The sequence below is a fragment of the Gluconobacter roseus NBRC 3990 genome, assembly GCF_006538885.1.
Classification (GTDB): Bacteria; Pseudomonadota; Alphaproteobacteria; order Acetobacterales; family Acetobacteraceae; genus Gluconobacter; species Gluconobacter roseus.
In genome coordinates, this window is record NZ_BJLY01000004.1 from 284866 (window position 1) to 340493 (window position 55628).

Consider the following 55628-nt stretch of genomic DNA (forward strand, 5'->3'; position numbering starts at 1 on the left):
GTCTTCAGGTGTGTTGACGATAACGGTCGGCGATGCGGCAGGTTGCGTCCTGACAGTTTAAGATGCGTGACAAAATACGGCGGCGCTTACATACATCCCCACAGAAGCCCTTTTACAGAAGTCCTGCCTGAAGACGTCCTCAAGATTTTCCGGAGAACCAGCATGACCCAGAGTTGCGGCCCGAACGGGCAGACCGGTGGCGGTTGCGGTGTTGGCCTGACACCGGAGCAGCGGCGTATCCTCCATGAACACGGAACGGAACGCCCCGGCTCCAGTCCTCTCAATGACGAGAAGCGTGCGGGGATCTATGCCTGCGCGGCCTGCGGGCGGGAGCTGTTTTCTTCGGACACGAAATATGACAGCGGAAGCGGCTGGCCGTCTTTCTTTCAGGCGCTGCCCGATGGTGTCAAAACGACACAGGACAGCCGCTATGGCATGGTCCGCACCGAGGTCCACTGTGCGAATTGCAAGGGGCATCTGGGGCATGTCTTCCCTGATGGGCCGCCGCCCACGGGACTTCGTTACTGCATGAACGGTCTGGCGCTCGATTTCCGCCCGGCCGAAGGAGAAAAAGCATGAGTCAGGCGCTGCCGCCTATCGTTCTCGACCACCCGCTGGTGCGCCACAAGCTGACCCGTCTGCGTGACCGCAATACCTCCACGGCCGGGTTCCGCCGCCTGACGCGCGAACTCAGCCTGCTGCTGGCCTATGAAGCCACACGCAATCTGTCACTGGTGCCGCGTCATATCGAGGCCCCGAGCGGCCCGATGGAAGGTGAGGAACTGGACGGCAAGAAGCTCTGCTTTGTCTCCATCCTGCGCGCTGGCAACGGTCTGCTGGATGGCATGCTGGATCTGGTGCCGTCTGCACGTGTCGGGCATATCGGTCTGCGCCGCGATCACGAGACGCTGGAAGTCAGCGAATACTACTTCAACATGCCAAGTGACGTTCCGGGCCGGACCTGCATCGTGCTCGATCCGATGCTGGCAACGGGACATTCCGCTGCTGCGGCCATCACCCGCGTAAAGGCGGCTGGCGCCAAGGATCCGGTTTTTGCCTGCCTGCTGGCCGTGCCGGAAGGGATTGCCCATGTGCAGGGACTGCATCCCGATGTGCAGATCGTGACCTGCTCCATCGACAGCCATCTGGACGAACACGGCTATATCGTTCCCGGCCTCGGCGATGCGGGCGACCGTCTGTTCGGTACGCGCTGAGGCTGCGGCACACGCTCTTGTGTGCTGAAAGTTACGGTATTTTGTGGCGGGTATGGAGGCTCATCCTGAGGAGAGCGTTCCATGCCTGCCTATGCCGTATTCATTCGTGAAAAACTGACCGACCCGGCCGAATTCCAGAAATATTCGGAAGTGGTCGGTGAGACCTTCAAGGGCTTTCCGGCCAAGATCCTTGCGGCTTATGGCAAGCAGGAAAAACTTGAAGGCACCGAGCCCAATGGTGTCGTGATTATCGAGTTTCCGGACGCGGCGTCGGCTCGGGCCTGGTATGAAAGCCCGGCTTATCAGAAAGCTGCCGCGCATCGCTGGAAAGCCGGGCCCTATAACGTTGTTATCGTGGACGGTCTCTGAAAATCAGTCGCGCCGGACGATGTAATGCCGCGCCAGATCGGTCTCGATCTGGTGGGCATGTTCAGTGTCGCGGGCTTCCACCATCACCAGAAGTTCGGCTGTCTGAACGGACGGGGACGCGAACAGGCGGTGATGGGAGACCTCGATGATGTTTCCGCCGTAATTGCCGATGCGGGCCGAGATATCCGCCAGCATGCCCGGACGATCGGGGATCTGGAAGATTAGCCGCAGGATTCGCCCGTCCCGCAGCAGGGAGCGCAGGATCGTGTTGGCAAGGATGCGTGCGTTGATGTTGCCGCCAGACAGGGGTAAGGCAACGCGCCGTCCCTTGAACAGCTCAGGATAGGCCAGAACGGCGGCAAGGCCCGTGGCGCCTGCGCCTTCACAGACCTGCTTGGCCTTTTCTGCCAGCGTCGTGATGGCGCTTTCGACCTGAAGCTCGCTGACAACAAGGATCTTCGAGATCCTGTTACGAAAGGCGTTCAGGCAGTGATCGCCAAGCCTTGTGACGGCAATACCTTCCGCGATGGTCGATCCGCCCTGCGTCGGGCCGTCTTCCTGCGGATAATTTGACAGGGACGCATAGGCCTCGACCTGCACGCCAATGACCTCGACATCCGGGCGAAGCGCGGCCATGACGGTCGCAAACCCGCCGATCAGTCCGCCGCCGCCTACGGGGACAACGACCGTGTCAATATCCGGGGCATCCTGCAGAAGCTCCAGCGCCGCAGTCCCCTGACCGGCGATGACGGCAGGGTCGTTGAACGGATGGACGAGAACGCGACCGTCCTGTTTTTGAAGCTCAGCGGCCGTTTCGCTGGCCTGCGCGAAATCGTCACCCGCGAGCACGACATTTGCTCCCCAGGCCTGCGTCGCCGCGACCTTGGTGGCCGGCGTAAAGCGCGGCATGACGATAGTCGCATCAATACCGAGAAGACTGGCCTGACGGGCCACACCCTGTGCGTGATTGCCTGCCGAGACGGTAATAACGCCACGCGCCCGTTCTTCCGGCGTCAGGAGGGCCATTTTGTTGGCCGCTCCGCGCTCCTTGAAGGAGCCGATCGCCTGAAGGTTTTCGAGCTTGAGCGTAATCTCCGCGCCTGTCAGCCGGGAAAGGGCCGGGCAGGCGATGGTTGGCGTGCGGACGACCGTGGACGCGATGCGCTCATGGGCGCTCTCGATATCCGCGATGGTCATGACAGGGGTGGTGGACGTCAGGACGTCAGACATCAGCGATATGCGACCTTGAGGATTTCGTAGGTCCGGTCGCCGCCGGGAGCGGGGACGGAGACAGTATCCCCGACATCCTTGCCGATCAGCGCCTTGGCCAGCGGGGACGAGATCGAGATCAGGCCCTGCTTGATATCAGCCTCATGGACACCCACGATCTGGTACAGGGATTCCTTGTCGGTTTCTTCGTCAACGAGTTCGATATGCGCGCCAAAACGGACGCGCGTCCCGGTCAGCGTCGAAGGATCGATCACCTCGGCATTGGAGATGATGCCCTCCAGCTCCAGAACGCGGCCTTCGATGAAGGACTGGCGGTCACGGGCGGCGTGGTACTCGGCGTTTTCGGACAGGTCACCGTGCTCGCGGGCTTCGGCGATGGCACGGATGACAGCAGGGCGGTCGACGCTCTTGAGGGTCCGCAGTTCGTCTTCGAGACGCTGTAGTCCCTTTGCGGTCATGGGGATCTTCTGCACTCTGAAATCCTCGGAAAAGCGTGACTGAAACTGTGATGAAGCCAGACAATCTAGGGTTTGCGGGGGTTTTTTGCAAGATGGGGCGGTTTTTATTATTGATATTCGATAATCATCCTGTCTTGGATAACCGGTATGAATTTATCGAAAAACAATAATCTACTCTCGCTTTTTCCAGCTCAATCAGCTTGCCACGGAGAGGTGTAGTGCCCGTTCGTGTCAGGCTGGATGATGTTCTCAGGAACCGGAACATGTCCCTGACGGAACTGTCGGAAAATGTCGGTCTGACAATGGCCAATCTGTCCATTCTCAAGACGGGTAAGGCCCGGGCGATCCGCTTTTCCACGCTTGAGGCGATCTGCCGCGTGCTGGACTGTCAGCCTGGAGACATTCTTGATCTGGCCCAGGACTGAAAAACCCCGGCGGAGAGGATCTCCACCGGGGTTTCTGCTGCTTCAGGCCGGGGACTGAAGGGTCAGAATGCACCCTTGAAGTAGGACTGGAGCGGGGCGACGCCCAGATTGTCTTCCTTCATGACCGCAATGGCGTAGGTCGCTGCGCGGGCGCCTGCGATCGTCGTGTAATGCGGGATGCCCATGGTCAGCGCACTGCGACGGATCTCGTAGCTGTCCTGCGCGGCCTGACCGCCCTGCGAGGTGTTGATGACCATTTGCACGTCGCCCGAGCGGATGGAATCCACGCAGTTCGGACGGCCCTGCATTACCTTGTTCACACGCTTTACGGGAATGTCGGCGGCTTCCAGACGTGCGGCCGTACCGCTGGTTGCGAGGATCGTGAAACCCATGGCGACCAGCTTGCGGGCCAGCGGCTGGACATGGGCCTTGTCGCTTTCGCGCACCGAGAGGAATACCGTCCCCGAGAGTGGCAGCTTTACGCCAGCCGCAAGCTGGGACTTGGCAAAGGCACGCTCGAAGCTGGAATCCAGCCCCATGACTTCGCCCGTGGAGCGCATTTCCGGACCGAGGATGGTGTCGGCATTCGCGAAGCGGTGGAACGGGAACACGGCTTCCTTGACCGCGACATGCGGGGAGACCGCACCGCCATTAAGCTGGAACTCGGTCAGCTTTGCACCGGCCATGACGCGGGCGCCGATCTTGGCAACCGGAACGCCGGTGGCCTTGGCGACGAACGGCACGGTCCGGGAGGCACGCGGGTTCACTTCGAGAACAAAGACTTCCTGATCCTTGATGGCGTACTGGACGTTCATCAGGCCGCGGATGCCCAGTTCGCGGGCCATGGCTTCGGTCTGGGAGCGCAGTTCCGTCACCAGTGCCGGGGACAGGGTGTAGGGCGGCAGGGAGCAGGCGGAGTCACCGGAATGGATGCCGGCTTCTTCGATGTGCTCCATGACGCCTGCGACATAGACGTTTTCGCCGTCGCAGATGCAGTCCACGTCCGCTTCGATGGCGTCGTTAAGGTAGTGGTCGAGCAGGACGGGGCCGGTCGAGACTTCGGGGCCGGCGGCACGCAGGACCTCGTTGAGGTAACGCTTGAGGCCGGGCTTGTCATAGACGATTTCCATCGCACGACCGCCCAGAACGTAGGACGGGCGGGCGACGACCGGGTAGCCGACTTCCTCGGCGATTTTCTCGGCTTCCGCCGGGCTGCGGGCGATGCCGTTGCGAGGCTGGCGCAGGCCGAGCTTGCGGAGCATGGCCTGGAAGCGCTCGCGGTCTTCGGCGCGGTCGATCGCATCGGCGGGTGTGCCGAGCAGCGGGATGCCGGCTTCTTCGAGGGCGCGGGACAGCTTGAGCGGGGTCTGGCCGCCATACTGCACGATGCAGCCCAGAACCTTGCCGCCCTTGGCTTCGGTGCGGATCAGGGCGATCACGTCCTCGGCGGTCAGGGGCTCGAAATACAGGCGGTCCGAGGTGTCGTAATCGGTCGAGACTGTCTCGGGGTTGCAGTTGACCATGACCGTCTCGAAACCGGCTTCGCGCAGGGCGTAGGCGGCGTGGACGCAGCAATAGTCGAACTCGATGCCCTGACCGATGCGGTTCGGGCCACCGCCAAGGATGACGATCTTGTCGCGGTTCGTCGGGCGGCTTTCGCAGTCCGGCGTGCCGAACCCGCCTTCATAGGTGGAGTACAGATAGGGCGTGTCGGAAGCGAATTCGGCGGCGCAGGTGTCGATCCGGCGATAGACCGGCGTGACAGCCAGCTTTTCGCGCAGGGCTGCGACGTTCTTGACGTTCTGACCCGAGAGGCGGGCGAGCTGGACGTCGGAGAAGCCCTGGGCCTTGAGGCGGCGCAGGTTGTAGGCGTCTTTCGGCAGGCCGTTCTTTTCGATCTCGCGCTCGGAGGTCACGATATCTTCGAGCTGGCGCAGGAACCACGGCTCGAACTTGCAGGCTTCGTTGATCTGCTCGACGGACAGCCCGGCGCGCAGGGCCTGCGCGGCCATCAGGATGCGCTCGGGGCGCGGCTCGGCCAGTGCGGCGAGATAGGCGTTGTGCGAACCGTCACCAGGGGCTTCGACCGGATCGAGGCCGGTGAGGCCCGTTTCCATCGAGCGCAGGCCCTTCTGGATGGCTTCGGCGAAGGAGCGGCCGACCGACATGGCTTCACCGACCGACTTCATGGACGTCGAGAGCAGGGCCGGGGAGCCGGGGAACTTCTCGAAGGTGAAGCGGGGGATCTTGGCGACGACATAGTCGATCGTCGGCTCGAAGGAGGCCGGGGTTGTTTTCGTGATGTCGTTCTTGAGTTCGTCCAGCGTATAGCCGACGGCCAGCTTGGCGGCGATCTTGGCGATCGGGAAGCCGGTTGCCTTCGAGGCCAGAGCCGAGGAGCGGGAGACGCGCGGGTTCATCTCGATGACGACCAGACGGCCGTCTTTCGGGTTGACGCCGAACTGTACGTTGGAGCCGCCGGTCTCGACGCCGATCTTGCGCAGGCACGCGATCGAGGCGTCCCGCATGCGCTGATATTCCTTGTCGGTCAGCGTGAGCGCGGGGGCGACGGTGATGGAGTCACCGGTATGGACACCCATCGGGTCGATATTCTCGATGGAGCAGATGATGATGCAGTTATCCGCGGTGTCGCGGACCACTTCCATCTCGTATTCTTTCCAGCCGAGAACGGACTCTTCGATCAGGACTTCGGTCGTGGGCGAGGCATCGAGGCCGCCTGTGACGATCTGGTCGAATTCCTCGCGGTTATAGGCGATGCCGCCGCCTGCTCCGCCCATGGTAAAGGACGGGCGGATGATGGCGGGCAGGCCGACATCGGCCAGCGCGGTGCGGGCTTCTTCAAGCGTATGGGCGATGGTGCTGCGGGGGCTTTCGATCCCGATCTCGTCCATGGCTTCGCGGAACTTCTGGCGGTCTTCCGCACGGTCGATGACCTCTGCGTCCGCGCCGATCAGTTCCACGTTGTGCTTCTTGAGAAAGCCGGACTTGTCGAGCGCCATGGCGGCGTTCAGGGCAGTCTGGCCGCCCATTGTCGGCAGGACAGCGTCGGGCTTTTCCTTGAGGATGATGCGCTCGACGAATTCCGGGGTGATCGGCTCGATATAGGTCGCATCCGCCAGACCGGGGTCGGTCATGATGGTGGCGGGGTTCGAGTTGATCAGGATGACGCGATAGCCTTCCTCACGCAGGGCCTTGCAGGCCTGTGCGCCGGAATAGTCGAATTCGCAGGCCTGTCCGATGACGATCGGGCCGGCGCCGATGATCAGGATGGACGAGATGTCTGTCCGTTTTGGCATGGCTCAGGCTCCTGCTTTAGCGCGACGGTCCATGACCGCGACGAAACGCTCGAAAAGATAGAAACTGTCGGACGGGCCGGGGCTCGCCTCGGGGTGGTACTGGACGGAGAAGGCGTCCTTCGTGGTCGAGGCGATGCCTTCGTTGGAGCCGTCGAACAGGCTCACATGCGTCACCTTTACGTCGGCGGGCAGGGACTCCTCGTCCACGGCGAAACCGTGGTTCTGGCTGGTGATTTCCACGCGGCCGGTTTCGACGTCCTTGACCGGCTGGTTGGCGCCGCGATGGCCGCGCTCCAGCTTGTAGGTCTTGCCGCCGAGCGCCTGTGCGAGAAGCTGGTGGCCGAGGCAGATACCGAAGACGGGAACATTTGCGTCCAGCACCTTGCGGATGGCGGGGACGGCATAGGTGCCGGTCGCGGCCGGATCGCCGGGTCCGTTGGAGAGGAACACGCCTTCGGGCTTGAGCTCCAGGATCTCTTCGGCGGTGGCCGTGGCGGGCAGGACGGTGACGTCACAGCCAGCGGTCACGAGGCAGCGCAGAATGTTGTCCTTCGCACCATAATCCATGGCGACCACGCGGCGGCGGTTTTCGCGCACGGGCTTTGTGGAGTGCCACACGCCTTCGGTCCAGACGCGCTTGGGCCGGGTCACTTCCTTGGCGAGGTCCATACCTTCGAGGCCGGGCCACTGGCGGGCACGGTTCAGCAGGCTGTCCGTGTCGATACGGCCGTTTTCCGGGAAGGCGAGGATGGCGGTCTGCGGGCCATTGTCGCGCAGGGTGCGGGTGATGGCGCGGGTGTCGATGCCGCTGATGCCCGCACGGCCATGATCGCGGAGCCATGCGGCGAAGGGCTCGTGGGAGCGCCAGCTTGCCGGGGCGGTGATGTCTTCCTTCACGACGGCGCCGAGGGCGGCCATTTTCAGGGCCTCGTTGTCATCGGCGTTCGTGCCGACATTGCCGATATGCGGGAAAGTGAAGGTCACGATCTGGCCGGCGAAGGACGGGTCGGTCAGGGTTTCCTGATAGCCGGTCATGCCGGTGGAGAAGCAGAGTTCACCGACGGCGCCTTCCGTATGGGCGCCGAAGCCACGGCCCCACAGGACCGTCCCATCGGCAAGGACAAGGGCGGCGTTGGCGCCGGGAGGGCAGGGATTGGACACGTCCGTCTCTCTTTCTTGTTCTTGCTGGGTTTCAGTCGTGGTGAGATCTGCTGTCAGATCCTGCAGGGCGATTCCCGGCACGCGCAGCAGGGCTGGCCAGTGCTTGGTCGGGACCATGCGGGACTGGCGCCACTTGCGGACGGCTTCCAGTCCGACGCCGGCAAGAGCGGCGATTTCGTCCGCGCCTCCGGCTTTTTCGATGATTCTGTCGATGTCCATGGTCGCCCCGTTGCTGGCTGCCGGATGTACTTCTGGGGCCTCTGAATAAGGGATCGGAAACGGAATGGGAAGTTTTTTCCCATTGCCTGTTCTGCGTTTCGGGTTGGGGTGGGAAATTTTTTCCGAATGGCTTGTTTTGCGGCCACACGGGGAGGGCGGATTGTTGCAAACCGGCTTTTGTGCGATTTTGCCGCCATTCAAGGAATGAGGGACGGCTCGCCAAGGGAGTTTCCTGTGGGCTGTCCGATGAAGGAGAACGGCGATGTCGCTTCGCAAGCAGATCATGGACGACCTCAAGACAGCCATGAAGGCCGGTCAGTCCGAGACGGTGGCCCAGATCCGCGGGATCACGGCCAAGATCAAGGATCTGGATGTTGCCGCCCGCGCCAAGAGCGCCGAGGTGACGGATACGGACATCATTTCCGCCCTGCGTTCCATGATCAAGTCCCGTACGGAATCCGCCACGATGTATCGTGAGGGTGGCCGTCCGGAGTTAGCGGAAAAGGAAGAGGGCGAAATCGCGACGATCAAGTCCTACCTGCCGCCGGAGCTGGATGAAGCCACGCTGAAAGCCGGGATCGAAGACGCCGTGAAGAAGACGGAAGCGGCCGGCATGAAGGACATGGGTAAGGTCATGGCCGCGCTGAAGGAGCGTTTTGGCGCGGATCTGGACCCGGCGAAGGCCAGTGCGCTGGTGAAGGCGCATCTTTCGGCCTGATCCGTCGATCAGTCGTATCGTATGACGGAAAGCCGCTCCTTCGGGGGCGGCTTTTTTTGTTTTCAGGGTGTCCGGCAGAGCCTGGCGTAATCGCTGGGGCGATAGCCCGTGTTTTTGCGGAAGGCCGTGGCGAAGGCGCCGAGGCTTTCATAGCCGACGTCCAGTGCCACGCTGGCCATGCTCTCACCGCGTGCCAGTTTTTCCTGTGCGTTCAGGATGCGCAGGCGCTGCCGCCAGACTGAGAACGGCAGTCCTGTTTCAAGTGTAAAATGGCGGACGAAGGAGCGCAGCGACATGGCGGCTAGTCTGGCCCAGTCTTTCTGGTTGCGGGGGTCTGCCGGGTTGTCGCTCAGGGTGTTGGCGACGCGGCAGAGCTGTTCGCTTTTCGGGAAAGGCAGGGATACGGCGGCGCGGGGGGCGGCTAGGAATTCGTGCCAGAAGCATTCCGCGAGGCGGCTGATCTGGGCGTCCCATCGTGTTTCGTCGGCGTCATGGGAAAGGCGGTCCGCCAGGGCGGTGAGGAGACGTGTGCCGCCTGCGAGAAAGGGTTCGTCCGGTAGGCCGGAGCATTTTGCTGCGCTGACATACAGGCTCCAACCTGCGACGGCGCCGTGGGAGCGGGCTTCGTGCGGAATGTGGGGCGGGAGCCAGAGGCACTGGCCGGGGCCAATCAGCCAGTAGGCGTGCTCGGTGCGGATGGCCATGACGCCGCTCTCAATACCGAAGATCTGGCCGCGTGCATGGGCGTGGCGTTCGGCGATCCGGCGCGTGTCCTGCTTCATGTGTCCGCCAAGGAGCCACGGCGTTCCGGCGTCTGTACGGTCTGCGGCGGCGGGGGTCATGAAGGAGTTGGCGCACATGAGTCGAATTATGACCTGAGAGCGTGAGAACGCCAAAATGATTTTCGCTAGAACCGTGGTGTCCGGGCGGGTTTGAAACCTGCACGGAGTGTGCAGCGGGAGATCAGGATCATGAAAGTCGGCTTTGTGGGCCTCGGGGCCATGGGACATGCGATGGCGGAGCGCCTTCTCAAGGGAGGGCATGAGCTTGTCGTGACCAACAGGACGCGCGCGAAGGCGGATGATCTGGTGGCGCAGGGTGCTGTTTTTGCCGAAACGCCTGCGGATGTGGCGCGGCAGGTGGAGGTCGTGTTCTCCATGCTGTTCGATGATGCGAGCACGGAAGAAGCTGTTTTCGGAGAGCATGGGATAGCCACGGCTCTGGCGCCGGGCGCCATTCATGCGTGCAGCAGTACGCTGTCCCTGGAGCAGGCGCGCCGTCTGCGGGACGGGCATGCGGAGCATGGGCAGGTCTATGTCAGCGCCAATGTGCTGGGGCGGCCGCCGGCGGCGAAGGCGGGTGAGCTGTTCGTCGTGACGGCGGGAGCGGATGAGGCGCTGAAGCGTCTGCGGCCTCTGCTGGAGTGTTTTGGCTCGAAGATTTTCGAAGTGGGGCAGGATCCGGTTCAGGCCAATCTGGCCAAGCTGTCTCTGAATTTCATGATCTATTCGACGATCGAGCAGATGGCGGAAGTCTTTGCGCTGAATGAAAAGGCTGGGACGGACCCGCATAAGATTTTCGAGATCATGACGGGCAGTTTCTACAACGCGCCGGTTCACAAGAATTACGGAAAGCTGATGGTCGATCACAAATACGACCATCCGGGTGCGCCGGTGACGCTGGGGCTCAAGGACATGGAGATGTTTCTTAAGGCCGGGGGAGAGCATGCTGTTCCGCTGCCTTATGCCTCGGTGGTGCGGGACCGGTTGCTGAGCGCGATCAGTACCGGGGATGCCGAGCGGGATTTCGTCGTGCTGCTGGAGCGGGCGCGGCAGGATAGCGGGCTGAAATAATGTCAGGACATATTGAGGTGCCCAACCGTGCTCCGGAAAGGATTATCCGGGACATGTTCGCCATGTTTACGGATTTCGGGTCCGATCTGGATGCGCTGACGGCATCCATGACGCCTGATTATCGCCAGCTTGTGGATGGGCGGGAGATGAGTTTGGCGGATTTTCGCGCTCATGCGCTGGCCCTGCGGGAGGGGCTGTCGTCTCTGGAAATCGAGATCCTGCATCTGGTCTGTGAGAGGGACCGGGCGGCGACGGTTCATCTGGCTTCGGCGACCCGTCCTTCGGGCGCGCGGAGCGTGATCCGGGTGGTGGCGTTCTATCAGTTCCGTGACGGGCGGCTCTGTCTGGTGGATGAACTGACGCGTGTTCAGCAAGGCCATGAGGGCGATGGTGCGTTAGGAAGGCTGCAATAGCGTGGGGCGGGTTTGACAGCGCGGCGGCGAGGCCCTCACTCTGAAATCCTGTTTTGTGGGTGAGGCCAGAATGTCGGCAGGTGGTTCAACAAAGGTCGTTTTCATTGCGCTGGGGGTCAATCTTGCGATTGCCTGCGTGAAAGGGGCGGCCGCGCTGCTGACCGGGTCGGCGGCCATGCTGGCGGAGACCGTCCATTCTTTTGTGGACTGCGGCAATCAGCTTCTCCTGCTGGTGGGCATGAAACGGGCTGAGGCGCCGGCGACGCGGGATCATCCGCTTGGCCATCACCGGGAGCTCTATTTCTGGACGCTGGTCGTGGCGGGCGCGCTGTTCGTTGGTGGTGGCGTTGCGTCCCTGCATGAGGGCTGGGAGAAGGTCTGGCATCCGGCGGCGATGGAGCCGATCCATGTGCTGGGGCATGTCTTTCCCGGCTGGTGGCTGAATGTCGCCATTCTTGTGATTTCGGGCAGCATGGAGGGCTATGGTTTTCTGGCGGCCATGAAGTCCCTGCCTGCGGGCAAGGGATCGCTGTGGACCCTGATCCGCCGCAGTACCGATCCGGGGCTGTTTGTCGTGCTGTTCGAGGACGGAGCGGCGCTGGTCAGCCTGATGATCGCGCTGGCCTTTACCGTGCTGTCCGTCGTGACAGGGTGGCATGTGCTCGATGGTGTGGCGTCGCTGCTGATCGGGGTGGTTCTGGTCATTGTCGCGGTGCTGCTGACGAACGAGACGCGCTCGCTGCTGGTCGGGGAGAGCAGCCCGGAAATTGATGCGTTCGTGCGGGAGCAGGCGGCGAAGCTGCCAGGTGTGGTCGGCGTCAACGAGGTCGTAACCGAGACGCGGGGGCCGGGGAGCGTGATTGTCCTGTTGTCGCTGGACTGGGAAGATACACTGACCGCCGGGCAGGTGGAGCGGGGTGTGTCTGCGCTGGAGCGGAAGGTCCGGGAGCGGTTTCCGGCTGTGCTGCGGATGTATGTGGAGGCGCAGGACAAGCGGGACAGTGCCCCGGATATTGCCGTGTAACACCTCTGAATGCAGATCGGGCCCCCTTTCGGGAGCCCGGCACTGTCAGTCGTAACGGACTGGCAGGATATTACTGCTGCGGCTGTGTGGCCGGAGTTCCCGGAGCCGGAGTGGCAGTGCCCGGCTGCGTCGTGCCGTTCATCTGGCCGGGAGAGGTGGAGTGCTCGACATCGTAGGCGGTGGCCTTCTCGATGTAGGTGCCCTTCGCGCCCGGATGTTCCTTGTCGTACAGGGCGGCCTTTGCGCGGGCTTCCTTGCGGTAGCGGTGACGCACATACATGCCGGTCGCACAGCCGCCCATGGCGCCGAGGACACCGTGATGGTTGGCGACATGGCCGCCGACGGCGCCGGCAGCGCCGTATTTGAGGCAGCCGCCCGGTTCTGCTTCTGCCGTGGTGATCGATGTCGCCAGCAGACCGGCTGCGGCGGCAAGCATCAGGTACTTTTTCATGAACGCTTCCTGTTTTCCAAAGCTGCCGGAGCACCCGGTAGCAGAGAGACGGAGCCGAGCATGCCCCAATCCTGCGTTCAGAACAATCGGGACGGGCAGCGCACGACATTTTCGGCCGGGGCGCTGAAGGTCCAGATGGTGCCGTCCGGTTCGTGGGAGCAGGAGACGCTCGCGCCGGGGATGGAGCGGGGATTGTGTTCGATGACGATCGATCCGAAGCCGCGGCGTTCCGGTTGGGTGACGGTGGGGCCGCCGCTTTCCTTCCAACACATCCGGAAAACGGGGCCGTCTTCTTCGGCCTCCAGATCCCAGCTGACGGTCACGGTTCCGGTGTCGTTCGACAGGGCGCCATATTTGATGGCGTTGGTGGTCAGTTCGTAGATCGCCAGACCGATGCGGTCGGCGGTGTCGGGGACGAACTGAAGGTCCGGATCGCCCTCGATCCGCAGGCGGGTGGCGGGGAAGTCTCCGGCGACAACGGTCTGGGACGTGACAACATCGCGGACCGTGGCGCCCGTCCATTCGCCGTGGATCAGGAGGTCCTGGCTTCTGGCAATGGACGTGATGCGCTGTTCCAGAACCTTGACGAAGGGAGCTGTGGCGTCGGGAACGGTGCGCCGGATCAGGGCTTGGAAGATGGCGAGCATGTTCTTCGAGCGATGGTTCAGCTCGTTGAGCAGCAGGGCGATCCGCTGTTCGTGCTCGCGCTGGACCGTCACGTCGCGCGAAACACAGAGAATGGCCTCGACGCCCTGATCGGGGTTCAGGAGCGGAGTCAGCATGTTGTCCCAGTGCCGGACGGGCTGACCGGGAAGCTGGCTGGCGCCCACGAAGCGGACGTTCTGTCCTTCGGCGGCGTCCCGGAGAGCGGCATTGCCGGGAGCCTGGGCTTCTGGTGGGAGCAGGTCGAGCCAGCGCATGCCGAAGCCTGAGGTGCTGTCGACGCCAAGGGCGTCACAGCCGGCCGCGTTCATGTGGACCAGTGTGCCGTCCGTTGCGATTTCCTTGATGCAGTCCACGCTGACATTGAGCATGCGATCACGGATGTCCGCTTTCTGAAGCAGGGCCTTTTCGCGGCGTTTCTGCTCGTGGATGTCAGTCAGGATCAGGAGACGGGAGGGAATGTCGCATCCGGGTGCTGCGCGATGGATGATGCGCAGGAGGAACCAGCGGTATTGCCCGTCGGGGTAGCGGATGCGGAATGTTGCGCTGCGGGTCGTGTCGGGCGCCGTGCTTTCGCGAAGGGCGCGGGTGACGTCGGCCTGATCGGGCGGGAGGACGATTGGGATCCATTTCGAAAAATCATTTGGGATGCCCAGAGCGGAGGCGTGGTGTTTCCAGGCCGTGTTAAAGTGGTGGGAGCCTGCGCCATTGGCGGGCTCCACGCAGATCGGATCTGGAAGCAGGTCAAAGGCGAGATAGGAAGCGTCTCGTGGCAGGGTCTGTGTCTGTCCCATATCTCTTTCTGACGGCAAAACGCAGTATTGCGATGGTTTCTGTATCCATGCGCGATGTATGCGGTCGCGCTGTGCAGCATGTATCCCGAAAGTTTACTTCTCCGAAACCTGTTTCTGGCGCAGGTCAAGGCAGCAGGACTGCGGCACCGTCGAAACGACCGTGGCGCAGATCATCGAGGGCCTGATTGGCGTCCTTGAGAGCATAGGGCGTGTTGGTCACCTTGATGCCGACTTCCGGGGCGATTTTCAGGAACTCCAGACCGTCCTGACGGGTCAGGTTGGCGACGGAGACGATTTCGCGCTCTTCCCACAACGTATCGTAGGAAAAGGCCGGAATTTCGCTCATATGGATGCCGCCGCACACGACCTTGCCGCCCTTGCGGATGGCTTTGAGACCTGCGGGGAGCAGGGCGCCGACGGGGGCGAACAGAATGACGGCGTCGAGCGGTTCAGGCGGGAGTTCGTCCGAGCCTCCAGCCCAGACAGCGCCGAGGGAGCGGGCGAAATCCTGTTTCTGCGTGTCACCGGGGGATGTGAAAGCGTAGACCTCGCGGCCCTGCCAGCGCAGGACCTGCGTGATGATATGAGCTGCCGCGCCGAAGCCGTAGAGGCCGATCTTCTTGCCGTCCCCGGCCTTGTTCAGGCAGCGCCAGCCGATCAGCCCGGCGCAGAGCAGGGGGGCCAGATCCTTGTCCTCGCCCTTGTCACCCATCGGGAAGGCGTAGCGGGCATCAGCGACCGTCATGGTCGCGTAGCCGCCATTGCGGGTGAAGCCTGTGAAGAGGGGATGGTCGCAGAGATTTTCCATCCCGTGTGTGCAGTAATAGCAGTGCCCGCAGGTATGCCCGAGCCAGGGCACGCCGACCCTTTCGCCAAGCGACAGGCCCATGACATTGCTGCCAAGCTTGTCGATCCGGCCGACGATTTCGTGGCCGGGGATGATGGGGAGGGTGGTATGGGGGAGTTCGCCATCCACGACATGCAGGTCTGTCCGGCACACGCCGCAGGCGCCGATCCGGATGCGGATTTCATCCGGGCCGGGTTCAGGGTCCGGGAGTTCGACCCATTCCAGAGGCGTATGATGGGCTTTGAGCTGCATGGCGAACATGGCGTGTTCTCCTTGGGCTGTTTTCAGGACCGGAAGTCGAGCACTGTCCGGCCTTCGAGGCGACCATTCTGCAGATCGTCGAAGATCGTGTTGATGTTTTCGAGCTTGCCGGAGGTGACGACGGATTTGACCTTGCCACGGGCGAAGAAATCCATGGCTTCGATCATGTCCAGCCGTGTGCCGACGATGGAGCCGCGGATGGTGGTGCCGTTCATGACCATGTCGAAGATCGAGACCGGGAAATCGCCGGGCGGCAGGCCGTTCAGGACGATGGTGCCGCCGCGCCGGGCATAACCCATGGCCTGCGAAAAGGCCGTCCGTCCGACAGCGGTGACGAGGGCGCCATGTGCACCGCCGATCTGCTGCTGGATGAACCTGGCCGGGTCCGTGTCCTTGGCGTTGACCGTCAGGGATGCGCCGAGCTTTTTGGCTGTGGCGAGTTTTTCGTCGTCGATGTCCACGGCGACGACATTCATACCCATGGCGACGGCATACTGCACGGCCATCTGGCCGAGGCCGCCGACGCCCGAGACTGCGACCCACTGGCCGGGGCGGGCCTCGGTCATTTTCAGGCCCTTATAGACCGTCAGGCCCGCGCACAGGACCGGAGAGGCCTGAAGCGGGTCGATGGTCGCGGGCAGGTGCGCGACGTAGTTAGGGTCTGCCACGACATATTCGGCGAAGCAGCCATTGACGGTGTAGCCGGTGTCTTCCTGCTTTTCGCAGAGCGTTTCCCAGCCGCCCAGACAGTGTTCGCAGTGACCGCAGGCGGAATAGAGCCAGGGCACGCCCACGACATCGCTGGTCTTGACAAAATCGCCGACCTGACTGCCGACGGCGACGATATGGCCGACGCCTTCATGGCCGGGAATGAACGGCGGGTTGGGCTTGGTCGGCCAGTCCCCGCGCGCGGCATGCAGGTCGGTGTGGCAGACGCCGCAGGTATCGACCTTCACGAGGATCTGGTTGGGCTTGATGTCCGGGATGGGCAGCCGCTCAATGGAGAGCGGCTTGCCGAATTCACGGACGACGGCGGCGAGCATTGTCTCAGCCATGGGAAAGGCTCCTTCTGGCGGAAGTTACGAGGCGGAGAGACCTTTGACGGCCTCCACCATCTTGGACAGCACGGCCTGCGCATCGCCGAAGACCATGGCGCAGTTGTCCTGGAAGAAGAGCGGGTTCTGGACTGCCGAATAGCCCATGCCCATGCCGCGCTTGATGACGAAGACCTGACGGGCCTTGTCGGCATTCAGGATTGGCATGCCGTAGATCGGGGAGGATTTGTCCGTCCGGGCGGAGGGGTTCACCACGTCATTCGCGCCGATGACGAGGGCGACGTCGGTATCGGCGAAGCTGTCGTTGATGTCGTCCATGTCGTAGATCATGTCATACGGCACACCGGCTTCGGCGAGCAGCACGTTCATATGGCCCGGCATGCGTCCGGCGACAGGGTGGATTGCGAATTTCACGTCCACGCCTGCGGCCTGAAGCAGTTTGACGAACTCGTAGAGCTTGCCCTGGGCCTGTGCGACGGCGAGGCCGTAGCCCGGCACGATGATGACCGTGGAGGCATAGCGCATCGTGGTGGCGGCATCGCCAGCGGCGACGGATTTCGCTTCTTTCTGCGGGCCTGTGGCAGCGGCGGCGGTGGCTTCACCGAAATTGCTGAACAGGACGTTGGTGATGGAGCGGTTCATGCCCTTGGCCATCATGACCGTCAGCAGCGTACCGGCTGAGCCCACGACCATGCCCGCGATCATCAGGGCCGGATCGGCCATAACATAGCCTTCAAGCCCGACAGCAAGGCCCGTGAAGGCGTTGTACAGCGAGATCACGACCGGCATGTCCGCACCACCGATGGGAACGGTCATGCAGATGCCGCAGAGCAGGGCGCCGATGAAGAACAGCAGGGCAAGCAGTCCGCCGCCGGGCTGATGGTACAGGGCGACGGCCATGACGCCGAGCAGGACCGTCAGCATGAAGACGGCGGCGTTGACGATGCGCTGTCCGCCGAAGCGGATCGGTTTGTTCATGCGGCCGTCGAGCTTGGCCCAGGCGATCAGCGAGCCGGAGAGCGACATGCTGCCAATCAGGCCGCCGGCGACGGTGACGAGAAGCTGGCCGATGCCGGTGTCTTTCGGGCCGGTGAGGGCAATGACGGACACGGCCGCGGCAGCACCGCCGCCCATGCCGTTGAAGAGGGCGACCATCTGCGGCATCGCAGTCATGGCGACGCTGCGGCCTTTCCAGCCGGCCCAGCCGCCACCGATCAGCAGGGCGAGCACGGCGAGGATGACGTTCACGACGATATGGGGCTGAGCCGCGTCGGAAACGCTGAAGATCTGCAGGAAGCTGGCCGCGACGACGAACAGCATACCCCAGCCTGCGGTCACGATGCCGGAGACGGCCGTGACGGGGGAAGACATGCGTTTGAGGCCATAGACCAGCAGACCGGAGGCAACCAGGCCGCTGAGGGCCACGATATAGGCAAGGAGGATCATGACTTGGCTCCCTGTGTCGGAGCCGGTGTCGCGGATTTGGTGCTGGGCTTGAACATGGCCAGCATCCGGTCGGTCACGACATAGCCGCCGACCACGTTGCCGGCGCCGAGCATGACGCCCAGAAAGCCGACGACCTGTTCCAGAACGGAAGAGGCGTTGAACAGCGCGCCAAGGGCGCCGACGACCACGATGCCGTGCACGAAGTTCGAGCCGGACATGAGCGGTGTGTGCAGGATGGAGGGGACGCGGCTGATGACCTCATAGCCCGTAAAAGCCGCGAGCATGAAGATATACAGGGCGATGACGAACGTCATGGCGGTGATCATTTTGCGGTCTCCTTGCCTGCGTCGTTTGCGGCGGGAGTGGCGGCGGGTGCGGTCGCAGGTGCGGGCGGGGCTGGCGAATTCGGGTCCACTGCTTTGCGGATGCCGTCATTCGTGATGGTGCCGTCATGTGTCAGCGCGGTGCCGGAGATGACTTCGTCGGTGAAGTCAGGCGCCAGACCCTTGTCCTTGGTGATGATCTGCTGGAGCAGATGCATGATATTCTTGGAGTAGAGTTCGCTGGCCTGTTCGGCGAGCATGGACGGGACGTTGACAGGGCCGACGATGGTCGTGGGGCCGACCTGAACGGTCTGTCCGGCCTGCGTACCTTCGCAGTTGCCGCCGCCTTCCGCGCCGAGATCGATGATGACCGCGCCGGGCTTCATGGCCTTGATCTGTTCGGCGTCGATCAGGCGGGGCGCGCGCTTGCCGGGAACGGCGGCCGTTGTGACGATCAGGTCGGAGCGGGCGATATGGTCACTCAGCGCCTTGCGGACTTTCTGTTTTTCGTCATCCGTCAGTTCGCGGGCATAGCCGCCCTGACCGGTGGCATCGACGCCGGTATCGACGAATTTTGCGCCCAGCGACTGCGCCTCTTCCTTGGTCTCGGGACGGACGTCATAGCCTTCGGTGATGGCACCAAGGCGCTTGGCGGTGGCCAGGGACTGAAGGCCAGCCACGCCGAGACCCATGACCAGAACCTGTGCGGCGCGCAGGGAGCCTACCGCCGTGGTCATCATGGGCAGGATCTTGGGCATGTGCACCGCGCCCATCAGAACGGCGTAATAGCCGGCCAGCGTGGCCTGACTGGACAGGGCGTCCATGGCCTGTGCACGGGAAATGCGGGGCGCCAGTTCCATGGCGAAGCAGGTGATCTTCCCGTCCCGCAGGGCCTTCACCAGATCCGGATTGTTGCGGCCATAGATGAAGGCAATGAGGATGGCGCCGGGCTTCATGGCCTTCACCGTTTCCAGCGTCGGGGGCTGGACGGCGAGGACGATGTCGGCATCCGCCGCCAGCGCGTTGCGGTCCGGCGAGAAGGTGACGTTCTTGTAGGTGCTGTCGGGATAAGACGATGCGACGCCTGCGCCCGTTTCCATGGCGAAGGTGATCCCCAGCGGGGCCAGTTTCTCGGCGACCTGAGGAATGAGGGCGACGCGGCGTTCTCCGCCTTCGTCGCGTTCTTTCAGGACTGAAATCTTGACAGTCATTGGCTGCGATCCTGTGTCTGTCGTCGGGCGCGGGCTGTCGCCGAAGGGCAGGCTGAGCAAAGAGAACCCGCGCCCCGTTCAGCGCCACCATGACGCTTCTTCGGGGTGGAAACCATTGATGGATATCAAAAGGAAGAAATTATATCTCCCCTGAAACTGTTCGAAATGACCGATCGGTCATTATGATTTTGTGACAGGACTGACCGATCGGTCAATTTCTCGGGATTTTCTGGATGGCCTCGTGTCGTTATGGACGCTGGCAAAAAACTTCCTGTAGAGAGGGGCTTATCTGGTTCCTGCGTGGAAACCAGTTTCCCAACCCGCATGAAAGGCTCTTCCTGCCCATGGCAATTGATGCTGCTTTTCTGGATGAACTGCGCAACCGGACTCCGCTTCCGTCGCTGATCGGGCGACGTAACAAGTTGGTGAGGTCCGGGCGGAACTGGAAAACCTGCTGCCCGTTCCATGGCGAGAAGACGCCGTCCTTTTACATTTATGACGACCATTTCCATTGCTTCGGCTGTGGCGTGCATGGTGATGCGATCTCCTATGTGATGCAGAGCGAAGGGCGGAGTTTCCCCGAAGCCGTCGAGCAGCTTGCCTCCGAGGCGGGACTCGAGGTTCCGAAAGCGGACCCTCGGACGGAAGCCCGGGCGCGGGAGGCGCAGTCGCTCGGGGATGTGCTCAATCTCGTGCAAGAGAGCTATCGGCGGCGGCTCTATCGGCCGGAAGGGCGCGAGGGGCTGGCCTATCTCAAAGGGCGCGGGCTGACGGATCAGACGATCGAACGGTTCGGCCTAGGCTGGTCCGGTGACGGGCGGCAGTTGCTGGACGAACTGCGGCCGCATGAGGTGACGGTCGAGATGCTGATCCGGGCTGGTGTCATGCGTGTGGACGAGCAGGGGGCTCCGAAAGGGGAACTGTTCTTCAATCGCGTGACGTTTCCGATCCGGGACCGGCGTGGGCGCATCATGTCGTTTGGCGCCCGGACGTTAGGGGACGGGCAGCCCAAATATCTGAACGGTCCCGAGACAGCCCTGTTTTCCAAGCGGCGCACGCTGTTCAATCTCGATCTGGCACGCGAAGCCGTGCATCGCGGGGCGGAACTCGTGGTGGTCGAGGGGTACATGGACGTGATTGCCATGGATCAGGCCGGTTTTGGTGGGGCCGTTGCCCCGTTGGGAACCGCGATGGGTGAGGAGCAGCTTGAACTGCTGTGGCGGATGTCGCCCTCACCGATCCTGTGTCTGGACGGCGATGCCGCAGGTGCGCGGGCGGCGCTGCGGGTCTGTGAGGTTTCGCTGCCGCTTCTGTCGCCCGAGCGGACAATCCGGTTCTGCCAGCTGGACCCGAAAGACGATCCGGACAGTCTGATCCGCAGCCGGGGGCCTCGGGCCATGCAGGAGGCACTGTCCGGCGCGACGTCGATGGCGGAAGAACTGTTCGGGCTGCTGACGGCGGGGCTGGTGGATCCGGGGCCGGACCAGCGCGCGGCTCTGCGTGAAAAGCTGGTGGCGCTGTCGCGGCTTATTCCGGACAAGGCACTGGCGTCCGAATATCGCAGTACGCTGCTGGACATGTTCTTTGCGCGCTTCCGGCGGAAAAAGAATTTTCAGCGCAAGGGAGGCGAAAGCCTGCCGCTTTCCACGCAGGCGCCCGGAGCAATGCGCGATGTGGAGTCGGGAAATCTGGAGCGGCTGAACATTATGACGGCCATGCTGCTCCATCATCCGGATATCCTTCCGGAAGTGGAACAGGCTTATAGCGGTCTGCCTCTGCCGCCTGAACTGGACCGGTTGCGCTCAGCGCTGCTGGACTGGTCCTGTCAGGAAGAGGGGCAGGACGGACTGTCCGAAGACGGGTGCATGGCCTGGCTGGAAGATCACGGGCTTGCGGATCTGGCGGTTGCGGTGAAAAGCGGGCCGCTGCCCCGGGGCGTGGGAGACGAGAAGGTCCGGGACGAGATCCTGAAGGTGGATGTCATTGAAAGCTGGTGGCATTTTTACGGTCTTGTCAATTTCCAGACCTTCGAGCGTGAGGTGACGGCGGACATCCAGAACACCATCATGCAGCTCTATTCGCAGGATGCGCCGGCTGCGGATGCGGGGCCGACTTTTCCGGAAGGACTGCTGGCTCGGATGCGGGCGCTTGAGGCGCTGCGCCGGGGTGAAGCCGTCTAGGAAACGAGCGGCTGCAAACGGTATCGTAATGTTTTTTATTCCCGAAAGGTTGCATTCTTTGGAGTGCCAATCTTGACTTCGGGCGAAGGATCGACCACCTGCACGCTGCCGGATTGCTAACTCGCGGCGGAGTTGACGGAGAGACGAATGGCGACGAAAACAGCCTCTGGAACGGATCGGAACGCGCAGGAACAGGAGGGGGATACCACTCTCCTCGATACGCAGTCCGCTGCCGTCAAGCGGCTGATCGCCAAAGGGCGTGAACGCGGGCATATCACCTTTGACGAACTGAATGCTGTCCTGCCGCAGGACCAGATGTCTTCGGAGCAGATCGAGGACGTCATGGCGGCGCTGTCCGAAATGGGCATTCAGGTCATCGAGAACGAAGAGCAGGATGACGCCGAGGCTCCTGCTGAAAAGGAAGCCGAGGGCGAGTCCGAAGAGGCTGAAGGTCCGCAGGGCGGTAACGTCGATGCCGAGGCCGCCAGCCGTACGGATGATCCGGTCCGGATGTATCTGCGCGAGATGGGCTCGGTCGAGCTGCTGTCGCGTGAAGGCGAAATTGCGATCGCCAAGCGGATCGAGGCTGGCCGTGACGAGATGATCGGCGGTCTGTGCGAAAGCCCGCTGACGATTCGCGCCATCATCTCCTGGCATGAGCGCCTCAAGGACGGTGAGATGCTCCTGCGTGACATCGTGGATCTTGAGGCCAGTCAGGGTGGTGGCCCGGACCCAGAGGCGGTCGAGGGCGAGGAAGGCGACGAGGCTTCCGAAGAGGACGACTCTGCCGAGGACGAGAGCGAAGAGGGCGAAGGCGACCAGCAGGAAGGCAGCGGCCTGTCCCTGTCCGCTCTGGAAGAGAAGCTGAAGCCGGAAATCCTGGCGCGTTTTGAAGCCATCGAGCCGCTGTATCACAAGCTGCGCAAGCTCCAGATCAAGCGCATCGAAGCCCTGACGGGTGGTGAGGATCACTCGGACAAGTCCGAACAGACCTACGAGAAGCTCCGCCATGAGCTGGTCAGCCTCGTCGAGCAGGTGCATCTGCACAATAACCGGATCGAAGAGCTGGTTGCGCAGATCAAGATGCAGGTTCAGAAGCTGAACAATGTCGAAGGCCGGATGATGCGTCTGGCCGAGAGCTGCAAGATCTCGCGTGATGACTTCCTGATCAAGTATCGCAGCCGCGAACTGGACCCAACCTGGTTGGACAGCATTTCCGCGCTGCCGGGCAAGGGCTGGAAGAACCTGACGACCAAGCACATGGACCAGCTGCGCAACCTGCGTGGCGAGATTGCGGCCTTGTCGCATGAGACGGGTCTGCCGGTCGGTGAGTTCCGCCGGGTCTATGCGACCATTTCCCGTGGTGAGCGTGATTCCACGCGCGCCAAGAAGGAAATGATCGAGGCAAACCTGCGTCTGGTGATCTCGATCGCCAAGAAATATACGAACCGTGGTCTGCAGTTCTTGGATCTGATTCAGGAAGGCAATATCGGTCTGATGAAGGCCGTGGACAAGTTCGAGTATCGTCGTGGCTACAAGTTCTCGACCTATGCCACCTGGTGGATCCGTCAGGCGATCACGCGTTCCATCGCGGATCAGGCCAAGACGATCCGTATTCCGGTGCATATGATCGAGACGATCAACAAGCTCGTCCGGACGTCGCGCCAGATGCTGCATGAGATCGGGCGTGAGCCGGCTCCGGAAGAGCTGGCGGAGAAGCTTGGCATGCCGCTGGAGAAGGTCCGCAAGGTTCTGAAGATCGCCAAGGAGCCGATCTCTCTCGAAACGCCAATCGGTGACGAGGAAGACAGCCATCTCGGTGACTTCATTGAGGACAAGACGGCCGTCATTCCGCTGGATGCTGCCATCCAGACGAACCTGCGTGAAGCCACGACGCGTGTTCTGGCATCGCTCACGCCGCGTGAAGAGCGCGTGCTGCGGATGCGCTTTGGTATCGGCATGAACACGGACCACACCCTTGAGGAAGTGGGTCAGCAGTTCAACGTGACCCGTGAGCGTATCCGTCAGATCGAGGCGAAGGCCCTGCGCAAGCTCAAGCATCCGAGCCGTTCGCGCAAGCTGCGGTCCTTCCTCGACGACAACTGATCGTCAGGCGGTGCTGCCCGGCTGGCTCCGACCCAAAGGGGCATCCACCCGTCTTGCGGTGGATGTCACCTTTCTGGAGACGCGTACTGCGTGTCCTACGCCCATCTTGCCGGACGGGTTTCCCCTGACCCGTATGACTGGCAGCGATGTCGTGCCACTCTATCGTGCCCTGTATGCAGGGGTAGGGCAGGAGTACTGCTGGTGGATGCGGCGTTCGATGCCGGATCAGGATCTTGCGGATATCCTGCATGATCCCGCCGTTCATTTCATGGTTCTGCGGGACAGTTCTGGCAGCCCTGTCGGGTTTTATGAGCTTGATCTGAGGCGGGGCGGGGACGCCAATCTTGCCTATTTCGGTCTGTTGTCGCAGGCGATGGGGCGGGGTCTTGGGCGCATGCTGCTGGACCATGCGGTGGCGCGGGCGTTTGATGCCGGAAGCTGGCGGTTGCGGGTCAATACCTGCACGCTGGACCATCCCCATGCTCTGCCGAATTACCAACGGGCAGGTTTTGTGATCCGGAACGTGGTGTCCGAAACCTGGGACGTTCCGGACGAATATGTCCCGGAAAGACTGAGGCGACTCTAAGGCAGGACTTGCCTTGATGCGCATGGTGTGATTAATGCCGCCTTTCCCTGCCGGGCGATGTGGCATCGCACCGGCTATACCCGTGCCCTGAAACATGGGCCCTGTTTCCGGCATGGGCCGGAGCCAGTTTCGGGTTGACCTCATCCGAAGGGAGTATTCATGCCATTGTATGAAAGCGTGCTCATTGCACGTAACGATGTGTCGCAGGCTCAGGTGGAAACCCTGGTCGAGACCATCGAAACCCTGCTCAAGGACAACGGCGGTTCCATCCAGAAGCGCGAGTTCTGGGGCCTGCGTTCGCTCGCATACCGCATCAAGAAGAACCGCAAGGGCCATTACGTCCTGCTGGGCCTTGACTGCACCCCCGACACGCTGCGCGAGCTGGAGCGTCAGCTGGGCCTGAACGAAGACGTGCTGCGCGTTCTGACGCTGCGCGTTGACGAGATCGACGAGAACCCGTCTCCGGTTCTGGCTCGCAAGAGCGACGATCGTGGCGATCGCGGCAACTTCCGTGGCGGCTCCAAGCCGGCCGGTCGTTTCGAGAGCGGCCGTGGCGGTCCCCGTCGCAGCAGCGAAGACCGTGAAGAATATCGTGCACGTGGCGAGCAGGACGATGCTCGTGAGACGGCCGGAGCGGAGTAAGAAACATGTCCGAGACCAACACTCCCGACGTCAACGAAGTGAACCCCGCTGCCCGTCGTACGGCAGTTGGCGCACGTCGTCCGTTCTACCGTCGTCGCAAGTCCTGCCCGTTCTCCGGCCCGAATGCGCCGAAGATCGACTACAAGGACGTGCGTCTGCTGAGCCGCTTCCTTTCGGAGCGTGGCAAGATCGTGCCGAGCCGCATCACGGCCGTTTCGGCCAAGAAGCAGCGTGAGCTGGCACAGGCGATCAAGCGCGCCCGTTTCCTCGCCCTGCTCCCCTACGTCGTGAACTGAGGAGAGCATCATGTCCCAGACCGCACTGATCCTGCTGCAGCGGGTCGAGCATCTCGGCCAGATGGGCGACCTGGTGCACGTGAAGCCGGGTTATGCCCGTAACTTCCTGCTGCCCCAGGCCAAGGCCATGCGCGCCACGGCTGCCAACAAGAAGCGTTTCGAGACCGAGCGCGCACAGCTTGAGGCCCAGAACCTCAAGAAGCGTGAAGAGGCCGAGCGTCTTGCCGAGCGCATGCACGAACTGTCCGTCGTCATCATCCGTCAGGCCGGTGACAGCGGAAGCCTGTACGGCTCCGTCAGCACCCGCGACATCGCGGCTGCCGCTACGGAAGCTGGCCTGACGATTTCCCGTCAGCAGGTTGTTCTGGCACACCCGATCAAGCAGCTTGGCCTGACGGAAGCACGCATCGTGCTGCATCCGGAAGTGTCCATCCCGCTGACGGTCAACGTTGCCCGTTCCGCTGAAGAAGCAGAGCGTCAGGCTCGTGGCGAAGCCATCGGCGTGCAGGACGAGGATGAGAACATCCTTGGTGAACTGCAGGCTGAGAACGCCGCCGAAGAGGCTGCTGCCGAAGCTGCCGAGGCATCGGAAGAAGCGTAAGGCTTTTACCGCTGACCTTGTCCAAGCGAACCCGGCCGGGAGTATTCCCGAGCCGGGTTTTTTGTGCCCGTTTGACTGGCAAGATACAACTCCAGCGCTGCTCGGGCTTTTTCCCGATATTGGATACAGGAGATCGGAATGAAGCGGATTCTGGATTTTGTCTTGAGGAAATTCATTCAGACTGGAAGCCTGAGGGTCACCTTCAGCGATGGCGTTGTCCGTACCTATCGTGGCCGCAAACCGGGACTGGAAGCCGGACTGCATCTGCTGAACAAGCAGGCAGAGCGCGCTCTGATCATCAATTCCGGTCTGGCGTTCGGTGAGGAATATATGGCGGGCAGCATCGTGCCCGATGGCTGTACGCTCGAGACGCTGCTGACGGTTCTGATGGAGAACATCAACGGGCATGGGCATGTCTTCGAAGAAATCGAGGACCGTCTGCGTTATGTGACGCGGGCCTGGAAGACGCTCAATTCGCTCAAGAAATCCCGCAGCAATGTCGCGCATCACTATGATCTGAACGGCAAGCTGTACGACCTGTTTCTGGACAAGGACCGGCAGTATTCCTGCGCCTATTTCGCGCGCGAGGATATGACTCTTGAAGAGGCACAGGTCGCCAAGAAGCGGCATATTGCCTCCAAACTCAATCTGGATCGTCCGGGACTTGAGGTACTGGATATCGGCTGTGGCTGGGGCGGTATGGCCCTGACGCTGGCGAAGGATTATGGCGCCAAGGTTCTGGGCATTACGCTGTCACGCGAGCAGCTCGAGGTGGCGCGTCAGCGGGCGAAGGAAGAAGGGCTGGAGGGGCAGGTGCGGTTCGAGCTGATCGACTACCGCAATCTGCGCCAGCAGTTTGACCGGATCGTTTCGGTGGGCATGTTCGAACATGTTGGTCCGCCGCAGTTCGAGGCATTTTTCAAACAGCTGAAGGCCTGTCTGAAGCCGGATGGTGTGGCGCTGATCCATTCCATCGGGCGTATGGACGGGCCGGGGACGACCAATCCCTGGATCCAGAAATACATTTTTCCGGGTGGCTATTCGCCGGCCCTGAGTGAGACGCTGGCGGCGATTGAGCGCTCGGGGCTCTGGATGACGGATTGCGAGGTGCTGCGCCTTCATTACGCGCGCACGCTGGCGGAATGGCGCAAGCGCTTCGATGCCAATCGTGACAAGGTTCTGGCGCTGTATGACGAGCGGTTTGTCAGGATGTTCGAGTTCTATCTCGTGGGGGCTGAGCTGGCGTTCCGGGTGCAGGGGCACATGAACTTCCAGCTTCAGCTGACCCGGTCGATCGACGCTGTGCCGTTCACGCGGGACTACATGTTCGAGCGGGAACGGGAAAGCGCAAAGCTGTAAGGGGCTTTAGCGGCTGGCGAGATTCAGTTCTGCCAGCCGCGCGAATTCGGCGACCGAAAGCGTTTCGGCCCGGCGGGTTGGTTCGATCCCGGCCTGTTCCAGCAGGCGTTCGCCGCCGATGGATTTCAGCGAAGAACGCAGCATCTTGCGGCGCTGTCCAAAGGCGGCAGCCGTAACCTGTTCCATGGCACGGAACAGCTGTGGGGAAGGCTGCTTTGCGTGTGGAATGATGACGGCGACTGCGGAATGGACTTTGGGTGGCGGTGAGAAGGCGGCTGGGGGAATACGCAGGGCGACCGAGCATGAGGCGCACCACTGAGCCAGCACAGCGAGACGGCCGTAAGCCGAGCTTCCCGGTGCGGCGCAGATACGCTCGGCGACTTCCAGCTGGAACATCAGCGACAGGCGTTCCCACTGCGAGGCCTGACGCAGCCAGCCCACAAGAAGGGGGGTGGCGACGTTGTAAGGCAGGTTGGCAATGATCTGGCGGGGAGCAGGCGCAAGAGCCGCAGCGTCCAGCTTCAGGGCATCCTGACGGACAACGTGCAGGCGATCCGGATAGTAAGTGGCCAGTTCGTCTAGCAGGGGCCAGGCGCGCTCATCAATTTCCACAACATCGACGCGGCTGGCGGGTGTGTCCAGCAGGGCGCGGGTCAGGCCACCGGGACCGGGGCCGATCTCGACGACGCTGCGGCCCGTCAGGTCTCCGCCCAGAGCCGCGATGCGGGCGCAGATACCCGGATCGAGAAGGAAGTGCTGGCCGAGGGATTTCTTTGCATCCAGACCATGGGCCTGGATGGTGTCACGCAGTGAGGGAAGGGACACGTCAGTTGAAAGCCGTTTTGGCGGCAGGACGCATCTCGATGATCGCACGACGCTGAAGGTCACGCTGGAGCTGGCGGGAGGCCTGCTCGACACGCTCGTTCATGAGCTGATCGGCGATTTCGCTCGGGCTCTGCTGGGCCAGGTTCTTCTGCTGGCGGTCGCAGACCATCAGCAGGGCGATGCCATCCATCGAAACGAGTGGGCGGCTGACCCTGTTGGGCGGAAGTGATTCAAGAACGGCCTTCATCTGCGGCATCAGACGTTCGAGAATCTGCGACCCCGGATTGCTGGGGCGCTTTTCACCCAGCGACTTGTTAAGCGCTTCCATCTCAGGGCAGCTATGGGTGTTCTGGACCGCAGCCGTGGCACGCTGGAGCGCCATCTTCTGCTGGTCGGTCGGGTTCTGCGGATTGAGTGGTGCATCGAACGGGAAGAAGGCCTGTCGCAGATCGAGCAGGGTGCCCATCTGCTTGCCGACCACGCGTTTGGACTGCACGGTGGCGATAACGAAGCCGCCTGCAACCTGGATCGGGTTGGAGATGGCGCCGATCGGCATCTGGCGGACGATGTTGACGACCTGCGGATCGAGGTTGTCTTCCTGAACCCAGCCCATGGAGCCGCCATCGAGGGCTGACTGGGCCTGCGAGAACTGGGCCGCTACAATCGGGAAGGGCGCACCTTCGCGGAGCTGGGAAATGATGGTTTTGGTGAAGGCGAGTTCGTTCTCGTCATGGCGCGGATCAGCCACGGGAACGAAGATCTCGCTCATGAAATACTGCGCACGTCCCTGTTCGGCCTGAAGGGCCTGCTCGCGCTGGCTGATCTGGGTGGCGGTAATTCGCCCTTCTTCGCCCAGCTTTTCACGAAGCACCTGCATCCAGCCGATCTGCACGCGGATTTGGTCGATCAGCGTCGTGAGCGATACGCCATCGGTTGCCAGACGATCACGCAGGGCATTCTTGGGCATGCCGTTGCGCTGTTCGATGTTGGAGATGGCGCCGGCAATCTGGTCAGGCTCCACATTGATGTGAAGCTTGAGGATTTCCTGCGTCTTCAGACGCTCGTCGATCAGCTGATGGATGATCTGGCCGCGCATGCGGTTCATGATCTCCGGGCTGATGGGCAGGCCGGTGGAAAGCACGAAGAGCTTTGCGCGGTTGTCCACGTCACGCTGCGTCAGGACCTGTCCGTTGATGACGGCCAGGATCTGGTCCTCAGGCGGCTTGGCCGGAGCAGCAGCCTGCTTGGTGGTTTCTGTCTTCGGGGCTGCCTTGTGATGTGGGGCGGCCATGGCCGGGCAGACTGCCGAGAAGGCGAGGAAGGCAGCCAGGGCCGTTGATGCGGTGCAATGGGTCTTGGACATGCTCAACCGTTGATTCCGAATGTGCCGATCGTCTTGAACGTGAAGTTGAACAGGATGGTCTCGTTACGCTGTTCGCCGCCGATACGGGTGTATTGCTTGATATACATGATATCCAGCCCGAAACAGTCATTGGAATAGCCGATCGTCCCACCATTTGCGACGAACTGTTTCCGCGACAGGCTGCGGCGGAAGAAACCGGACGCATGGTAGTTGCGCCAGCGGGTTGAGAAACCACCCGTCACTTCGCTTGTCTTGACGATATAAGGCGCGTTGGGGCCGTATTCGCGGAAGTTTGTCGCGTAATAGTAATACGGCGTTACGGGTGCGTAGACGTAGCCGCCCGTCAGATGGAACAATGGAACGCCGGTGCTGATAAGGCCTTCGCCATAATCGAACTGATGCGTCCAGGGATTGAAACGGCCACGGGCCGTGACATCGACATACTGGTTCGGGCTGACACGCAGCCGGCCCACCGGATCCGACAGGTGATGGTCGAGGCCGGAATAGGGCAGACGGTTGTGATCGATATGTTCCTGGAAGCTCTCGCCGACGAGCATGTCGATGGCGTGGCCGTTCCAGGACCAGTTCTGGTGAATGCCCACATTCGCGCGGATTCCGCCGTCGAGACGGTCCGTGCCGAGATAGCGGTTGAGGGAAAACAGCGTCGTGTCCGTGAATTCGTAGGACAGACTGTCTTCGTTGGGCAGATTGCGGTTCTGCGAATTGCCGGTGTTGGGAGAGGCAATGATCTGGGCGATCGGCTCAAGGATCTGCGAACCGTGGCCCTTGGCAAAGCTGCGCAGGAACGGCCAGTTCATGCGCAGGGCGACGGTAGGCTGCACCTGTCCCACAAGGTGGTTGCCACCGGCGTTCGTATAATAGGTCGGCTGCTGGTACGCCCGGGTGGCATGATAGACCATCGAGTCCAGGCGTGCCGTCAGGAGGAACTGCTGGCCGAGCCTGTTATGGAAGGGACGGTCCCACTGGATGGCCGCTTCGCCGCGCTGGTCGTTGATGCCGTTTTTTCGGTACAGATTAAAGTTTGTTGTCTGGACGCTGAGGCGACCGCCAAACATGTCGGGCTGACCCTGGAAGGCATAGGTCAGTCGGGGAAGCGCCCAGGGAAGATCCGAGTTGCGGATGACGCCCTGGTTCAGGCCCTGATAGGCCTGGCCGTCAAAACGCAGATAGGACCCGACGCCGTATCCTTCGAGGAACAGGTTGGAGTTCAGCATTTCCGAACCGTAACCGGGGACACGGTAATCACGCATATAATTGGCGGAACTGGCGACGTTGATGTTGGCGCCGACCTGCCAGTTGCGGTCGATGGCGAAGTTGGCGCGGCCGAACACGTAACCCTGCACGCCGTATTCGCTGGAGGCGCCGACGTTGTTGCCGAACGTGTTCGTGTAACGGCTTTCGTCATGCGTGTCGTAAGCGATGCCGCCGGTCACGTCGATCGCTCCGAAATTAAGGCGGTTGCGGTACTGTGCCGTCAGTTCGGGGCCGGTTTTGGTCGAGACGAGGCCGCGGACCGTCAGGTCCTGCTGCTCGTCGATGGCCCAGAAATAGGGAAGTGTGAAATACGTGCCGAGATAGCGGTCATGCGGGCTGATGCCGGGCATCAGGAAGCCGCTCTGCCGTTTGACGGACGGATCGGTCATGGAGAAGAACGGGAAGTAGAAAACCGGCAGGCCGAGCATTTTCAGCCAGGCATGATCGAACTCAAGCCGCTTGTGCTGCACGTCCTGCGTCGCATCGAAGGCCTGGAACTGCCAGAAGGGGGGCAGGTCGGGGTTTTTCTCGCAGATCTTGCAGGCCGTGTAGACGGCATGTGTGAGGTCATTCAGCATCCCGTTCGTGCGGCGCATGCCGTTGCCGGCAAGCTTGGCGTTTTCTTCCATACGGATGTAGATGCCGCTGCCGATGCCGTCATGCATGCCGTGGGTGAACTCGACATAATCGGCATAGGTCGTGCTGCCATCAGGTTCGACGACGGCGACATGGCCCTTGGCCGACAGAATGCCGGTACTGCGGTCATAGGTGACGCGATCTGCGCGCAGGGCGTGATCACCCTGCCAGACGCGGACATTGCCGTCCCATGTGATCAGACCGTTCTTGGCGTAGCTTTCGCTGTCCGCAAGATAGGTCAGTGGATCAGTCTGGGATGTTGGTTTGCCGATGACGATGACATGGGAGTTGTCGCGCTGCATCGTGTTTGCAGACATTTTCTGCGGCGCCACGAGCGCGGTTCCAGCCATCAGTGTGGCACCGACGAACGAAGCGCGTCTGCGGGCGCGTGTTGGGAGCCACAGGGGCACCGTCATCAACCATCCTCCATGTGCAGCAGAAGTGCTACGGCAAGGCAGAGCCCCGCACCCGTCGGCGCCCATGCTGCAAGAACCGGCGGCAGGGCGCCGGATTCACCAAACTGTTCGGCCACTTTCGAGATGGTGAACAGCGCAAAGCCTGCGGCGATTCCCGATCCCAGCATCCGGGCCACACCGCCGCGCCGTGTCGGACGCATCGAGAAGCCTGCGGATACCAATGCCATGGTCCCGGCCAGAATGGGAAGGGCCAGTAGCGACTGGAAATGAAGTCTGTGCCGGATTGAGGGAAAACCGGAGCGTTCCAGAAGGTTGATGAACCCCGGAAGCGCGAAGACGGAGAGGGTATCCGGCGATGCGAAACTTTCCTGAACGCGGCCGACGGTGAGGTCGGATGGCAGGGTCATGTCGCCGATCTGCTGGGGCAGGTGATCCGGATGCAGCAGGGAGGTGCCGTGAAGGATCCACTGATGATTGCCAAGGGAGCCGCTGGGCGCCTCGACGCGGACGATCAGGCGGTCATGGTCATCGAGACGGAAGATCGAGACACCCGAAACCTTCAGTTCTCCGTCAACGAGATGGACGTCCTGGGCATGCAGAATGGCAACGCCATGGGGAACAAGACCGTCATCGGCTTGTCTGAGCCAGAGCGCCCCCCCATTCAGGGTCAGGGGGCCGCCGCCGGTGCGCAGATAGGTCTGATCCAGCATTTCGGCGCTGCGGAACATGTCCGAGGACAGGGCGGAAATGCCCGTCGTCGTCAGCAGTCCGGTTAACAGGGCACAGGCCAGGGGGCTGGCGAGGAACTGCCAGGCTGAGATGCCGGCCGCGCGTGCCACGATCAGTTCGGACGAGCGCGTCAGGCGCGAGAAACAGACGATCCCGCCCAGCAGGATGCCGAAAGGCAGGACGTAGATGACGTAATACGGGACATGCAGGGCTGCGATCTTGACGACGAGGCTGGCCGGAACATTGGGGCGGGTGGCCGCACGGCGCAGCAGGTCGATGAAGTCGAACAGCGACACCAGTCCGGTCAGCGCAAGCACCATGGAAAGGGTGCTGAGCATGAACTGCCGTGCGATGTAGATCGCAAGTGTCGTGGAAAATCCTGCGTGATCGTCGCTGGTGCTGAAGATCTGGAACAGGGACGTCAGCCACGGACCTGGACGGAAGGCAGACGTAGCCCTCATCGGGCGGCCTCCGCAGATGTCGGGGCTGAAGCGGGTTCACGCACACTTCCGGTCCACTGTTCGAGGAACAGGAGCACTGCACAGACCACGGCGGGCAGGAGAGCTTCGATCCAGATCAGCGGGACCAGGACGAGATGTCGTCCGGCGAGGTTCTGGAGCATGAGCGAAACGGCAAGCAGGCCGACAACCGTCAGGATGGCCGTCAGAGGACGGGTGATGTTGCCATGTCGTGAAAAGGCACCCCTGAGCACGGTGACGAGGCCGATCATGGCAAAGGAAAGGGCCGTCAGCGGTGAGGTAAGGCGGCGCCAGGCCACGACGATGTTCTTGCCGCGGTCACGTTCGGAGACCTCATGCGGATCGGGATGGAACAGCTCGTGGAGCGACATCTCGTCTGGGTCCCGGTCTTCATGGTTGTTCTGGCGCGATGAGGTGAGGTCGATCGTATTGCGTCCGAATGTCAGGACATTCAGCCGGCCGGTGTGGCGGTCGATTTCCTCTCGGGAGCCGTCATACAGAACAACACGGGGCTGGTCATTGACCACGACCATGGTGCCGCGTTCTGCCAGGATCGTCGTGTGGGAATCGGGATCACGGTCATCTTCGACCAGTACGCCGTGGAGCTGTCCGTCATTGGTGCGGCCCCGCACATAGACCGTCATGTCGCTGGACAGGCTGGTGAAAACGCCGTCCTGAAGCAGGAAGGCGGCCATGCGGTTGCGGATCTGGAACTCGTAACGGTGGAACGCATGATAGGAGACCGGCGCGAGCCACAGGGTCAGGATATAGCACAAGATTACGGAGAAGCCCGCGCAGAGCAGGCCGGGACGGGCAAGCTCCAGTGGTGATCGGCCGGCAGCGCGCATGACCGTGAGTTCCCGGTCGCCGACCATCCGCTGATAAGTGAAGAGCACAACGAGAAACGTCGTGATGGGCAGGATGACGGCGATGAAGGATGGCAGCATCAGCGAGGTGAGCTGGATGAAGACCCGCAGGGACAGGCCATGCTGGACCACCATCGAGACAAAGTGCAGCGACTGGGTCAGCCAGATCAGTGCCGTCGCACCTCCTGTCAGCGCCAGCAGGGCGATGAGGAGCTGACGGAGAATATAGCGGTCGAGCAGAGGCAGGATCTGCCGCCCGGAGGTACCGGAGGATGAGGCCATGGCCCTTCATCTATCCCTAGCGCGTGGCGGGAGGAAGGCGAAAAAACGAAACAGTTTCTATCGCAGATAGGAGGCCCGGTCGATGGGTGCCCTTGTGGGTGTCAGGCTGTGATAAAGTTCTGTTGCGGCAATGCCGACCAGAAGGCCTGTGCCGACCGCGAAGACGATTGCCACATAACGCCAGGGTTTCTGTGTTTGCACGGTCGCCATCTCCATCTGAAGCAGTCCCACATCCATCTGGCATCGGCCCAGACGGAGCTGGGCGGTACGGGTGTCCGCTTCGCTTTGCCGGAGGCGGCGCTCCAGCGTTGAAATCCGCTCCTGCAGTCCCTGTTCTCGATCCGATGTGTCTTTCTGCGGGACCGTTCCGATGCGGGTGATGAACAGGTTTTTCAACGCGCCGCCCGTGACGTTGTCACGCCGGGCCATCTGGCGGATCCGCTCCAGCGCAGTGGCGGCGTGACCGGGCTGTTCGTCCAGCACCAGAGCCAGGATATCGGAGAGAATCTTGATTTCCCTGGGATCCGGGGCGCGGGCCATCGTCAGGAGAGCGTCGCAGCATCCGTGCGCGGTTCGGCGGCACGGCGAAGACGGTCACGGATGGCGAGGCCAAGCCCATGGCGCGGGATCGGCTGGGCGGCGATGGTTTTCAGGCCGCGGCGGGTTCCTTCCGCATCCAGAAAGCGTAGTCCGGCGAAGAGACGGGCCGCAGCTTCTTCAAGGTCGCCGCTCTCGCTCAGGTTCCAGGTCAGGCCGGCGCCGGGAAGGGGCGTGCCAAAAGCAAGCTGGGCCTCGTTCGGGGCGATGGAGGTTGCATCCAGTCTGACGGGCAGGCTCGGGGCATAGTGCGAGGCCAGTCTGCCGGGGGAGGCGGGGGCAATTTCCGAAAAATCGTCCGGATGACGGATCGGGCCGCAAAGCGCGGTCAATTCTTCGAGTGTCACGCCGCCCGGTCGCAGGAGGACGGGTACTTCGCGGGTCAGGTCGAGCACGGTGCTTTCCACACCGATAGAGCATGGGCCGGAATCCAGAACCGCGTCGATCCGGCCATCGAGTGAGCGCAGAACGTGGAAGGCATCGGAGGGACTGACGGTTCCCGAGACGTTTGCAGACGGTGCAGCCACAGGGGCGCCAACTTCGCGGAGCAGGGCCAGAGCCGTCTTGCCACGCGGGACACGCAGCGCCAGCGTGGACAGGCCGGCGGCGGCAAGATCGGAGACAGTCGAGTCCGGGGAGCGGGGAAGCACCATCGTCAGCGGGCCGGGCCAGAAACGGTCGGCAAGGGCGTGTGCGACGTCTTTCATCCTGCCGCTGAGCGAGGCCTGTGCGAAAGCGCTTTCAGCATCGGGAAGATGGCTGATGAGCGGATTGAAACGTGGGCGTCCCTTGGCGGCGAAGATTTTTGCGACAGCCGTATCGGACGAGGCAATGGCACCCAGGCCGTAGACGGTTTCGGTTCCGAACGCGACGAGCTTGCTGGCTTTCAGAAGTTCAGCCGCGCGGCGGATCCCTTCGGGTGTGGCTGTCAGACGTTCGGTATGCGGCGTGTCGCTCAAGATGCGCCTCCGGTGCAGTAGAAAGATGAATTCAGCCGGTCCGGCTTGCCGTAGCGCAGGGGGTTTCCGTGCTCGTCCAGAAGGGCGCCGCCTGCGGCTTCCAGAATGGCCTGGGGGGCGGCCGTGTCCCATTCCATGGTGGGACCGAAGCGGGGATAGAAATCCGCAGCGCCTTCGGCAACCCGCATGAACTTGACCGAGGAGGACAGCTTTCCCACGGAAGCGACTTTCCGTCCTGCGAGCCAGCGCTCCAGCAGTTCCGGGTTGCCATGGTGGCTGGACGCCAGAACGCGCAGCCCCTCGGCCGAGGGTGTGGCGGTCCGGATCGGTGTGCTGTGGGTTCCGTCCGAACGGTAGGCGCCGAGACCCTGTCCGCCGCTATAGATCAGGCCGTAGCCGGGAAGGGCCACGACGCCCAGAACCGGGCGGTCGTGTCGGACAAGGCCGATATTGACGGTGAAATCTTTTCCCCCTGACGCAAAGCCGCGTGTTCCGTCGAGCGGATCGACCAGCCAGTAGGAGTCTTCTGCATTGACCCGGATCCCGGCTGACATTTCTTCTTCGCCGATGGCGGGAATGGACGGGCAGGCTGCGCGCAGGCCGGACAGGATGTGCCGTTCGGAAGCATGATCCGCTTCCGTGACGGGAGAGGCATCGGTCTTGATGTCCGTTTTGAAACCCCGGGCGCGAATGGCATTGATGATGTCCGAGGCTTCGGAAGCGAGCCGGAATGCCAGGGCCAGAAGGGCGCGGTCATCGTCCGCAGGAACGGTGATGGGGGGGGCAGAAGTCATTTTCCCAGACTACTCCAAGATACACTTTGCGTCATGTGCTGATGCGCCCGTTATTGCGGGCAGGTCAGGACGGGCTCCTGATCACCGTTCCATTTTGCGAACGGGATTTTTGTCGCAGCGCTCAGGGCGATGTCTGCGTGGCATGTCGTGAGCGGGGAGGGGAGCGTGGTGCGGAGTGAGAAATAGAATGGTGTGGTGGCAGGTTCTCCGTCTCCGCGCGTCAGTTGATAGATCCGGACATGCGCCGGGCTGGGCTGTGGGACAGGATGGGCACCGGTGTCGCGGGTGGTCACGAACAGCAGGAAGGCTGGCTTTCCGTTAGCCCGGCCGAAGGCAAAATGAATGGTCTGGATGGCATCTTCGCCGGTATGCGGAATGTCACGCAATATATCGAGAAGCTGACCGCCTTTGTCCGGGTCTTCTGTATCCACAAGGCTTGTGCGGTCGGGTTGTTCTGTATCGCGGGTGCTGATGGCATACAGCGTGTAGCTCCATGCATTGCCGTTTTCGCGCCATAGCGGCGTGATGGTCACGTCAGGGAAACCTGCCGGGTGAAGCGTGACGGGACGGTTGTTGATCACGATCGGGTGGATATCGGTAATCTCTACGTTGGCCGTGGCAGCGCATCCCTGTGTGGTTCCGAAAGCCAGGCTAGCGCAGAGCAGGATCTTCACAAGAGCGCGATGCATGGAGAGGCCTTTCTTCAGGCCGGACGTGCAGAGGGCTTGTATGGGCGGTTGGTGTTCCCGATAACGGGGACAACGACTTCATGTTCCAGACGACAGGATCATCATGCTTTCAGTGATTTTCGATTCCCTTCCAGCCTTTTCTGCGGATGCGCCCAAGGCTGTCGTTCTGTTGTGTGATGCGGCCTCTGGCGAGATTTTCGCGGCGCTGGACAAGGCTTCGGCAGGAGCAGTTTCGCGCGCTGTTGCGCTGAAGGGATTCAAGGGTGAGGCCGGGCAGAGCGTGGTGCTGCCGGCTCCGGCTGAAGGGCTGTCGCAGATCGTGCTCGCCGGCGTGAAACCGAAGGGTGGTGCTGCTGTGGATGCCGTGGCCGTCGAGAACGCTGCCGGTCGGGCCGTTCGTCTGCTGGATGGTGTTGAGAGCGCGGTTCTGGCGCTTTCCGAAGGGCTGGAGCAGTTTGCTCCGGACGCGGCTCTGGGCGCGCGCCTGTCGTCCTATGATTTCGATGTGTACCGCACGAAAAAATCCGACAGCCGTCCGGTTCTGAACACGCTGCATGTTGCGGTTTCCGATGTTGCGGCGGCGCGGACGCGATGGGCGGATCTGGATGCGGTCTCGCAGGGTGTGATCCTGACGCGGGATCTCGTGAGCGAGCCGCCGAATGTACTTTATCCCCAGACCTTTACGCAGCGTATCGAAGAACTGCGCGAGCTTGGACTGACGGTTGAAGTTCTCGACGAAAAGGCCATGACGGAGCTGGGCTTTGGCGCACTTCTGGGCGTGGCGCAGGGTAGTGTGCACAAGCCGCGCACGGTGATCGTCCGTCATAACGGCGGTGGCAGCGAGGCGCCTCTGGCCTTCATCGGCAAGGGCGTGACCTTCGATAGCGGTGGCATTTCCATCAAGCCTGCGGCCGGCATGGACGAGATGAAGACGGACATGGGCGGTGCTGCGACCGTGATCGGTCTGATGAGTGCGCTGGCCCGTCGCAAGGCGCCGGTCAATGCGATCGGTGTTGTGGGGCTTGTCGAAAACATGGTGTCCGGCGGGGCGCAGCGTCCGGGCGATATCGTGCGGGCCTATGACGGTCAGACGATCGAGGTGCTGAACACCGACGCAGAGGGACGCCTCGTTCTGGCGGATGTGCTGTCCTATACGCGGAAGCGGTTCAGCCCGAAGCTGATGGTCAATCTGGCGACGCTGACGGGCGCGATCGTGGTCAGCCTTGGCTACGAAAATGCCGGTCTGTTCAGCAACAGTGATGCTCTGGCTCAGGGACTGGCCGAGGCCGGGGCGCAGGTTGGTGAAGGTCTGTGGCGGATGCCGATGGGCGAGGCTTATAACCGCCAGATTGATTCCGACATCGCGGATATGAAGAATATTGGCGGTCGTCCGGGCAGTGCCATTCTGGCGGCTGAGTTCCTCAAGCGTTTCGTGGGTGACACGGACTGGGCGCATCTGGATATTGCGGGCACGGCCTGGAAGACCAAGGCGTCCGCTATTGCGCCGAAGGGTGCGACAGGTTTTGGCGTGCGTCTGCTGGACCGGTTCGTGAAGGCACACGAAGCCAGCACCTGAGGAGCGGGATAACGCCGTGGATGTCGGGTTCTATCATCTGACGCGCACGCCGCTTGAGCAGGCGCTTCCGGCCCTGCTGGGCCGGACGCTGGATGCCGGGGAACGCGCGGTTGTGCGCTGCCCGGATGCGGCTGCGGTCATGGCGCTGGATACGGCGCTGTGGGCGTGTCGGGATCCGGTCTGGCTTCCGCATGGCACTGCAAAGAGCGGCCATGCGGCCCGGCAGCCGATCTGGCTGACCGAAGGAGAGGACGTGCCGAACGGGGCGCGGTTCCTGTTCCGCGTGGATGGGGCGGGAAGCGATGCGTTCGCGCCCTTCACCCGGATTTTCGATCTGTTCGATGGTGGAAATCCGCAATCCGTTCAGCGGGCAAGAGAACGCTGGGTTACGATGAAATCTTCCGGTCACAATCTCGTGTACTGGAAACAGGAAGAGCGGGGCTGGAAAAAGGCGGGGTAAGGTTTCAAATTGTGTCTGAAACCATTGATGGAAGACGCTCCGTAACCGGGGTGCCGTTCATTGCACTGGAGAGGACGCCCGACTGTGCCAGACCCCATGACTTCTTCCCCCGCATCTCCGAAAACTGACCTTCGTCGCGCCGATATCAATCCCGACTTCTGGTATCCGCTGGCCTGGTCGAAGGATCTCAAGCGTGGCAAGACGATCGGGCGGCGGTTCGGGCGCTTTCCTATTGCACTGGTCCGTCCTGAAGAGGGCAGCGTTTTTGCGCTTGAAGATCGCTGCGCGCACCGTCAGGTTCCGCTCAGCCTCGGCAAGGTCAGCGGTGAGGCGGTGCAGTGCTGTTATCATGGCTGGGCCTATGGCCGCTCGGGACGCTGTATTGATGTGCCGTATCTGGGTAAGGGCAAACTGCCGAATGGTGTGAAGACATATCCCTGTCGTGAGGCAGGCGGAATGATCTTCGTTTTCCCCGGTGATGCGAGCAAGGCGGAGAGCGTGCCCCTGCCGCCTCTGGCACAAGTGGACAATCCGGCGTTCAAGACACGGCATTTCAGTCCGGTCGTGAAATGCCACTACACGTTCCTGCATGAAAACCTGATGGACATGAACCATCAGTTCCTGCACCGCCGTCAGATGGGGCAGATCAAGGCGCGTTTTCTGGGGCAGGACGCGGGCGAGAACTTCATCGAGGCGCGGTACAGCTTCGCGCGGACGGGAAACCAGCAGCCGCTGGCGGAACGCCTGATCTTCGGCAAGCATCATGATGATCCGACCCGGGAGCAGCCGGTTGAGGAAATCGTCAGCATCCGCACGACCTATCCGTATCAGAGTCTGAAAATCCATGACAAGGACGGTGATCTGATCATGGAGCTGTTCAGCGTTTATGTGCCGAACACGGCGGATGGGATGAGCACGCAGACTTTCGGTCTGCTGTCGGTACTGCGGCCAAAGACGCCGTTCCTGATTGATCTGATCTGGCCGGCGCTGGGCATTTTCACGCACCGGATCTTTGAAGAAGACCGCGAAATCATGGAGCTGGAGCAGAACGCCTGGCGCGAACTGGGCGGCGATCATAACGTCGAGGTCTTCCCGATCGTGCGGAAATTGCGGGATCTTCTGGCAGCCAATGGTGCGGCGCCGGGGACCGATACGACGGCGCAGGCTGAAGTTTCGAGGGAACAGCCGGCTGATCCTGTCGTTGTCTAAAGACACAGACAGGAAACAGTCATGAAGACAGTCACACTCAGGAATGGTGTTACGGTTCCCGCGCTTGGAATGGGAACCTGGAATGTCGGCGACAGTGCGGCCCGGCATTCGGATGAGGTCGAAAGCCTGCGCAAGGGGCTTGAGGCCGGTCTGCGGGTCATTGATACGGCCGAAATGTACGGCAATGGCCGGTCGGAAAAGCTGGTGGGCGAGGCCATCGCGGATGTGCGTGATGACGTCTATCTCGTCAGCAAGGTTGTGCCGTCAAATGCGTCCTATGACGGTGTGCACAAAGCGTGCCGACGTTCGCTGAAGCATCTCGATACGGACTGGCTGGACCTTTATCTGCTGCATTGGCGTGGGGGCACGCCGCTGGAAGAGACGATCCGGGCGTTTGAGGATCTGAAGGATGACGGGCTGATCCGCGGATGGGGCGTTTCGAACTTCGATGTCGATGACATGGAGGAAATCGAGAACCTGTCGGGGAACTGTCTGGTCAATCAGGTGCTCTATAATCTGGAACATCGCGGGACCGAGTTCGATCTTCTTGAACATGATCTCAAGTCCGAAACCGTGACGATGGCCTACTCGCCATTGGGACAGGGGGGCGAGCTTCTGGATCATCCGGCGCTCAAGGAAGTGGCGTCACGGCATGAAACGTCGCTTGGCCCGGCGGATACGGCCCAGATTGCTCTGGCATGGGTGCTGCGGCGGCCGAATATCATGGCGATCCCGAAGGCCGGCTCTCCGAAGCATGTGGCCGGAAATATCGCCAGTCTGGAAATCAGCCTGACGGATGAGGATCTCAAAACGCTCGACAGCGCTTTTCCTCCGCCGAAACGCAAGGTATCTCTCGCCATGATCTGACGGTCGTGGTGGTATGCGGTCCGTTTTCACTTAACCTGCGGACCGCGCCCTGCATATTTTCTCCACCCTGTTTTACGCCGATCCGGTCTCTCTCTGCCTTGCTGTTCTGGCCATTCCTGCCTGTCTGCAGGCGATGGAAGCCGGACATGGGGCGCGATCGGTGGTTATCTGTATTGCGGCACTGGCTGCGATACTGGTGCTGTCCCCGGCTGTTCTGGCTGTTGCGCTTGGCGTGATCATCGCGCAGGATCGGGACGCGTGTCCGGCAGTCTGGACGGTTCCGGCCCTGCTGTTGAGCGTCCTTTTTCCTGCACACACCTTCGTTTTACTAGCACTGCTGCCGGTTCTGTTCTGGTCTTCGCTTGTGCGTCGGCGGGATGGGGCCTGTCCTTCCATTATGAGTACTCTTGCCGTCTCGCTGATCTGGCATGCGCCTTTGGCAGTTCCGGCAGAACTTGTGGCCGGTCTGGGGGGTGCGGTGTGCGGACTGGTTGGCTGGTCCGTTCTTGGGGCAGTCCGCCCCGGAAATCTGGGGCTGTTACGGCCTGTTCTTCTGATGGTTCTGGTCGTGGCGGCGCTGGCTGAGAGCCTTGCAGTATGCGCGCGGATCGCGCTGGAGGCGCTGCTTCTTGATCTGGCGCTGCTGGTACTGGCGGCTGCATTGGGACGAAGATTTCCAGTACTTGCCGTGCTGCGTCTGCCGTTCCCACCCTTGCCTGGACTGGTTGTGTTGTGGCTCGGGGTTCATGCGGCTCTTGGCATGGCGGCAGGCGTGGAGGGCTGGAGTGTCCTTGGCGTAGTTGTGGCCCTGCTGCTTGGGCTTTTGAGCCTCTCGGACATTCTCGAAGTGGGACGTTTGTTTTTCCTGCGTCGAGAAATCGTTTCAGGGGCATCTGTTCTGCTGCTGGGCGCGGGAAGTCTTCTCGCGCCAGCTCTTGTGTTTGGACTGACAAGCCCTGTGCTGCACGCAATGGGGGGAGAGTGGGTCTGGCCCGTCTGGAGCATTGGTGCCGGGGATGGAGCGCATCTGCTGCTGCCAGCGTTCATTCTGACTGGTGCGGGGATCTGGATCGTTCTTGTACGACCCTGGCGGGTCATGGGTGGTGTGGTGCAGGCGGCCTCCCTGCTTGTGCCTGCGCTCGGGAAACTGCTGACGATCGGGGATGGGCTGTTTGACGAAGCACCTTCCCTGAACTGGACACTGCGTCGTGTCATCGCGGGTGGGCGGCTGCGTCTCCGAGGTCTGCGGAATGTGAGGGCGCCCGTGCTTCCCGATCTGCGTCAGGGCGCCGTCGGCCTCTGGCTTGTGCTCCTCGGTCTCGTCCTGGCGGTGCTGGGAGTGATGACGTGATAGCGCATGAGATCGGAATGATCCTGCTGGCGATGCTGGAGGCGCTCTTTCAGCTCGGCCTGCTTCTAGTGCTGGCGCCTGTTATCGGCTGGTGTCTGGATGATCTGCCATTCCTGCTGGCTGGGCGATCGGTCGGGCCGGTGCGGTTCCGTCTTCTGCAGGCCGGACGCTTCTGGAAAACATTGTTCCGGGCTCCGCTGGGCGGGAGAACGGCGCTGGCGTTGATGGCTGGCATTCTGACGCTTCTGTGCCTGCCTGCGGTCACGACGGGATCGGTCTTTTCATCTCTGGCGGACCCGCTGGTCATCGGGCTGGTGGTTTTGCTGGGACGCGGATTTGTGGGGCAGAGCCTGCTGCCGGGTGAGGCGGGGCGGTTCATTCCTGCCGTTCTGCTGCTGTGCCTGACCGAGGCGCTGATTGCGCTTGCGGCTCCGGGAACGGACGGGTTGGGGGGCTTGTGTGCGATGCTGCATATCGAGCCGGAGCCTGGTCTGGAAGGCGCGCTTGCCGCCTGTGCTCTGGCGCTGGGCATTGCGTGTCCTCCCCTGCGGGCGCAGGACGTCACGGGAATGCTGTCCGGCATCCGGGACCGTCAGGAACGTGAAGCGGCTCGGAGCATTGCCGATGTGCTGAACTGTGGGTGGCTGCTTCTGCTGTCCGATCTGGCGCTGCCGGTGAGTGTCGGGCTGGCGCAGGGCGGTGTGCAGGGCTGGTGGCTGGGGCTGCTGGCTCTGGTCGGGCGTCTGGCATTGACGGTTGCGGTTGCGGTCGGGCTGCGGCTTATGGCGCAGGAACGGAGCGCACGTCTGACGGCCCTGTTTGCAGGAGTGGCGCTTCTGCTGGCTCTGGCGGGGAGGTTCGGCACATGATCGTCGGGTTCGGATTGCTGCTGCTTCTGGCGCTTGCGGGGCTGGGCAAGGACGGGCGGGGTTTGCCGCTTTACGGGGCGGTCTGCGCCTTTGCAGGGGCGACGGTCTGTTCGGGGCTGATGGCGCTGCTGACGTCTGTGGCGCTGATCGGGCTGAATGGTCTGGCCTGGGCATGGCTGCGGCGGTTTGCGGCGGAAGCACCAGACCGGGCGGCTGTTCTGCCGGTTGTGGGGACGCTGGTGCTCCTGCTGGCACTTGGGCTGTCCGGTGCGGGGCTTGGACTGGCGCCGGTTCTGGGCGCGGGCGCGGTTCTGGCCGGGCTGTGTGGAGCGGCATGGGGTGTGCCGCTGGTGCAGTTTACCGGCCTGCTGCGGGCTGCTGACGGGCTTATTGTCGTGTCCTGCATTCTGCATTCCTGGCCACTTTTCTTGGCAGCACTGAGCCTTTGGGGCGTGCTGGCGGCCCTTGGCGTCACGCTTCTGCCGCGTCTGGCCTGGCGTCGGGTGGAGGAGGTCTGATGCATCCGCTTGCCCCGATCGGAACGCTGTTTGCCGTAACGGTCTGGCCGCTTCTGGCGGCGTTCCTGCTGCTTCTGACGCCTGAAAACCGTCAGGCCGCCAGCAGTCTGACCTTTGCCGTGGCTGGGTTGGTTATCACACCGCTGGCTGTCTGGCTGATGCCGGGGACGGATGCGCTGGCGGCAGCCTGTTCGTGCATCGTGACCGCCATTCCACTCCTTCTGCCGCCGGCACAGGACCGGACCGGTCGGGTCCTGCCGTTCCTTGTTACGGGCTGTGCGCTTCTGGCACTGAACATTCATTCGGCCTTTGCCGTGACGGTTTTGTGTGGTGCGGGCACTGTTCTTCTGGCCTGGCGGGAAGGCCGGGGGCCGCGAAAGGCTCTGGTCGTGTGGGACATCGCACGCAGCAGGCTGGGCGGCGTCGTGCTGGGGCTTCTGGGGGCATCGCTTCTGCCGATGCCGCAGTCCTCGCTGGGGGCGGTGCTGCTGACGGTCGGGCTGTGCATTGTGGCGGGGCTTGGGCCATCGCCTGCTCCTGCACCCGAGGCGGCTTTGCTAGATACGGGACTGCGGTTTTCGGCGCTGATGCTGATGTTTCGTCTGAGTGCGTATCCGCTGGTTCATCTGCTGATGCTGATCGCGGGGTTCGGGACGATCCTCATGCTGGTGACGGCGCGTTCCTCCGGCCGGGTCGTCTCGCTGCCGATGCTGTCGGCGTTCGGTGCGCTGGCCGCGGCGACCGGGGAAGGGACGGCGATTGTTCTGCTGCTGCTCGCGGCGCTGGGGCTTGCGGTTCTGGATCTGCGTAGTGCTGAGGGGACTGATGTGATTGCGGCAGGCGCTGCGCCCTGGCCGGTGTTTTGTGCGCTTGTTGGCATCGGTCGATCGCTTGAGACGGGGCAGCTGATCCTGCTGATCGTATGCCTGCTCCCGGTTCTGTGGTCCGTGCGGCCCGCGACGCTTCTTTCGGCGTTCGGGCGTGGGGAGCGCGGCGTGGTGGCCGTGATGCAGGCCGTTCTGCTGGTAGGAGGGTTGTGCGGTCCGCTGTTTCTGGCCTGGCATCCGGTGACGGGGTGGCGGCCATGAGAAGCATGGGGCGGATTATTCGCAGTGGCGAGCGGGTCGCGCTGTCGCATTATCATCTTGATCCCGCGCAGTGGAGCGAGATGCTGACGGTGCCGGGAACGACGCTGCCGCTGATTTCCTGCTGGGCGGATGATGCCCGCGCTTACGTGCTTCTGTTGGAGGGGGACTGTCCGCTTCTGGCGAGTACAATCGTGGAAGACCGGCGCTATCTTGCCCCGTCCTCGCGCTTTGCCGGCGCGGAATGGGGCGAGCGGGTGTCATATGATCTTTACGGCGTGGAAGCGATGGATGCCCGTGGGAACGGGGCTCCCGCGCTGGATGAAGGGGGCTGGACCTCGACCTGGCCGCTGTCATCGCGTCCGGGGCCGGCGGCGGGAGGATTGCGGCCGCTGGCGGGAAGCCATCTGCTGCGTCCCGAGCAGACCGGACTGAGTGGTCCGCTGGAATTTTCCTTTGAGGTTCTGAAGGGGAAAATCCGGGATGTGGAAGTCTGCGCCGGGGCCGCGCATCGCGGTCTGATTGCCCGGCTGGCGGGAAAGACGCCGGAAGAGGCGATGTCGCTGGTGTCGCGTGTGACGGCGGGCGGGTTTGTTGCGCATCCGCTGGCTTTTGCCCGGGCCGTCGCGCAGGCGCGCGGGCTGGTTCCGGGACCGGGAATCCGGGATGTCTGGATGATCCTGCTGGAGATCGAGCGGATTTCGATCCATCTGTTCGACATGGCACGGACGGCACGCGGCGTGGATGCGGAGCTTCTAGCGACCCATTGCGATCATGCGCGCGAAGCTATTGCGCGGGCCTGTGCGGAGCAGGGTGTTTCGCGTCGTCTGATGGATATGGTGACCTGTGACGGGTTCCGCGATGGGCTGGAAATCGTGCCGCTGGCGCAGGCTGTGCATGCGGCCATGCAGCCGCGTCTTGCGGCGCTGGAAGAGCTTCACCGGGTTTTTGCACCGCGTCTGGACGGGTTCGCCACGCTGGATGCGCGACTGGCAGAGCGTTTTGCCGTGGGGGGCGTGACCGGGCGTTCGAGTGGTCGCAGCATGGACATGCGGCGGCGGGAAGCCGGGATGCGGCTGGAGGCATTGCGGGCGACAGGTTCGAGCCAAGGCGATGCCCGGGCGCGCGAAGGGCTTCGGCTTGCGGAAATCCGGGATTCGCTGGCGCTGATGGAGCGTATTCTGGGAAGTATCGGTCTGGAGGATGACGAGCCTGCGCCGGACCGGACGGAAGAAGGGATCGGTGTGGCTGAAGGCGGGCGCGGAGACGTCTGGTACTGGGTACGTCTGAAGGAGGGCCAGATCGAAAGTCTGCATGTCCGCGATCCCGGCGTTTCCCTGCTGCCTGTTCTGGGAGCGATGTTGCGGGGTTATGCTGTCGATCGCGTTCCGGCGGCGCTGGGCTCGATCGGGCTGTCACCGGCGGGGATTGCGCTGTGAGCGTTAGACGTACAGGGCCTCTGAGCCTGCTTTATGCGTTCATGGATGCGACACGCTGGCGTCCGTCCATGCAGGAAACGGCTCCGCGCCGGGAGCGTCCCATCGGGCTGTATGTGCTCGAGACCGGAGGGTGCGAGGGCTGCTTCATGGAAATCGAGTCCCTGAACGGGAGTGCCTTTGCGCTGGAGCAGGCCGGGTTTGTCTGCGTGAATGACCCGGCGGATGCGGACTGGCTGCTGCTGACGGGAGCCGTGACACGGGTCTGTGCTGAAATGGTGGACCGGGTGTGGCGGGCGATGCCACCGGGAAGATGTCTGATTGCGGTGGGGGCCTGCGCGGTGGATGGCGGGCCTTTTCCGGCCGGTTATGCGACGCTGGGCGGATTGCAGGCCCTGACGCCGGTGCGGCGTTCGATTGCGGGATGTCCGCCATCGCCGGAGGACCTGCTGCGGGCCTTGCAGGAGCTTGCGCAGGGCTGAAGCGCCTGTCTGGAGATGGGAATTTTCCTGAAACAACGAAGTTTTGTCCCCGGACGACTTGCCGTGACACGGTTTCGCGTTAAAGTAGACGGACGCACTGGATGCGTTTTCCATGAGGTTCGGTCGCCTGATACTCAGGTCACCGTATAGAGCACAGGGCTAGAGATGGCTGATTATCGCCTTGGAATTGATCTTGGTGGCACGAAGATCGAAATCGTGGTTCTGAATCGTTCGGGCGATCTCGTCCTGCGTGAACGCATTCCCAACCCCGGCATCTATAATGAAGCCGTGCTGGCCATCCGTGATCTGGTCACGGATGTGGACCACCGTCTGGGTGCGGTGCCGAGCCATCGTGTTTCGGCAGGGCAGCATACCTCCACGCTGGGCATCGGGATCCCGGGTTCCATCTCGCCCGAGACCGGTCTGATCAAGAACGCCAATGCGACCTGGCTGAACAACCAGCCTTTCGGTCAGGATCTGGAATCCGCGCTCGCGCGTCCGGTCCGGACGGAAAATGACGCGAACTGTTTTGCGTTGTCCGAAGCGGCGGATGGTGCAGCCAAAGGCATGCTGACGGTCTTCGGTGTCATCATCGGCACGGGCATGGGTGCGGGCATCGTCAATAACGGTCGCGTTCTTGAAGGCCGTCATCACATTGCGGGCGAATGGGGGCATCTGCCTCTGCCTTGGCCAACGGAAGAAGACATGCCCGCGCGTGACTGCTTCTGCGGAAACAAGGGCTGCATGGAGCGCTATCTGTGCGGTCCTGCTCTGGCGGCAGATTGGAAAGGTCCGGGTCACCGTAATACGGCCGGGATTGAAGATGCGGCCGCCAATGGTGATCAGGCCGCGATTGCTGCTCTAGGGCGTTATACCGAGCGTTTTGCCCGGGCCTGCGCGATGGTCATCAACTTCCTTGATCCGGATGTAATCGTGCTCGGCGGCGGCGTGTCCAACCTGCATACGTTGTATGAGCGCGTGCCGCCGCTGCTGGCCAAGCATGTGATTACGCCGGTTTGCACGACGCCGATCGTGCGCAACAAGCATGGCGACAGCTCTGGCGTGCGTGGCGCAGCATGGCTGTGGGACGTGACGGAATAAGCCTGTCGCATAGAGGATATGAAAAAGGCCGCCCGATCATCCGGGCGGCCTTTTTTGTTGGCTTGTTTTCGTTCAGGCGGGCTCTTCTTCCACCGTTTCCGACATCTCCTCCGCCGCCTGTTTCAGGCGGTGATAGGAGCGGCGGGAGAAGGGCAGGATTGCGATATAGAGCAGTCCCGCACCGGCCAGAGCGCCCCAGGGGTCGGCGACCAGAAGCGCTGCATAAAGGCCGGTTCCGAGCATCAGGGGCAGCACGTAGCGCGCCGGGACCTTGAAGTTTTTGAAGGACCAGACGGGCAGGGTCGAGACCAGCAGCAGGCCTGTGACAATCAGGCAGACGGCCGAGACAAGCGGCAGTCGGGCAAAGGTGGCCAGACCTTCGGCATGCAGGCGGTCGGCTTCGAGGCCGAGGAAGACCGGGAACAGCACCAGTCCGGCACCGGCAGGGGCCGGGACGCCCGTGAAGAAACTGTAGGAGTATTCCGGCTTGTCTTCGTCATCAAGGCTCGCATTGAAGCGCGCGAGACGCAGCGCCATGCAGACCGTGAACAGGATGCAGGGGACGAAGGCATAGCGCCCGGCATGTTCGAGCGACCACATGAGCAGCACGAAGGACGGTGCCACGCCGAAGCACACGAAGTCCGACAGGCTGTCGAACTCGGCGCCGAAGCGTGTGGCGCCCTTGAGCAGGCGCGCGATGCGCCCGTCCAGACCGTCGATGCAGGCGGCGATCAGCAGGGCCACGGCTGCGGGTTCGAACTGGTGTTCGAGCGCAAAACGCATGCCGCTGAGCCCGGCGCAGAGGCCGAGCATCGTCATGATGTTGGGGATGAGGCGGTTGAACGACGGCCCCCGCACGCGGGTGCGGGGATTGCGCCCCATGCGTCGGAGCCTGCGGCGGATGCGGCGTTTTCTGGCGGGGCGGCTGGGTTCAACCGTCGGAGGCAGGGTCATGAACGGCGTCTGGCTCAGAGCTTCGCCAGGACAGTTTCGCCACCAACCATGGTCTGTCCTTCCACAACCAGGGGTTCGACACCGGGCGGCAGGTAGACGTCGGTGCGGGAGCCGAAGCGGATCAGGCCGAAGCGCTCGCCGGCTTCCACGCGGTCGCCTTCTTCGACGAAGCACAGAATGCGGCGGGCGATCAGCCCGGCGATCTGGACAACACCGATATTGCGACCGTCCGGCAGCGTCAGGCGCAGTTCGTTGCGCTCGTTGTGTTCGGACGCCTTGTCGAGGCTGGCATTGAGGAACTTGCCGGCGTGATAGGCGATCTTCGTCACTTCACCAGCCGCGGGCATGCGGTTGATGTGGACGTTCAGCACGGAGAGGAACGTCGAGACGCGCCAGACCGGGGTGTGGCCCATTTCCAGAGCGGCGGGCGGGGTGACGAGCGCGACGGAGGTCACGCGGCCATCGGCGGAGGCCAGCACCAGATCGGCGCGCGGCGGCGGGACGCGCTTGGGGTCGCGGAAGAAGTAGAGGCAGAACGCCGTAAAGGCGATGCCGGCATTGCCCAGCAGGCGCGTGGGACGCCAGGGCGTGGCCCGTCCGAGCAGGCCTACGAGCGAACCCGCGAGGAGGAAGGGAGTCGCGGCACGGTGCGGCGGCGACAGGACAAGCTTGAAGGACTGGATCAGCGACATGGAACGCACTCTTACGGCACACGACGGGAGGGTCAAGAATTCGCCACAAAGAAGGCGTTTTTCGGGCAGGTTTTCCGCCTGAGCCTGTTTCAGGCGGGTTCGGCAACCTGTCGGGGGAGCGGAACGCGCAGTTTTTCGTCGATCAGCGGGGTTCCGGCATAGACGTTCTTGCGGGCCGTGACGATGTGCACACCGGCGCAGGGAAGCCGTGCGCCCCGGCCGATCCGTTCCATCAGGCGCCCGTGGGTGGCGGACAGGGCGGCGGGAGGCGCCATCAAGGCGCCGGAATGGTGTTCGATCCGGAAAAGGGTCTGGTCGAGTAGGCGGGTCAACTGGCCGCTGCTGTAGGGAATGCCATGGCCGAATGGTGTGGCGTCGGTATGGGCCCAATAGCCCGAGCGGTTGGGGACCACCAGCGTCAGGACGCCATCATCGGTGAGTGTGCGCCAGATGGCCCGCAGGAAATCCGGAGCAAAGCGGGTAAATTCGAGCCCGTGGATCACGAGAACACCATCCATCGACAGGTCATCGAAGGGCAGACGGCCGCTGTCGACGATGCAGTCTCTTCGGGAAGGGCGGATGATTTTTTGCGTCTGTGGGTGGAGGAGGCGTGCGGACACCGCGCAGTCGGCACTGTCTGGAAGATAGGGTGCTGTGTAGCCTATCCCGAGAATGCGCCGGCCCCGCATGGGGGGCATGAGACTTTGCAGGCGGTCATTGAGGAGCAGGGCCGTGCGCTGACCCTGCCGACTTTCATAGAAAGTGGTGGCATCATCGGAACGGGTGCGGGCCAGAGACGTCAGCATGCAGTTACCTAATCAGCAAGACAGTCCAAGGGGAACAGTCATGCCACTCGATATCAAGCCGATTCCGGTTCTCTCCGACAATTATGCTTGGCTGCTGACCGCGACCGAGGGGCCGCGCGCCATTGTGGACCCCGGCGAGGCGGGGCCGATCATGGACGAGATCGGAGAGGGGCGGCTGGATATGATCCTGCTGACCCATCACCATGCCGATCATACGGGCGGGACGGATGCGCTGCGGGAGCGTTATGGCGCGAAAGTCTATGGGCCGCGCCAAAACAGGGAGTGGCTGCCCCGGCTGGATCATGACGTCGAGGACGGAGAGAGCTTCCCGCTGGGGAACACGCAGATCCGCGTTCTCTCAACGCCCGGTCATGCGGTCGGTCATGTATCATATGTCGTGCCTGATGTGCCGGCGCTGTTCTGTGGCGATGTACTGTTCAGTCTGGGATGCGGGCGTCTGCTGGAAGGGACGGCGCAGGAACTGTTCGACAGTCTGCACCGCTATGACAGTCTGCCGGACCGGACGCTTGTGTGCGCGGGGCATGAATATACCCGTTCCAATCTGGCTTTCGCGCTGCATGTTGATCCCGATAATGAGGCGTTGAAGGCGCGTGCCGGGGAAATCGAGCGTCTGCTGGAAGCCGGGCGGCCGACGCTGCCGGTAACATTGGGGATGGAGCGGAAGACCAATCCTTTCCTGCGGGCGCCGGATGTTGCGACCTTTGCGCGGCTGCGCAAGGAAAAGGACAGTTTCTGAGGATACGAAAAAAGCCCCGCTCGAAAGAGACGGGGCTTTTTTCTGTGAAGTATCGTCAGATTGTTACCAGCCGAAGATGACCTTCTTGAGCAGTTCGGCGCCGAGACCGACGACGACAACGCCGCCAGCCCAGATTGCCACGAACCAGCCCACACGTTTCATCCAGTTCAGGAACCCCGTCTTCTGATCGGGCTGTCCGTATTCGATGCGCATGGGCCGGGTTCCCTGTTCTTAGTGATAGTGGTGCCCAGCGGACATTTTTCCGCGGAACACGTAGTACGAGTAGGCCGTGTAGGAGAGGATCAGCGGCAGCAGGAACATCGTACCGACCAGCAGAAAGGTCTGGCTCTCCGGCGGAGAGGAAGCCTGCCAGATGGTGATGGTCGGCGGCACGATATACGGCCACACATTAATGCCTAGACCGCTGAAGCACAGGAAAAACAGGCCCAGCGTTGCAACGAAGGGCAGCAGATGCGAGCGCGGGTTGCGCAATCCCATGAACAGGACGCCCGCCAGCACGACGACGGCAACCGGAACCGGAGCGACCAGTGCGAGCTGCGGCATGGCGAGCCAGTGCTGCATGTAGGTGGTGTGCAGCATCGGGGTCCAGGCGGAGACCAGTGCGATGGTGATCAGCATCAGCGCACCGAGACCGAAGGAGACCCTGCGCATCGTGTCATGTAGTTCACCCTCACAGCGCCATAGCAGCCAGGTTGCGCCGAGAAGCGCATAGCCGATGACCACGGCGAGGCCGCAGAACAGCGAGAACGGAGAGAACCAGTCGAAGCTGGAGCCGATGAAAACGTTGTTCTCGACCTTGATGCCCTGAACGAGCGTTCCGAGAATGACACCCTGCATGAAGGCCGCAATGATGGAGCCGCCACAGAATGCCCAGTCCCAGAAGAACTGGCTCATCGGGGATTCGGCTTTGAAGCGGAACTCGAAAGACACGCCGCGCAGGATCAGGGCCAGCAGCATGAACAGCACCGGCAGGTAGAGTGCCGGGAGGATCGTGCCGTAGGCAACGAGGAAGACGCCATAGAGTGCGGCGCCGCCGAAGATCATCCAGGTCTCGTTGCCGTCCCAGACGGGAGCAACGGTGTTGACCATGAGGTTACGGTGATCGTGGTCCTTTTCCTTGAGGAAAAGGACGCCGATCCCGAGGTCGAAACCATCAAGGCAGATATAGAGGAAGATGGCTGTTGCTGCGAGCAGCGCCCAGACCACGGGAAGCCAGAAGCCGGCTGTTTCTGTCATGGTTCTTACTCCGCCATGCCAGCGTCAGGCTGGGGCTGATGGGAGACCTGTGTTGTTCCAGCAGCGCGCTGGGGCTGATCTTCGGCCGGACCGTGCTGATCGGGGTGCGGTTCTTCGGCAAAAGTCCGCAGCAGGATGGTGATGCCGCCAGCGAACACAATGAAGTAGACGACCACGAAGGCAACCATCGACGTTGCGATGTTCGGCAGAGCAATCGGGGAGACGCTCTCGGAGGTCCGCAGCAGGCCATAGACGGTGAAGGGCTGACGGCCGACTTCAGTCGTGATCCAGCCACACAGCAGCGCCAGGAAGCCTGCAGGCGACATGAACAGTGCCACGCGGTGCAGAAGCGGCGTGTCGTACAGCTTGCCCTTCCAGCGCAGGTAGAGCGACCACAGGCCGACCAGCACCATCAGCATGCCAAGTGCGATCATGATGCGGAAAGAGAAGAACAGCAGTGGCGAGTAGGGACGGTCTTCCTTCGGGTAATCCTTCAGGCCCGGCACCTTGCCATTCAGGCTGTGCGTCAGGATCAGCGAACCCATGTAAGGGATGGCGATCTTGAAATGCGTTGTCTCGTTCTTCATGTCGGGGATACCGAACAGAAGCTCGGGCGCGCGGCTTTCGGACTCCCAGTCACCTTCAAGGGCTGCGATCTTGGCCGGCTGGTATTCCAGCGTGTTCAGGCCCTGCGTATCACCGGCCAGAACCTGGATCGGAGCCACGATGGCGGCCATCCACATGGCCATTGAGAACATCAGACGCACTTGTTCGGACGCCTGACGGCCTTCGCGACGGGCCTTGAGAAGATGCCAGCCCGCTACGCCAGCCACGATGAATGCCACGCAAAGGAAAGCTGCGAGGCCCATATGGACGAGACGGTACGGGAAGGAAGGATTGAAGACGATCTGCCACCAGTCGGCAGGCAGGAAACGGCCAGTTGCCTCGTCGATGCGATAGCCGCGCGGTGTCTGCATCCATGAGTTGGAGGACAGGATCCAGCTCATGGAGATCAGGGTGCCGATCGAGACCATGCAGGTGGCCGCGAAGTGGAGACCTTTGCCGACGCGGTTGAGGCCGAACATCATGACGCCGAGGAAGCCGGCTTCGAGGAAGAAGGCCGTCATGACCTCGTAGGCGAGCATCGGACCAAGGATCGGGCCGGCTTTCTGGGAGAATGCCGACCAGTTGGTCCCGAATTCGTAGGACATGACGAGGCCGGAGACCACGCCCATGCCGAAGACGACGGAGAAAACTTTCAACCAGTATTTGAAGAGGTCGAGATAGGCGCTGCGGCCTGTCTTGAGCCAGAGCCCTTCGAGAACGGCGAGATAGGCCGCCAGACCGATCGAAAATGCCGGGAACACGATGTGGAACCCGACGGTAAACGCGAACTGAAATCGCGCCAGGAATAGAGCCGACAAGCCAAACATGTCGATTGCCTTCTGGGTAGATGGCGAGACAAAGGAACCGTCAGGAGGAATGTCGGACCCCCGGGGGACCTCCGCACGCACAACAGGATAACGAAGTTGTGGTTACTTCGTGTGTTGCCGTCTTTTGAACCTTTTCAACGCCTTTAGCCAGAAAAAGTTTGATAACTTGGCCATGATTTTGACAAAAATCAATGCGCCCGCACCGGTTTTTTCAACGGTTCAGGGAACTTTCGACTCGCTGTTGAGAAGTGTCGAAAAGGCCTGTGCATCCGGGGTCATCCGGCCATTGATGACTGGAACGGACAGAGAGAGTGGTCGTTCCCTGAGACCCGGTGTGACAGACATTTTTTTCAGCAGTGTCTGCAGGGCGGTTTGAAGGTCTGGGGAGAGATGCGACTCTATCTGCGGCTGATCAAGCAGACGGACAGTGAGGTCGTGCCATCCGGTAAGGGTAAGGGTGAGCGCTCCGTTGGCATCGGGCAGATCCAGTGCGCCGGACAGTCCGATACGATCGCCCGGTGCAGAAGAAGTCGGAGACGCGGATGCTTCCTGCAGGAGGAGGCGACCATAGGATGCGGGGTCGAGAAGCGAGCGAGTTTTGGGCGTGTTGGAAGCTGTCAGGGCGATGGCAAGACGGACGTTCCTGAGATCGGTCGAAAGACCATAAGGCAGGGGAAAGCCGATTACGCCTTTGGTCTGTGCGCTGAGGCCAAGCCGGGTTGCGCCACTGAGAGCCTTGGGAAAGCGGATGAGTCGTCCTGAAAGAGCGTTGAGGGAGATGTGTTTCTCGGGCCAGAGACCGGAGAGTGTCAGGTCTAACTTTGGGGCTGAAAAAAACAGGTTGTCCGGATTTTTGGCGCGGATCTGAAAAGCAGGCGCAAGAGCAGTCAGAACATTGCCGTTTTGTACAAGGCGCGCTGCCTGATGCCCTGACATCGAGATCGTAACGCCCTGGCGCAGCAGGGTTGCCCAGCTTCCACCGAGACGGATGTGCTCTCCAGCCCACCCTGCATCATAAGGGGCCTCTGAAGACGCCGGATGTGTCGCGTTCAGCCGATCCAGTTCAACCCAGGCACCCAGAGGCCATCCGCCTTTGCATAATGGAGTCGTTTCAACGGTCCAGCCGTTTTTGCGTGCATTGGTCAGCGCAGTGTTTGCAGTGGCTTCCAGCCTGTGGGTCGTGCGATGCCAGAAAACTGTATCCAGAGCGGCTGATATTGCGAGGAACGCAATCAATACCAGAACCACTCTGTTGTAACGGACAGTAAAGAATGGACGAACCATTGGGTATGTCTTTTCCGGCGGGGTTCCGGGATTGGTCAAGTGGGGCCTGTTTTATCCCCAGCCATTCAAAGCGTTTCTGGAAAGTGGGAAAACGCTCACGGACGCGTGATTGCGCATGAAATCTTTATGAGAGTGGAACTGCCAGATCCGCAGAAAACCAGGGGCTGTGGCAATTCTGTCAATGTGCGGGAGTCGGGCTTACATTGGTGATGGGAGAGCATTGAAAGATTTCAGTTTTTTGCAGACCCATCATGCGTTTTTCAGGTCCACAGAGTTATCCACAGGATCGCGGGGCAGGACATGGGTTGTGCACAGTTCGTCCCATGCGCTTTCCAGTGCCTGCGTGAAGGCCTTGCGCT

At 62.0% G+C, this 55628-nt stretch carries 56 protein-coding genes (1 of these 56 running past the window's edge); 27 read left to right on the forward strand and 29 right to left on the reverse strand.

Features of this window, described 5'->3' with window-relative positions; all coding sequences use genetic code 11:
* The first annotated feature begins 162 nt into the window (after positions 1-162).
* The 3 genes from msrB to GRO01_RS11350 all read left to right on the forward strand — a co-directional run bounded on the left by msrB (position 163) and on the right by GRO01_RS11350 (position 1583).
* Positions 163-579 carry a peptide-methionine (R)-S-oxide reductase MsrB gene (gene msrB, locus GRO01_RS11340; protein ID WP_062509598.1) on the forward strand — a complete coding sequence of 139 codons (417 nt, stop codon included), beginning with the start codon at positions 163-165 and terminating at the stop codon, positions 577-579.
* On the forward strand, positions 576-1214 hold the full coding sequence (gene upp, locus GRO01_RS11345) for a uracil phosphoribosyltransferase (RefSeq protein WP_062509596.1): 639 nt from the start codon (positions 576-578) through the stop codon (positions 1212-1214). Before msrB ends, upp begins: the two co-directional genes overlap by 4 nt.
* Positions 1215-1295: 81 nt before the next feature.
* On the forward strand, positions 1296-1583 hold the full coding sequence (locus GRO01_RS11350) for a DUF1330 domain-containing protein (RefSeq protein ID WP_062509593.1): 288 nt from the start codon (positions 1296-1298) through the stop codon (positions 1581-1583).
* A gap of 3 nt (positions 1584-1586) precedes the next feature.
* Here GRO01_RS11350 and GRO01_RS11355 read toward each other — a convergent pair whose 3' ends face one another.
* Both GRO01_RS11355 and greA read right to left on the reverse strand, forming a co-directional pair.
* Positions 1587-2813, reverse strand: coding sequence for a threonine ammonia-lyase (locus GRO01_RS11355; protein ID WP_062509591.1), 1227 nt, complete (start codon positions 2811-2813; stop codon positions 1587-1589).
* A complete protein-coding gene (gene greA / locus GRO01_RS11360; RefSeq protein WP_062509589.1) occupies positions 2813-3286 on the reverse strand; it encodes a transcription elongation factor GreA in 474 nt (157 codons plus the stop codon). Before greA ends, GRO01_RS11355 begins: the two co-directional genes overlap by 1 nt.
* 203 nt (positions 3287-3489) lie before the next feature.
* Between greA and GRO01_RS11365 the strand changes: the two genes are divergently transcribed.
* A complete protein-coding gene (locus tag GRO01_RS11365; RefSeq protein ID WP_062509587.1) occupies positions 3490-3696 on the forward strand; it encodes a helix-turn-helix domain-containing protein in 207 nt (68 codons plus the stop codon).
* A gap of 62 nt (positions 3697-3758) precedes the next feature.
* On the opposite strand, the gene carB is transcribed toward GRO01_RS11365, so the two are convergent.
* Positions 3759-7013, reverse strand: coding sequence for a carbamoyl-phosphate synthase large subunit (gene carB, locus GRO01_RS11370; protein WP_062509585.1), 3255 nt, complete (start codon positions 7011-7013; stop codon positions 3759-3761).
* A 3-nt stretch (positions 7014-7016) separates the two neighbouring features.
* Positions 7017-8393: a glutamine-hydrolyzing carbamoyl-phosphate synthase small subunit gene (gene carA, locus GRO01_RS11375; protein ID WP_062509828.1), complete on the reverse strand. Its 1377-nt coding sequence runs from the start codon at positions 8391-8393 to the stop codon at positions 7017-7019.
* Between the two features lie 262 nt (positions 8394-8655).
* Between carA and GRO01_RS11380 the strand changes: the two genes are divergently transcribed.
* Positions 8656-9111, forward strand: a complete 456-nt coding sequence (locus GRO01_RS11380; protein ID WP_041110791.1) for a GatB/YqeY domain-containing protein — start codon at positions 8656-8658, stop codon at positions 9109-9111.
* Positions 9112-9173: 62 nt separating this feature from the next.
* Here the strand turns inward: GRO01_RS11380 and GRO01_RS11385 are convergent, their stop codons facing one another.
* Positions 9174-9971: an AraC family transcriptional regulator gene (locus GRO01_RS11385; protein ID WP_062509583.1), complete on the reverse strand. Its 798-nt coding sequence runs from the start codon at positions 9969-9971 to the stop codon at positions 9174-9176.
* Positions 9972-10043: 72 nt separating this feature from the next.
* Here GRO01_RS11385 and GRO01_RS11390 point away from each other — a divergent pair, with 72 nt between their 5' ends.
* From GRO01_RS11390 to GRO01_RS11400, 3 genes are all read left to right on the forward strand, one after another.
* Positions 10044-10964, forward strand: a complete 921-nt coding sequence (locus GRO01_RS11390; RefSeq protein WP_304608420.1) for an NAD(P)-dependent oxidoreductase — start codon at positions 10044-10046, stop codon at positions 10962-10964.
* A 53-nt stretch (positions 10965-11017) separates the two neighbouring features.
* Positions 11018-11377: a nuclear transport factor 2 family protein gene (locus GRO01_RS11395; RefSeq protein WP_231490308.1), complete on the forward strand. Its 360-nt coding sequence runs from the start codon at positions 11018-11020 to the stop codon at positions 11375-11377.
* Between the two features lie 70 nt (positions 11378-11447).
* On the forward strand, positions 11448-12401 hold the full coding sequence (locus GRO01_RS11400; RefSeq protein ID WP_062509577.1) for a cation diffusion facilitator family transporter: 954 nt from the start codon (positions 11448-11450) through the stop codon (positions 12399-12401).
* Positions 12402-12471: 70 nt separating this feature from the next.
* On the opposite strand, the gene GRO01_RS11405 is transcribed toward GRO01_RS11400, so the two are convergent.
* The 7 genes from GRO01_RS11405 to GRO01_RS11435 all read right to left on the reverse strand — a co-directional run bounded on the left by GRO01_RS11405 (position 12472) and on the right by GRO01_RS11435 (position 19452).
* The gene (locus tag GRO01_RS11405) at positions 12472-12852 is read right to left on the reverse strand and encodes a hypothetical protein (protein WP_062509575.1); all 381 of its coding nucleotides are present in this window, start codon (positions 12850-12852) and stop codon (positions 12472-12474) included.
* Positions 12853-12929: 77 nt separating this feature from the next.
* A complete protein-coding gene (locus tag GRO01_RS11410) occupies positions 12930-14309 on the reverse strand; it encodes a sensor histidine kinase (protein WP_062509573.1) in 1380 nt (459 codons plus the stop codon).
* Between the two features lie 124 nt (positions 14310-14433).
* The gene (locus tag GRO01_RS11415) at positions 14434-15417 is read right to left on the reverse strand and encodes a zinc-dependent alcohol dehydrogenase family protein (RefSeq protein WP_062509571.1); all 984 of its coding nucleotides are present in this window, start codon (positions 15415-15417) and stop codon (positions 14434-14436) included.
* A gap of 23 nt (positions 15418-15440) precedes the next feature.
* Positions 15441-16472, reverse strand: coding sequence for an alcohol dehydrogenase AdhP (gene adhP / locus GRO01_RS11420; protein WP_062509570.1), 1032 nt, complete (start codon positions 16470-16472; stop codon positions 15441-15443).
* Positions 16473-16496: 24 nt separating this feature from the next.
* Entirely contained in the window at positions 16497-17918 is a 1422-nt protein-coding gene (locus tag GRO01_RS11425; RefSeq protein ID WP_062509567.1) for an NAD(P)(+) transhydrogenase (Re/Si-specific) subunit beta, read from the reverse strand.
* On the reverse strand, positions 17915-18244 hold the full coding sequence (locus GRO01_RS11430) for an NAD(P) transhydrogenase subunit alpha (RefSeq protein ID WP_062509565.1): 330 nt from the start codon (positions 18242-18244) through the stop codon (positions 17915-17917). Before GRO01_RS11430 ends, GRO01_RS11425 begins: the two co-directional genes overlap by 4 nt.
* Positions 18241-19452: an NAD(P) transhydrogenase subunit alpha gene (locus GRO01_RS11435; protein ID WP_062509563.1), complete on the reverse strand. Its 1212-nt coding sequence runs from the start codon at positions 19450-19452 to the stop codon at positions 18241-18243. Before GRO01_RS11435 ends, GRO01_RS11430 begins: the two co-directional genes overlap by 4 nt.
* A gap of 344 nt (positions 19453-19796) precedes the next feature.
* Here GRO01_RS11435 and dnaG point away from each other — a divergent pair, with 344 nt between their 5' ends.
* From dnaG to GRO01_RS11470, 7 genes are all read left to right on the forward strand, one after another.
* Complete coding sequence (gene dnaG, locus GRO01_RS11440; protein WP_062509561.1) at positions 19797-21632, forward strand: DNA primase; 1836 nt, start codon at positions 19797-19799, stop codon at positions 21630-21632.
* A gap of 147 nt (positions 21633-21779) precedes the next feature.
* Entirely contained in the window at positions 21780-23738 is a 1959-nt protein-coding gene (gene rpoD, locus GRO01_RS11445) for an RNA polymerase sigma factor RpoD (protein WP_062509559.1), read from the forward strand.
* Between the two features lie 10 nt (positions 23739-23748).
* Complete coding sequence (locus tag GRO01_RS11450; protein ID WP_174787441.1) at positions 23749-24324, forward strand: GNAT family N-acetyltransferase; 576 nt, start codon at positions 23749-23751, stop codon at positions 24322-24324.
* 159 nt (positions 24325-24483) lie between these two features.
* The gene (rpsF, locus tag GRO01_RS11455) at positions 24484-24966 is read left to right on the forward strand and encodes a 30S ribosomal protein S6 (protein WP_041110770.1); all 483 of its coding nucleotides are present in this window, start codon (positions 24484-24486) and stop codon (positions 24964-24966) included.
* A 5-nt stretch (positions 24967-24971) separates the two neighbouring features.
* Entirely contained in the window at positions 24972-25262 is a 291-nt protein-coding gene (rpsR, locus tag GRO01_RS11460; protein ID WP_062509557.1) for a 30S ribosomal protein S18, read from the forward strand.
* Between the two features lie 10 nt (positions 25263-25272).
* Positions 25273-25863 (forward strand): 50S ribosomal protein L9, encoded by a 591-nt coding sequence (gene rplI / locus GRO01_RS11465; RefSeq protein WP_011251890.1) that lies wholly within the window; start codon positions 25273-25275, stop codon positions 25861-25863.
* Positions 25864-26001: 138 nt separating this feature from the next.
* Positions 26002-27222 carry an SAM-dependent methyltransferase gene (locus GRO01_RS11470; RefSeq protein WP_062509555.1) on the forward strand — a complete coding sequence of 407 codons (1221 nt, stop codon included), beginning with the start codon at positions 26002-26004 and terminating at the stop codon, positions 27220-27222.
* Positions 27223-27228: 6 nt separating this feature from the next.
* Here GRO01_RS11470 and rsmA read toward each other — a convergent pair whose 3' ends face one another.
* Genes rsmA through GRO01_RS11515 form a run of 9 tightly spaced genes read right to left on the reverse strand, consistent with a single transcriptional unit; the run spans position 27229 to position 37132 of the window.
* Positions 27229-28047, reverse strand: a complete 819-nt coding sequence (gene rsmA, locus GRO01_RS11475) for a 16S rRNA (adenine(1518)-N(6)/adenine(1519)-N(6))-dimethyltransferase RsmA (protein ID WP_062509553.1) — start codon at positions 28045-28047, stop codon at positions 27229-27231.
* 1 nt (position 28048) lies between these two features.
* Positions 28049-29410 carry a peptidylprolyl isomerase gene (locus GRO01_RS11480; RefSeq protein ID WP_062509551.1) on the reverse strand — a complete coding sequence of 454 codons (1362 nt, stop codon included), beginning with the start codon at positions 29408-29410 and terminating at the stop codon, positions 28049-28051.
* A gap of 2 nt (positions 29411-29412) precedes the next feature.
* A complete protein-coding gene (locus GRO01_RS11485; protein WP_062509549.1) occupies positions 29413-31737 on the reverse strand; it encodes an LPS-assembly protein LptD in 2325 nt (774 codons plus the stop codon).
* Positions 31737-32927, reverse strand: coding sequence for an LPS export ABC transporter permease LptG (gene lptG / locus GRO01_RS11490; RefSeq protein ID WP_083541369.1), 1191 nt, complete (start codon positions 32925-32927; stop codon positions 31737-31739). Before lptG ends, GRO01_RS11485 begins: the two co-directional genes overlap by 1 nt.
* Complete coding sequence (lptF, locus tag GRO01_RS11495; RefSeq protein ID WP_062509546.1) at positions 32924-34093, reverse strand: LPS export ABC transporter permease LptF; 1170 nt, start codon at positions 34091-34093, stop codon at positions 32924-32926. Before lptF ends, lptG begins: the two co-directional genes overlap by 4 nt.
* A 57-nt stretch (positions 34094-34150) precedes the next feature.
* Positions 34151-34633: a hypothetical protein gene (locus GRO01_RS11500; RefSeq protein ID WP_062509544.1), complete on the reverse strand. Its 483-nt coding sequence runs from the start codon at positions 34631-34633 to the stop codon at positions 34151-34153.
* Positions 34634-34635: 2 nt separating this feature from the next.
* Complete coding sequence (locus GRO01_RS11505; RefSeq protein ID WP_062509543.1) at positions 34636-35649, reverse strand: L-threonylcarbamoyladenylate synthase; 1014 nt, start codon at positions 35647-35649, stop codon at positions 34636-34638.
* Positions 35646-36443 (reverse strand): 3'(2'),5'-bisphosphate nucleotidase CysQ family protein, encoded by a 798-nt coding sequence (locus GRO01_RS11510; protein ID WP_062509542.1) that lies wholly within the window; start codon positions 36441-36443, stop codon positions 35646-35648. Before GRO01_RS11510 ends, GRO01_RS11505 begins: the two co-directional genes overlap by 4 nt.
* A gap of 50 nt (positions 36444-36493) precedes the next feature.
* A complete protein-coding gene (locus tag GRO01_RS11515; protein ID WP_062509540.1) occupies positions 36494-37132 on the reverse strand; it encodes a hypothetical protein in 639 nt (212 codons plus the stop codon).
* Positions 37133-37235: 103 nt separating this feature from the next.
* On the opposite strand from GRO01_RS11515, the gene GRO01_RS11520 reads away from it, so the two are divergent.
* The 11 genes from GRO01_RS11520 (at position 37236) to GRO01_RS11570 (ending at position 48086) form a co-directional block, all read left to right on the forward strand.
* Positions 37236-38708, forward strand: coding sequence for a leucyl aminopeptidase (locus GRO01_RS11520; RefSeq protein ID WP_062509539.1), 1473 nt, complete (start codon positions 37236-37238; stop codon positions 38706-38708).
* A gap of 16 nt (positions 38709-38724) precedes the next feature.
* Positions 38725-39168, forward strand: coding sequence for a DNA polymerase III subunit chi (locus GRO01_RS11525; protein WP_062509537.1), 444 nt, complete (start codon positions 38725-38727; stop codon positions 39166-39168).
* Positions 39169-39264: 96 nt separating this feature from the next.
* Positions 39265-40377, forward strand: coding sequence for an aromatic ring-hydroxylating oxygenase subunit alpha (locus GRO01_RS11530; RefSeq protein WP_062509535.1), 1113 nt, complete (start codon positions 39265-39267; stop codon positions 40375-40377).
* A gap of 21 nt (positions 40378-40398) precedes the next feature.
* A complete protein-coding gene (locus GRO01_RS11535) occupies positions 40399-41244 on the forward strand; it encodes an aldo/keto reductase (protein ID WP_062509533.1) in 846 nt (281 codons plus the stop codon).
* Positions 41245-41404: 160 nt separating this feature from the next.
* Complete coding sequence (locus GRO01_RS11540; protein WP_231490303.1) at positions 41405-42595, forward strand: hypothetical protein; 1191 nt, start codon at positions 41405-41407, stop codon at positions 42593-42595.
* Positions 42592-43464: a hypothetical protein gene (locus GRO01_RS11545; RefSeq protein WP_231490301.1), complete on the forward strand. Its 873-nt coding sequence runs from the start codon at positions 42592-42594 to the stop codon at positions 43462-43464. Before GRO01_RS11540 ends, GRO01_RS11545 begins: the two co-directional genes overlap by 4 nt.
* Entirely contained in the window at positions 43461-43982 is a 522-nt protein-coding gene (locus GRO01_RS11550; protein ID WP_062509529.1) for a hypothetical protein, read from the forward strand. The genes GRO01_RS11545 and GRO01_RS11550 overlap by 4 nt, the downstream gene beginning before the upstream one ends.
* Complete coding sequence (locus tag GRO01_RS11555; RefSeq protein WP_062509526.1) at positions 43982-45070, forward strand: hypothetical protein; 1089 nt, start codon at positions 43982-43984, stop codon at positions 45068-45070. The genes GRO01_RS11550 and GRO01_RS11555 overlap by 1 nt, the downstream gene beginning before the upstream one ends.
* Before the next feature lie 5 nt (positions 45071-45075).
* On the forward strand, positions 45076-46506 hold the full coding sequence (locus GRO01_RS11560; protein ID WP_231490299.1) for an NADH-quinone oxidoreductase subunit D-related protein: 1431 nt from the start codon (positions 45076-45078) through the stop codon (positions 46504-46506).
* A complete protein-coding gene (locus GRO01_RS11565; RefSeq protein ID WP_231490297.1) occupies positions 46503-46985 on the forward strand; it encodes an NADH-quinone oxidoreductase subunit B family protein in 483 nt (160 codons plus the stop codon). Before GRO01_RS11560 ends, GRO01_RS11565 begins: the two co-directional genes overlap by 4 nt.
* 165 nt (positions 46986-47150) lie before the next feature.
* Positions 47151-48086, forward strand: a complete 936-nt coding sequence (locus tag GRO01_RS11570; RefSeq protein WP_141307019.1) for an ROK family protein — start codon at positions 47151-47153, stop codon at positions 48084-48086.
* Positions 48087-48158: 72 nt separating this feature from the next.
* Here GRO01_RS11570 and GRO01_RS11575 read toward each other — a convergent pair whose 3' ends face one another.
* The 3 genes from GRO01_RS11575 to GRO01_RS11585 form a co-directional block, all read right to left on the reverse strand.
* The gene (locus GRO01_RS11575; RefSeq protein WP_062509515.1) at positions 48159-49040 is read right to left on the reverse strand and encodes a CDP-alcohol phosphatidyltransferase family protein; all 882 of its coding nucleotides are present in this window, start codon (positions 49038-49040) and stop codon (positions 48159-48161) included.
* A gap of 14 nt (positions 49041-49054) precedes the next feature.
* Positions 49055-49732: a phosphatidylserine decarboxylase gene (locus GRO01_RS11580; RefSeq protein WP_062509513.1), complete on the reverse strand. Its 678-nt coding sequence runs from the start codon at positions 49730-49732 to the stop codon at positions 49055-49057.
* Positions 49733-49821: 89 nt separating this feature from the next.
* Positions 49822-50538: a class I SAM-dependent methyltransferase gene (locus GRO01_RS11585; RefSeq protein WP_062509511.1), complete on the reverse strand. Its 717-nt coding sequence runs from the start codon at positions 50536-50538 to the stop codon at positions 49822-49824.
* 40 nt (positions 50539-50578) lie between these two features.
* On the opposite strand from GRO01_RS11585, the gene gloB reads away from it, so the two are divergent.
* Entirely contained in the window at positions 50579-51295 is a 717-nt protein-coding gene (gloB, locus tag GRO01_RS11590) for a hydroxyacylglutathione hydrolase (protein ID WP_062509509.1), read from the forward strand.
* 63 nt (positions 51296-51358) lie between these two features.
* On the opposite strand, the gene GRO01_RS11595 is transcribed toward gloB, so the two are convergent.
* From GRO01_RS11595 to GRO01_RS11615, 5 genes are all read right to left on the reverse strand, one after another.
* Positions 51359-51508 carry a DUF2474 domain-containing protein gene (locus tag GRO01_RS11595; RefSeq protein WP_141307021.1) on the reverse strand — a complete coding sequence of 50 codons (150 nt, stop codon included), beginning with the start codon at positions 51506-51508 and terminating at the stop codon, positions 51359-51361.
* 18 nt (positions 51509-51526) lie between these two features.
* Entirely contained in the window at positions 51527-52552 is a 1026-nt protein-coding gene (cydB, locus tag GRO01_RS11600) for a cytochrome d ubiquinol oxidase subunit II (RefSeq protein ID WP_141307023.1), read from the reverse strand.
* A gap of 5 nt (positions 52553-52557) precedes the next feature.
* Entirely contained in the window at positions 52558-53985 is a 1428-nt protein-coding gene (locus GRO01_RS11605) for a cytochrome ubiquinol oxidase subunit I (protein WP_062509507.1), read from the reverse strand.
* A gap of 219 nt (positions 53986-54204) precedes the next feature.
* Positions 54205-55269 carry a DUF2125 domain-containing protein gene (locus tag GRO01_RS11610; RefSeq protein ID WP_062509505.1) on the reverse strand — a complete coding sequence of 355 codons (1065 nt, stop codon included), beginning with the start codon at positions 55267-55269 and terminating at the stop codon, positions 54205-54207.
* Between the two features lie 249 nt (positions 55270-55518).
* Positions 55519-55628, reverse strand: the 3' portion of a protein-coding gene (locus tag GRO01_RS11615) for a lysophospholipid acyltransferase family protein (RefSeq protein WP_062509820.1). Its footprint extends 640 nt past the window's final position; the window shows 110 of its 750 coding nt (coding positions 641-750); its start codon lies beyond the right edge, outside the window; it ends in the stop codon at positions 55519-55521.

What these genes read in the sequence shown, in the direction of transcription:
- msrB (WP_062509598.1), top strand. Translation starts at nt 163, where the DNA reads ATGACCCAGAGTTGCGGCCCGAACGGGCAGACCGGTGGCGGTTGCGGT.
- upp (WP_062509596.1), top strand. Translation starts at nt 576, where the DNA reads ATGAGTCAGGCGCTGCCGCCTATCGTTCTCGACCACCCGCTGGTGCGC.
- GRO01_RS11350 (WP_062509593.1), top strand. Translation starts at nt 1,296, where the DNA reads ATGCCTGCCTATGCCGTATTCATTCGTGAAAAACTGACCGACCCGGCC.
- GRO01_RS11355 (WP_062509591.1), bottom strand. Translation starts at nt 2,813, where the DNA reads ATGTCTGACGTCCTGACGTCCACCACCCCTGTCATGACCATCGCGGAT.
- carB (WP_062509585.1), bottom strand. Translation starts at nt 7,013, where the DNA reads ATGCCAAAACGGACAGACATCTCGTCCATCCTGATCATCGGCGCCGGC.
- carA (WP_062509828.1), bottom strand. Translation starts at nt 8,393, where the DNA reads ATGGACATCGACAGAATCATCGAAAAAGCCGGAGGCGCGGACGAAATC.
- GRO01_RS11380 (WP_041110791.1), top strand. Translation starts at nt 8,656, where the DNA reads ATGTCGCTTCGCAAGCAGATCATGGACGACCTCAAGACAGCCATGAAG.
- GRO01_RS11385 (WP_062509583.1), bottom strand. Translation starts at nt 9,971, where the DNA reads ATGTGCGCCAACTCCTTCATGACCCCCGCCGCCGCAGACCGTACAGAC.
- GRO01_RS11395 (WP_231490308.1), top strand. Translation starts at nt 11,018, where the DNA reads ATGTTCGCCATGTTTACGGATTTCGGGTCCGATCTGGATGCGCTGACG.
- GRO01_RS11400 (WP_062509577.1), top strand. Translation starts at nt 11,448, where the DNA reads ATGTCGGCAGGTGGTTCAACAAAGGTCGTTTTCATTGCGCTGGGGGTC.
- GRO01_RS11405 (WP_062509575.1), bottom strand. Translation starts at nt 12,852, where the DNA reads ATGAAAAAGTACCTGATGCTTGCCGCCGCAGCCGGTCTGCTGGCGACA.
- GRO01_RS11410 (WP_062509573.1), bottom strand. Translation starts at nt 14,309, where the DNA reads ATGGGACAGACACAGACCCTGCCACGAGACGCTTCCTATCTCGCCTTT.
- GRO01_RS11415 (WP_062509571.1), bottom strand. Translation starts at nt 15,417, where the DNA reads ATGTTCGCCATGCAGCTCAAAGCCCATCATACGCCTCTGGAATGGGTC.
- adhP (WP_062509570.1), bottom strand. Translation starts at nt 16,472, where the DNA reads ATGGCTGAGACAATGCTCGCCGCCGTCGTCCGTGAATTCGGCAAGCCG.
- GRO01_RS11425 (WP_062509567.1), bottom strand. Translation starts at nt 17,918, where the DNA reads ATGATCCTCCTTGCCTATATCGTGGCCCTCAGCGGCCTGGTTGCCTCC.
- GRO01_RS11430 (WP_062509565.1), bottom strand. Translation starts at nt 18,244, where the DNA reads ATGATCACCGCCATGACGTTCGTCATCGCCCTGTATATCTTCATGCTC.
- GRO01_RS11435 (WP_062509563.1), bottom strand. Translation starts at nt 19,452, where the DNA reads ATGACTGTCAAGATTTCAGTCCTGAAAGAACGCGACGAAGGCGGAGAA.
- dnaG (WP_062509561.1), top strand. Translation starts at nt 19,797, where the DNA reads ATGGCAATTGATGCTGCTTTTCTGGATGAACTGCGCAACCGGACTCCG.
- rpoD (WP_062509559.1), top strand. Translation starts at nt 21,780, where the DNA reads ATGGCGACGAAAACAGCCTCTGGAACGGATCGGAACGCGCAGGAACAG.
- rpsF (WP_041110770.1), top strand. Translation starts at nt 24,484, where the DNA reads ATGCCATTGTATGAAAGCGTGCTCATTGCACGTAACGATGTGTCGCAG.
- rpsR (WP_062509557.1), top strand. Translation starts at nt 24,972, where the DNA reads ATGTCCGAGACCAACACTCCCGACGTCAACGAAGTGAACCCCGCTGCC.
- rplI (WP_011251890.1), top strand. Translation starts at nt 25,273, where the DNA reads ATGTCCCAGACCGCACTGATCCTGCTGCAGCGGGTCGAGCATCTCGGC.
- GRO01_RS11470 (WP_062509555.1), top strand. Translation starts at nt 26,002, where the DNA reads ATGAAGCGGATTCTGGATTTTGTCTTGAGGAAATTCATTCAGACTGGA.
- GRO01_RS11480 (WP_062509551.1), bottom strand. Translation starts at nt 29,410, where the DNA reads ATGTCCAAGACCCATTGCACCGCATCAACGGCCCTGGCTGCCTTCCTC.
- GRO01_RS11485 (WP_062509549.1), bottom strand. Translation starts at nt 31,737, where the DNA reads ATGACGGTGCCCCTGTGGCTCCCAACACGCGCCCGCAGACGCGCTTCG.
- lptG (WP_083541369.1), bottom strand. Translation starts at nt 32,927, where the DNA reads ATGAGGGCTACGTCTGCCTTCCGTCCAGGTCCGTGGCTGACGTCCCTG.
- lptF (WP_062509546.1), bottom strand. Translation starts at nt 34,093, where the DNA reads ATGGCCTCATCCTCCGGTACCTCCGGGCGGCAGATCCTGCCTCTGCTC.
- GRO01_RS11500 (WP_062509544.1), bottom strand. Translation starts at nt 34,633, where the DNA reads ATGGCCCGCGCCCCGGATCCCAGGGAAATCAAGATTCTCTCCGATATC.
- GRO01_RS11510 (WP_062509542.1), bottom strand. Translation starts at nt 36,443, where the DNA reads ATGACTTCTGCCCCCCCCATCACCGTTCCTGCGGACGATGACCGCGCC.
- GRO01_RS11515 (WP_062509540.1), bottom strand. Translation starts at nt 37,132, where the DNA reads ATGCATCGCGCTCTTGTGAAGATCCTGCTCTGCGCTAGCCTGGCTTTC.
- GRO01_RS11520 (WP_062509539.1), top strand. Translation starts at nt 37,236, where the DNA reads ATGCTTTCAGTGATTTTCGATTCCCTTCCAGCCTTTTCTGCGGATGCG.
- GRO01_RS11530 (WP_062509535.1), top strand. Translation starts at nt 39,265, where the DNA reads ATGACTTCTTCCCCCGCATCTCCGAAAACTGACCTTCGTCGCGCCGAT.
- GRO01_RS11535 (WP_062509533.1), top strand. Translation starts at nt 40,399, where the DNA reads ATGAAGACAGTCACACTCAGGAATGGTGTTACGGTTCCCGCGCTTGGA.
- GRO01_RS11550 (WP_062509529.1), top strand. Translation starts at nt 43,461, where the DNA reads ATGATCGTCGGGTTCGGATTGCTGCTGCTTCTGGCGCTTGCGGGGCTG.
- GRO01_RS11555 (WP_062509526.1), top strand. Translation starts at nt 43,982, where the DNA reads ATGCATCCGCTTGCCCCGATCGGAACGCTGTTTGCCGTAACGGTCTGG.
- GRO01_RS11560 (WP_231490299.1), top strand. Translation starts at nt 45,076, where the DNA reads ATGGGGCGGATTATTCGCAGTGGCGAGCGGGTCGCGCTGTCGCATTAT.
- GRO01_RS11570 (WP_141307019.1), top strand. Translation starts at nt 47,151, where the DNA reads ATGGCTGATTATCGCCTTGGAATTGATCTTGGTGGCACGAAGATCGAA.
- GRO01_RS11575 (WP_062509515.1), bottom strand. Translation starts at nt 49,040, where the DNA reads ATGACCCTGCCTCCGACGGTTGAACCCAGCCGCCCCGCCAGAAAACGC.
- GRO01_RS11580 (WP_062509513.1), bottom strand. Translation starts at nt 49,732, where the DNA reads ATGTCGCTGATCCAGTCCTTCAAGCTTGTCCTGTCGCCGCCGCACCGT.
- GRO01_RS11585 (WP_062509511.1), bottom strand. Translation starts at nt 50,538, where the DNA reads ATGCTGACGTCTCTGGCCCGCACCCGTTCCGATGATGCCACCACTTTC.
- gloB (WP_062509509.1), top strand. Translation starts at nt 50,579, where the DNA reads ATGCCACTCGATATCAAGCCGATTCCGGTTCTCTCCGACAATTATGCT.
- GRO01_RS11595 (WP_141307021.1), bottom strand. Translation starts at nt 51,508, where the DNA reads ATGCGCATCGAATACGGACAGCCCGATCAGAAGACGGGGTTCCTGAAC.
- cydB (WP_141307023.1), bottom strand. Translation starts at nt 52,552, where the DNA reads ATGACAGAAACAGCCGGCTTCTGGCTTCCCGTGGTCTGGGCGCTGCTC.
- GRO01_RS11605 (WP_062509507.1), bottom strand. Translation starts at nt 53,985, where the DNA reads ATGTTTGGCTTGTCGGCTCTATTCCTGGCGCGATTTCAGTTCGCGTTT.
- GRO01_RS11610 (WP_062509505.1), bottom strand. Translation starts at nt 55,269, where the DNA reads ATGGTTCGTCCATTCTTTACTGTCCGTTACAACAGAGTGGTTCTGGTA.